We start from the raw sequence: 42,170 nt of genomic DNA on the forward strand, positions 1-42,170 counted from the left end.
ACCGTTGATAATAGAAGCATTTCCTCCTGTAACTCGTCCTAAAATGTTGCGAGTATCTGGAGTTGTCAGGAAATTAGCGGTTTGGCCAGAATTAACGTTGAATTGGTCAAAACTGTGGAAGAGGTTGACCCCATTGCGAGCGCCTCCTTCGATGTTAAATTGGTTACCATTTTGGTTAACGGTTGTCCCTGTACCGTCATTTGCCGGAGTTATAGGTTGGGAGAAGGCAGGTGTTATGGTAAATGAGCCTAAAATTAAACTTAGAGGTAGGATGCTGTAAGATTCTAATTTATTTGTTTTCATGAGAGCTGAATTTATAAAGTAAATCTTAAGTTAGCTATTCATTTCACCATCAGGTGAATCAGAGACCCATTAATTTGGTATCAATTAATTAATAAACATACTAATAATAATTATAGCAATCAGGAATCAGTTGTGAGAATTCAAGTGTTCCTTAAAAGTATAGAATATAGCAATTATTACATTCATATGATACGTTTTTTTCTTCTTCTCTGTTGCCTGTTGCCTTCCGGAGCTGTTGCCTAAAAGTTTCCAATATCTCACAACTCAAATCATATTGCTATATATCATCTCTGTTTAATTATCAAAAAAAACTTTATCCCCAATAATAAATTTATAATTATTTATAAGTATTTAAGCAGACATGATATTAATTTCAAGAATGTGAATATTTTGTCAAAATTAATTATTTTGCAAATAAATTGTTAGCTTGTGCTTGAACTTTATCTTCAAATTCAGGTTGAGTAATGACACCATTTTTCAAGTCTTCAAAAAGAGTTGATAAAATCTTGTCTTGCTCCTGTAATTTGAGTTGAAATTTAGCTTCAAGATCGGCTTCAGTAATTGTACCTTCTTTCACATCTTGACTCATATCTTTCAGAAAAGACCTTTGTTTTTTCTTCAGGGAACGAAATACCCAAGGTGGAATAAATTCTGATTGAGATTCTTGCCATATTCCACGTTTATTTATCTGAGCATCCGCTTCTGCTAATAACAACATTATTGCAGTATCTCTTGGACATTCGCTAATATAATCATAATAAATTCGACTCAAGCCTTCCTGCACTAAAATGTATTGTACAAAAGTACCATCTAATAAATAAACTTCACCAAAACAACGTGGCGATCGCCCTGGTCGTTTTTCTTCTCCAGTAACTTTAACTTTGACTTTATTGCCACTTTTTTCAACTAATTCTTGGAGTCGTTCTTTGCCTTTTTCTCCCCATTCAAATTGACTACGATATATTTGATTTTCATTTTTACTATTCATTTTTTCCACCTGTGAATCTCCCCAACCTTTACGAGTTTCCGGAGTATCAATATAAACAAAACGCACAGTCATTTCCTGGTTATCTTCATCAGAAATAACATCAAAAGTATCGGCATCTGATACTTTTGTGACAGTGTAAGTTTTGAGGTTCTCAAAATATGACGGACTAGGTAGTTTTACTTCACCCAGGTGAGTTAAAATATTGTTGATTATTTCTTTCATCTATAATTATAAATTGCTAACTGTCTACTAATAATACCATTTCTCAAAAACTTTTCTACATTTTGTTGAGCAGGGGAGTGGGTAGGGACGTTGCATGCAACGTCCGTACAGGGAGAAGTCATTTCAGTTATCAGTTATCAGTTATCAGTTATCAGTGAACCTCCGACTGAAGTCGGAGGCTTGAAATACTGAACTAAATATTTTTTTCATCCCCTTAAAAGGGGAGGCACATACCCTCATTTTTTGGTAAAAAGTAAGAATAATTAACATTAGAAGTAAGAAAGAAGAAAGAGGGAAGAAGAAAGAAGGGATAAATATTTAAAAAAATGGAAAAACGATATGAATAACTATCTAAAATGAACTAGAATAGCTATTTTTAAGAATATTCGATCAAGGTCTACCTTTTTGTAGCATTCTTTTTTCACGCTTGGTATAAGACTGGAACATTTTATTTAGCTGAAACTCTTTCAAGGCAAGAAACCTTTGTCCCAATCTTAACTAGAATGACTATAACTCTTAACTACTGCCTACAGCAAAGCTGCCTACTCTCTACCCTAACAAAAGACTTTATGAGCGCAAACCCTAATTATTAATTATTAATTATTAATTATTAATTATTGAAGAGTCCTAATATAATTTGACCACAGGTAAACCTGTTTTGGGAATACTGGTCAGAAAACTCTGTCTGATGGAGTCTAATTTATAAGAGCAAATTAAACTCAATATACTCAGTAATACTGGTAACAAAATAATTTTTACTGACAGATTAATTGCGATTAAAAATAAAGCTAAAATTGCTAAAACTGCTGTAAAATTTTGACAAAAATCTTTGATTTTGTCTATCAAAATTAGAGATTGCCGACAACTAGGGCAATACTTTGTATGTCTGTGCCAGCGATCGTATAATTGTTCATCATTTAATTCTAGAAAAGGTGTTTCTGTGATTCCTTGCCATTCAGGTTTTCCCCCTGCAAATTCATCTAACCATTTGCGAAAAGTAACTATACCAACATCAGCTAATGAAGGCATGAAATAGGATTTTTGCCAAGTTTTATTCTCTGTTGATTCGTTAATAGTTTGGGAGTGCATTATTGATAAATCTTGGTTACTTAACTTATAGCTAGATGAATGTTTTAATCCTGTTTGCAAATACTTTGGTAGGAGTTCAAACCACAAGTTACGTTTTTGGGGAGCAGCATCAAAAACAAACCTACCAATCTGTTTACAATAACCTGGTTTTGTTGGTACAAAATATAACAGAAACAAAGCAGATTTACCATTAGAAAATTCATATATTGTTGTATTATGACAGGGCGGAATGAATTTACGCGTAGCATCCATATCTTTGTTAAAAACATTATAACCAGAATGTTTTAAGGTAAAACCATCTTCAGCAGAAATTTCTCCGAATACTTTAAAACTTTGGATAGGAATAGCTCTTTCTGGAGAAAAACCTGCAATTCCTTCATGCAAAAATTGGGCGTGAGAAGGGTCAAAACTACTTTCAACAGAGACAGTATAACCAACAGGAACTTCTGACATAAACCAATCTATTGAAGAGCTATCAACTTTATCTTCTGGCATCACAGCAGGTTGTTTTAAAGTAGAATCTTCAACAGCAGTAGAACTATTATCTGGCCATACCCAAAGTAATCCCTGTAACACTTGAGTAGGATATGTTTGTACTTGCGATCGCTCACTATTACAAGCTGTTTCTAGAGCTTTTTCTTCACTCAACATTGGAATATTTGTACATTTACCTGTTCCATCAAAACACCAACCATGATGCCGACACATTAGGTCTCCATTCTTATCAATACTTCCTAAAGATAACTGCGCTAATTTATGGGGGCAAGTATCATCCATTGCTATCCATTTTTCTTGTTTATCCTGCCAAATTACTAACCTTTTACCAAGTAAAGTTATTGGAGTTGGATGAGAGGAGTCTAGATAATCTATGGGAGTTACTGGATACCATTGTTTAGTCCAAGAAAATTTAGTCATAATGAAATTAATTAATGTATTATACAAGGCGTGATAAATCTTTGCTACAAATATTTAGGTTACTGCTTAGGAGTCAGGAGACAGGAGTCAGGAGTCAGAATGAATAGGATACCATTTCTTATATAGTAATTTATCTTTTTCGTCCAATAAATATTTCCTACAAATTATTTTAATACTGCTTATTATTTGTAACATTCTTTTTTCACACTTGGTATTAACTAGCTATTAGCTTTTGGATAATTGATAATTGATAATTAATCCACTTTCAAATAATTATCCATTGTTCATTATCCATTATCAATTAATAAAGCTGTAAGATGTAATCAGATTTTACCACTTAATGACAGTCAAAATCTTACTTTTAACTTTTGAATTTTGAATTTTGACTTGATAAAATGACAGTCAAAATATTACTTTTAACTTTTGAATTTTGACTTGATAAAATGACAGTCAAAATCTTACTTTTAACTTTTGAATTTTGAATTTTGACTTGATAAAATGACAGTCAAAATATTACTTTTAGCTTTTAATTTTTGAATTTTGACTTGATAAAATGACAGTCAAAATATTACTTTTAGCTTTTAACTTTTGACTTGATATATAATTTTCATGCTTATAGGGTAAGGAATAGTTTGTTCACCAATGGATAATTAATAATTAATCCATTTTCAAATAATTATCCATTGTTCATTATCCATGATCAATTAATAAAACTGTAATCATATTTTACCACTTAATGACAGTCAAAATCTTACTTTTAACTTTTGAATTTTGAATTTTGACTTGATAAAATGACAGTCAAAATCTTACTTTTAACTTTTAACTTTTGAATTTTGACTTGATATATGATTTTCATGCTTATAGGGAAGGAATAGTTTGTTCACCAATGGATAATTAATAATTAATCCATTTTCAAATAATTATCCATTGTTCATTATCTATGATAAATTAATAAAACTGTAATCAGATTTTACCACTTAATGACAGTCAAAACCTTACTTTTAACTTTTGACTTTTGAATTTTGACTTGATAAAATGACAGTCAAAATATTACTTTTGGCTTTTGACTTTTGAATTTTGACTTGATAAAATGTTTACCAATTTTTTCATCAAAAAACCAGTATTTGCCTCAGTCTGTTCCCTGCTAATTATCCTGATTGGATTAGTAGGTTACACTCGTCTACCAGTACAAGAATTTCCCACTATTGAACCTCCAGTGGTTAGCATACAAACTAGCTACCCAGGAGCTAACCCAGAAGTAGTAGAAACAGAAGTAACAGAAATTCTCGAAGCAGAAATTAACGGTGTCGAAGGAGTCAAAAATCTGACTTCCAGCACCAGGGAAGGTTCAAGTTCCATAAATGTTGAATTTGAACTAGACCGCGACCTAGAAGCAGCAGCTCAAGACGTTCGTAGTCGAGTTTCCCGCGCTATGAGAAGACTTCCCGATGAAGTTGATGCGCCAGTAGTTTCTAAACGCAGTAGCGATGATGAACGCATTATATGGCTTGCTTTAACTGGGGAAAAATACACCTCCTTAGAGTTAAGCAACTACGCTGATAAATTCATCAAAAATGTCTTAGAAACTGTCAACGGAGTAGGTAGTATTTTTATCGGTGGCGAACGTCGCTACGCTATGCGACTATGGTTAGACCCCCAAAAAATGGCTGCCCGAAATATTACAGCATTAGATGTAGAAGAAGCACTCAGACAACAAAACGTCGAAATTCCCAGTGGGAGAATAGAAGGGAAATCGACCGAATACCCAATTCGGACTTTTGGTCGTCTGCAAACTACAGAAGAATATCAAAATCTAATCATTAGACGAAATGATGATAATTCTCTCACCAGACTAAGAGACATTGGTAGAGCAGAAATTGGAGCAGAGAACGATCGCACCCTTGCCCGTTATAATGGTAAACCAGCAGTAGGTCTTGGTATCAGTAAACTATCCGGGGCAAATATCATAGAAGTTGCCAACGGTGTTAAAACCAGGATGAAAGAATTATCCAAAGACTTCCCAGAAGGAATGGAATATTACATCAGCGTTGACTACTCAACATTTGTCGAAGTAGCTATCAAAGAAGTTTGGAAAAGCTTATTTTTAGCAATTTGTTTAGTTGTCTTAGTTATCTATGCGTTTCTGAGAGATTGGCGAGCAACTCTCATTCCCACCATCACCATTCCCGTTTCTCTCATTGGTGCCTTTGGGGTAATGTTTTTCATGGGATTTTCCATCAACACCCTCACCCTATTTGCCCTCACATTATCAACAGGTTTAGTAGTAGATGACACCATTGTTGTCTTAGAAAATATAGTTCGATATATTCAAGAAGAAGGCAAAACTCCCATGCAAGCAGCCATGTTAGGAGTGAGCGAAGTAGTATTTGCTGTCATTGCCACCACCGTTGTATTAATTGCCGTATTCTTACCAGTCGGATTTTCTGGAGGTTCTTCGGGGCAAATATTTAATGAATTTGCTCTAACTATTGCAGTCTCAGTAGTACTATCCACCTTCGTCGCTTTGACTTTAGCACCACCATTATCAGGGCGAATATTAAAAAGACATGAACCAAAAGAACATAAAAATTTCCTTTCCCGCGTGGTTGCTATTCCCCTAGATTTATTTGATTATGCTCTAAGTCGCATCTCAGCAATGTACGATCGCTCATTACGTCTGTTGATGAGAATGAAACCATTAGTAATTTTAGGATTTGTCCTATCTTTCTGGTTAATCTTTTGGCTATATCAACAACTGCCCCAAGGATTTTTGCCCACAGAAGACCGGGGACGGGTATTTGTATCTGTTTCCGCACCAGAAGGTGTAAGTGTTCAATATACCGATAACGTAATGCGTCAAGTAGAAGATAAACTCTCTCAAGTACCTGAAATGAGAGGTTATTTCAGTATTGTTGGATTTGGTCGATCTGCCCAAGCTAACCGAGCTTTTGCTTTCACCAACCTCAAACCATGGTCAGAACGTAAGAAACCAGAGGAAGCACAACAAGAAATTGTTAAACGGTTATTTGGAGCTTTTGCTCCTATTACTGATGGACGAGTTTTTCCCATTAACCCCGGTTCTTTGCCTGGTAGAGGTCGCAGTCAACCAGTAGAGTTTGTGTTGCAGGGAAATGATTTAGAAGAATTAGCGCGGGTATCTGAAGAATTTACCAGTGAAGCGCAACAGTTACCCCAATTGAATAATATTGATACAGATTTGAAGATTAATAAACCGGAGATATCGGTAGAAATTGACCGCGCTCAGGCGTCTAATTTAGGTGTGTCAGTGGAGGATATTGCAAGAACATTGCAAATAATGATGGGAGGGGAGGATATTACTAACTTTACCCAAGGAAATCAACGTTATGATGTAATTGTGCGAGCAGAGGAACAGTTTCGTAATAGTTTACAAAATATTGATGATTTATATGTGCGGACTGAGTCAGGAGTAATGATACCTTTGAGTAATGTGGTGAAGGTAAATACGACAACCACTCCTCCTCAGATTAATCATTTTAATAGATTTCGTTCGGCAACTATTCAAGGAAGTCCTGCTCCAGGGGTGAGTCTGGGTGAGGCGTTACAAGCGTTGGACGATTTGGCAGACCGGATTTTACCTGCTGATATGCGAACTGATTTAAAAGGTGATTCAGCGCAGTTTCGAGATGCTGGTGAAGCGACGGTGTTTATTTTTGGCTTGGCAATGATCTTTATTTTCTTGACTTTGGCAGCTCAATTTGAGAGTTATATTGACCCGGTGGTGATTTTGTTGGCAGTACCGTTATCTTTGTTGGGTGCTTTTGGAGCGTTGTGGTTAGCACAGTTGGAAGTGAATGTTTATAGTCGAATTGGGTTGATTATGTTGATTGGTTTGGCAACGAAAAACTCTATTTTGATTGTGGAGTTTGCTAACCAGTTGTTGGCAGATGGTATGTCTATTACTAAAGCTGCGGTTGAAGCATCTCGTTTACGTTTTCGTCCAATTTTAATGACGGCGTTTTCTACTATTTTCGGGGTAATGCCATTAGCTTTTGCTTCTGGTGCAGGTGCTGCTAGTCGGGTTTCAATTGGGATGTCGGTTATGGGCGGTATGTTGGTTTCTACAATTTTGAGTTTGTATGTAGTGCCGATATTTTATGTGATGGCGAAAGGTTTGCAGTCACGTTTATTTCATAAATCTGCTGAAGAGTTGGCAGGGGGTTATGAGATAAATGGTTTTTCTAATGGTAATGGTAATGGTAATGGTAATGGTAATGGTAATGGTAATGGTAAGGCAAGTTATGTTAAGGATGGTGTGAAAGAAGTGAAGAAATAATAGTTGAAATTGGAAGCGATCGCTCTTATATCATCAGGACTTACGCAAAGGCACTATTTATAGAGTTCAATAACTATTTTCCAATAGTTTTGAGCGCTATATATAGCGTATTTGTATAAGTCCTAATCATGTCTCATTAAATAACATTAATAAACAATCTTTCCCCAATCTCGTAGGGACGTTGCATGCAACGTCTCTAAATTGCGGTTAATTAATGTTACTTGATATTATAGATACCAAAAGGGTTCTATTTAAAAAGCGGCGTTGGTAATTTGAGGTATGATAGTCTGGATAAGAGCGCTATAGAACTCCGTGACCTTTACGCTCCCCGAAAAACTTTCTCCTTCTATTCCTCTTTCTTCTTATTTCTTCCCTCCTGACTCCTGAGTTCTAACTCCTGAGTTCTGACTCCTAAGTAATTAAGATTAATATCATACACGCGCTTTACCAACGCCTAAAAAGCGTTTCCGTTCCAGAATGCTCCGCAAACAGATACCATTATCTATGGACAAATCAATACTTTTGACTTTTGAGTTTTGACTTCAGCCCCCTAACCTCTCCCAGGAGGGGAATGTGGGGAGATGGTGAATTTGGAGGCAAATTTCCACCTTATTTCCCCTATTCTTTTTTTCTAGTGCAGGATGGCGCAAACAACTAACCAGTTATAAAATCCTAAAACAATTATAAATCAATACTTTTGACTTTTGACTTTTGACTGTCTTGAGTGCGTCTTACATTCTGAGGAAACCTCGCCAATTAGCACTCAATGGATGACTTTTGAGTTCCGCGTAGCGGCACTAAGTCCTAACTCCTGTCTCCTGTCTCCTGTCTCCTGTCTCCTGTCTCCTACCCCTACTACCGAGCGGCAAACAATCTACTAGCGTGAGGTTCTCCAGGCAAATCTTCAATAATTGCACCTTGCTGTTTCAACTCTCTCTTCATCTGTGCAGATAGTCCAATACCAAGAGAAAATCGAGTATCCTTCACCTCAACCCCATTTATCTTAGTATTCTTGAGGTCGGCACCACTTAAATTAGCATGACTCAAATTTGTATCAATTAGAATTGCTTTCTGTAAATTAGCGCGACTCATATCAGCATAACTAAGATTAGCATAACTCAAAATTGCCCCACTCAAGTCAGCAGCACTCAAATCTGCCCCACTCAAATCTGCCCCACTCAAATCTGCACGAGTCAGGTTCGCCCCACTCAGATTCGCCCCACTCAGATTCGCACAATACAAATTAGCACCAATCAAAGTAGCATTGTACAGATTAGCGCCAATTAAATTTGCTCTAAATAAATTAGCCCGGAATAAGTTAGCACGAAACAAACTCACACCAGCTAAATTCACATTACTAAGCTCGGATCGAAATAAATCAATATCCCGAAAATTTCTTTCTCCGGAGGCATAACGTGCTAAAAATTCTTCAATTTTCATAATTTTCTCTTAAAATTTTCTTGATTTTCTCATCTAAAACTTTAACTTTAGATGCGCTTCTCTTCTTTCGTAAATCTTAAAGACAAAAGACAAGAAACTTATATTTAATTATTTTGGACTGTTTTAAAAATGTTAGATGATTTCTATAACAATATTTTACAAAAGTTATATTTGCTTGATATATGCCAATAAAAGTTAAAATTTTATCAAAAAAGTCGATGGATACAAATATAAAAATTGATATACATTTAAGTTGCACTTTTTATAATTTTAAATCAACCTCTATATAGCAATCCTATATCATCAATAAAAAATCAAAAAATAGATCAAAAATTTGAAACTATCAGACCTTTTCCCTTCTCCCAATTCCCTTTTTACCGAAAAATTGTGGTTTAAAGCCTCTCCTTTAAAAGAGAAAAAATAAAAAATTTTCGGCGTTGCTGAATTGAAGTATGAATGCGCGATTGTTTGGTTCTCGCCTTCGCCCCCGCGCATCCCCCGCGCATTGGGAGACTTTTAGAGTTTTATTCCCCCCAAAATTGGGGGGTTAGGGGGGCTTGCATCATACCCAGAATCAGCAACGCCAAATTTTCCTTTTAGTCAATCCTATCCGTTTTCAAGGAGAGGTAATTATTAATTATTAATTATTAGGTGGTGGTGCATAGTAATGGTAAAGGAGTGTGGGGGGATGGGGAGATGGGGGGATGGGGAGATGGGGAGATGGGGGGATGGGGAGTATGAAAGAAATTAAAGAATATGTATCCTACCATTACCATGCAGGACTATCAATTATTAATTGTTGAACGAAAAGCCTATATATAATGAAAAATGTTCTATTTTTAAGACAAAATTAGTGACTACTACACCTCTAAACCCTACTTCAACTCAACAACCAGATACCCTGGGCAGATATGGCCAGTTTGGCGGTAAATATGTCCCCGAAACATTAATGCCAGCCCTATTTGAACTAGAAGCGGCCTACAAAAAATACAGTCAAGAACCCGCTTTCCAAAAAGAACTCCAACAACTTCTGCGAGACTATGTAGGTCGCCCTAGTCCTCTTTATTTTGCCGAACGTCTCACAACTCATTATGCCAAACCTGATGGCACTGGTCCACAAATTTACCTCAAACGGGAAGACCTAAACCATACTGGTGCCCACAAAATCAACAATGCTTTAGCTCAAGCTCTATTAGCTCTGAAAATGGGTAAAAAACGTGTCATTGCTGAAACAGGTGCTGGTCAACATGGTGTCGCCACTGCCACAGTTTGCGCTCGCTTCGGACTGGAATGTATCATCTATATGGGTGTTCACGATATGGAGCGTCAATCTCTCAATGTATTCAGAATGCGACTAATGGGAGCGGAGGTACGACCAGTGGAAGCTGGCACCGGCACCCTGAAAGATGCAACATCAGAAGCTATTCGAGATTGGGTAACAAACGTGGAGACTACCCACTATATCCTCGGTTCCGTTGCAGGACCTCACCCATACCCGATGATGGTACGAGACTTTCATGCTGTTATCGGTCAAGAAACCCGCGCTCAATGTTTGGAAAAGTGGGGCGGTTTGCCTGACATTTTGATTGCTTGTGTTGGTGGGGGTTCTAATGCAATGGGTTTATTCCATGAGTTTGTGAATGAGTCGTCAGTCCGAATGATCGGTGTAGAAGCTGGTGGTGAGGGAGTTGAGACCAATAAACACGCTGCTACTCTGACTCTTGGTCGTGTTGGTGTGTTGCATGGAGCTATGAGTTATTTGTTACAGGATCAGGAAGGTCAGATCATTGAACCCCATTCCATCAGCGCAGGTTTAGATTATCCTGGTGTTGGACCTGAACATAGTTTTTTGAAGGATAGCGGTAGAGCTGAATATTATAGTGTGACTGATAATGAGGCAGTAGCTGCTTTTCAACGTCTGTCTCAGTTGGAGGGTATTATTCCAGCACTGGAAACTTCTCATGCGATCGCTTATTTGGAAACTCTTTGTCCACAGTTAAGTGGTAGTCCGCGTATTGTGTTTAATTGTTCTGGACGTGGGGATAAGGATGTGCAGACAGTGGCGAAGTTTTTGGAGGGTTAACGAAGTCAGAAGTCAGAAGTCAGAAGTTATTTTTGTAATGGGGATTTGAGCTTCGCTCCAAAAATATTTTGCCTTAGAGGTTGTCTGAGAAGTCCCATTTGCTACATCGCTCGCCCCCGCGCATCCCCCATTCAACAAAAAGCGCAGCATCCTCTGGCATCCCCCGATCCTGCGGGGGACGGGAGGGGGATTAATAAAAGGGGACGGGAGGGGGATTAATAAAAGGGGACTAGAACAAGCAAATTGACTCTTGTTCCCCCCATGCGTTGGGGGGCTAGGGGGGCAAAATTCAGTATCAAAAAATTTTTCAGATATCCTATAAAAAGGCAGGGTTTTAGACCCAATTATTTTGATAATTTCTGATATAGCAGGGAACAGGAAACAGGGAACAGGGAACAGCATTTCTCTGTCTCAGGTTCATCATTAATTTATGTCAAACACCAACTCCTTCCTTGTTATAGTTATAAGACTAAAAATCTGCTGAAACAAAATGTAGAGATGTTCAATGGAATGTCTCTACAATAATTTTAGAAAAAGCTTATGTAATTCTGAAAATATCTAGTGTATGTAGATATAGGAGGGTCAGCTATAAAATTAGAGAATATATTTGACTATAAGCTAATGAATAAATATTTAAAACCAATTTTCTGGAGTCTGGCAATATTTTTGGGTAGTTGTAATTATCAACAAGTCATTAAAAATTTGCCAGAAATGCCAGAAATTCAAAATTCTAGACAAACTCCTATTTCTAGACCAAGAGTAGCAATTTCACCTGATATTAGCGGTTTAGAAAAATCTGTATTTGCCCAAATAAATCAATATCGAAAATCTCAAAATTTACCAGCTCTCCAGTGGAATAATACTATTGCTCAACAATCTAGAATCCATGCTCAACAAATGGCTAGTGGAAAAACAACTTTTAGCCATGATGGTTTTCAGGAAAGAGTAGAGGTAATTACTCAACAAATTAAACTCCAAAGTGCAGCAGAAAATCTAGCTAATAATTTTGGTTATAATAATCCTGGAGAACAAGCTGTTGAAGGTTGGATAGGTAGTCCTGGTCATCAGAAAAATATGGTAGGTGACTATAATTTAAGTGGTATTGGTATTGCTCAAAATTCTGAAGGAACATATTTCTTTAATCAAATTTTTATTAAAACTAGATAGCAAATGTTTGATTCTTAAGTTGAAATAATTCAGATTATTTGATTAGTTATTAGACTATTATGAAAATAAATTTTATTGGTATTTCGAGCTGACAAAACTTCACAATCTTTTAAAAGGAACTGAAGCTGAGGAAATTTATCGGCAGTTAATAGGTGAAAGTTATCAAGATAGTAATAGTAACAGGACTTACGCAAATTGACTGTTAAATCACCATCTGTAGGGGGGAATGGTATTCGCCCTCTCTATATGTAGAGTCTCTGCGTAAATCCTGAGTAATATATTTATAGACAGTCAAAATTTCCAGAAAGTTGATGATATGCCAAACATTATTAATCTTAGGATGATAACCCAGAAGCAGTAGCTATTCAACTTTCAAAACACTATCAAGGTAAGGATTTAGAAAAGCTAATTTATCTGCTTAAGCAGAATTTGTCAAGCTAAAAATTAGAGTCTCAAGTATCTAAATAAGTGAAGACTTACAGCGGTTTTCATTTCAGTAGACCACAGTAGGGGCGAATGGCCATTCGCCCTTACAAGGTTTTGGTGATGACGATGTGGTTCATCAATCTCAAAAGCGCTGTAAAGGCTCAGTATAAATAATGAATATTATATTCTTGATGAAATTATAGTTACAGGTTTAGATGAAATTTATTAATACGAAAAGGTGCGCTAATAACGCACCCCGATTAACATTAACCTAAGCATTTCCTGCGGAATCCTGCTCAAACAGCTATCAGCATTTGAAAGAAAGAACTAAGCAATAATTAAGGTTAGCTGAAAGTACTATTTCATTTCCTGCGGAATTCTGCGCAAACATAATTTTTCATTCTCCTTGAATACTAATTCCTTCTTCCAAGATAATGAATTAATAACTCATAGCTGATAGCTGATAGCTCACTACTTAATCCTTACACATTAACCTGCTTTTACTAACTGTTTTTTCTCAGAAGATACCAAAGGCGCACTTAAAGCTTCTTCCAGTTCAGCACGACCTAATTTTTCTTCTAAAATATTCATTACTTCACGACCAAAATCATTAGAATTTCTTTGCCAAGCTTCTAAACAAACTTCTCCAAAAAAAGCACCTAAAGGTTCTGGATTCCATAATAACTTTCTGGCAGTCCAAGGCATTAAACTCATGGGGTCATATCCTGGTTTCAGAACTTCATTTTTCAGGGCATAATCTTCTAAGTGAGTGTGAGGTTGTAACCCAATAAAAAAGATAGCAGGTTCTACTTTTTCTGCTCCAAAAATTTTCTCTAATTCTCGATGATAAGCAATAGTTTGTCGAATAGTTTCATAGGTTTCATCTATTACATTAAATGAGTAATTAACCGAAACCAAATCATTAAAACCAGCAGCTTTTAAATCTCGACAATTTTCCAATACTACCCGCAAGTTATAACCCATTCGCATTTTGCGGACGAGTTCTTGGGAACCACTGGTAATGCCAATTTCAAAATAATTCATCCCAGTCTTTGCCATGAGGTCGCACAACTCGGGAGTTAAATTATCAGCACGAATATATGCTGCCCAGTGAATATCATCCATACCTGCATCAAGGATTTTTTGCAATAATTCAACTGCATCATCCATAAACTTACGAGCAGGAATAAACTGAGCATCAGTAAACCAGAAATTACGAATACCGCGCTCGTATAGTTGCTTCATTTCTGCAACGACTTCATCCGCAGGGTTGATCCGGACTTGTTTACCCTCAATAACTGTATAGACGCAGTAACAACAGTTATGGGGACAACCACGTTTAGTTTGTACCCCTATATAGAAATCTTGGTCTTGTAAGTAATATACAAATTCTGGCCAGATACTATTAATATAATCGTAGTTGCAGGCAGTTTTTTCAACAGGAGCAGGTTTTTCGTGAATTAAGCGATCGCGTGGCGATGTTTCTCCTACCACATAACATCGTTGATCGTTAAAATCTTCTGCTCGAAGTAGTCTTTCTAACAATACCTCTCCTTCTCCTACAGATACAATAGTACCAGTGGGTAGACTACGACCCAATTGTTCATAAAATACACTTACTGCTCCACCACCAACTACTGCACGAGTTTCAGGTCGATAATTTCTCGCCCTCTTGAGACCCTGTTTTATTAATCCTACATTGCGCCAGAGTTCTGTGTAATAGGAAACAGCTAACCGTAAACCTCCTATTGCACCTCTAAATTTAATCAGAGGGTTTTTCGCATAGTAAAACTCGAAAGCGTTTTGTAGAGGGTTGCCTCCACGACCTCCCACAGGTGCATATATCTGAATATCTCGCCAGGAAAAGACTAATAGATTTGGTTTGAACTCATCAATACAATCATTGAGAGCTGTTTTATAGTCCAGAGGAGGTACTGCCCCAAGGTCAAATATTCGTTGTTCTACTTCTGGTAAGTACTTGTGGACATGATCTGCGAGATAAACAACTCCGATGGGAAAAATAGGATTACAAGGAAGACGAACGTAAAGAACTTTATTTTCCATAATGAATGTCTCTTATCAGATATATAACGTTTTGTTATTATTTTTTTGTTTGAAGAAAGATAACAAAGATGGTGGACTTATTTAATTTTAGTATTTATTTTCTTAAATTTTTGATACACAATCTTAATAATAGTAAAATATGGGTGTTGGTAATTTTAAGTATGAAGCTCCTAAGAATGTAAGTTTTGATCCAAAAATTTAAGAGTGGAAATCATCCTGCTAATTAGGAAAAAACTCCTTTCTACTTGCCTACTCCCGACTATACAGAGCTAAATTCATCTCCCTTATCTAAGAAGCCTAAATCAAATAAGAAGCTGAAAATTTGGAATAATTTTAAGACTTTCTACAGATTTATATGGGCCATGTGATGCTAAAATTATCAGTCAGTATTCAAGATTACAACTGATTGGGATTGCTTAATGTTAACTTGTAAATATAACTAAAACTTGTTTAAAGTAAAAACTTTTCAATAGACTATGGCACAAATTCTTGATCCCTTACCATCTAACAGTTCAAATCAAATTCTTTGCTGCTACGTTAATGCAACAAGTCAAATCCAAATTGCGAGAATTAGTAATGTACCGAATTGGTATTTTGAAAGGGTTGTATTTCCAGGCCAGCGTTTAGTTTTTGAAGCTGTTACAGGCGCTTCTATGGAAATTCATACAGGCATGGTGGCAAGTTCTATACTATCTGATACAGTACCCTGCGATCGCCTACAAATAAATCAAGGCCCTTATTCCTCTATTTCTAAAACTGAACAGGGTATACCAAAATTAGTTAGTTTACCTCAAAGACGGAAAACTCCTGCAAAACCAGCAGCAGTTCTAAGCGCAGTGGATTAATTTAATTTAGAAGTGTCGAGGATATATCAACTGAGTCACAATTATTCCATCAGAAAAAAGTTGATGTCTTAGATAATTAATACTCCCAACCAATGCAGTTATTTTGTATTTTTGTATTCAAAGGGATGTTAGAGAGGAAATGGGTTTATACCTGTTTCCTCTAAAGTTTTTAATGAACAAATAATAAGTATCTTAAATTAAAAATATTTAGTTAAGAAAAAATGTCTCAAAATCAAGACTCAGAAATTTTTGTATTTAGAATTTCTCCTCTGATTAAAATAACCCTTTTAAGTTTGTATGTGGCATTGACTATACCTCTACCTTTTCTATCTCAAGTCACAAATGCGCCAGTACCTCCTATGATTTTAGGAGCGGGACTAGCACTAGGAGCAGTAGCATTATACGCAGCTTTAACAGAACGAGTAATTATTGATGACCAAGGAATTCAGGTATCTTATCCAGTCTGGGTGCCAGACCTGTTTCGCAAAGGTTGGTATTTGCCTTGGGCAGAAATAAAAGCTCTCAAACCCCGGACTACAGGTCAGGGAGGTTTAGTATATTACTTTGTAAGTAATTCTGAAAAAGGTTATTTGTTGCCCATGCGAATAGTGGGTTTTGCCAAGTTAGTGAGAATAGTTGAGGCCAAGACAGGTATAGATACTACTGATGTACGTCCTTTATCACAGCCTTGGATGTATTTGATTTTATTCGGTTGTACGATATTGTTACTATTAGTAGATGCCTGGACTATTTCCAACGCGATCGCTATTTCCTCTTGAAGAAGGAAGAAGGAAGAAGGAAGAAGGAAGAAGGAAGAAGGAAGAGGGAAGAACCGAAGGACTAAAAAAGTGCATGGGATAGTATTTTACAAGGAAGAACCGAATTTTTGTTTATAGGTATCTTTTATCTCCCCACACTCCCCACCCTCCCCACACCTCCCACACTCTCTATCAGTGCAGGGTATTAAACTCATCAAGAATTAAAGAGAAAACATGGGACAGCAACAGCCTCAACTATATTTAGACCGAGTAAGTTTGACCGCTCCAGTTAGCTCTCAGTATTTACTGAAAGATATTTCTTTTGCTGTAGAAAAAGGTGCTAGGGTGGCGATGGTAGGTGCTTCTGGAGCAGGGAAAACGTCTCTATTGCGATTATTAAATCGACTAAACTCCCCAACTTCTGGTTCTATATATTTAGAGAACCATGAGTATAGCAAGATTCCTGTTACTCAACTACGACAACAAGTAACAATGGTTTTACAGGAATCAAAACTTTTAGGAATGTCTGTAGCAGAAGCGATCGCTTATCCTTTAAAACTCAGAGGAATAAGGCCACCTGAAATTCAGCAAAGATGTGAATATTGGATACAGCAGTTGCATATTCCTCCCGACTGGTTATCCAGGTCAGAATTACAACTTTCAGTGGGGCAAAAACAGTTAGTAGCGATCGCTCGTGGTGTTGTAATTCAACCTAAAATTCTATTATTGGATGAACCTACCTCAGCTCTAGATGTTGGTACAGCAGATCGAGTTATAGAAGTGTTGAAAACATTAACAGATAGTGGGGTAACGCTTATTATGGTTAACCATCAAATAGATTTAGCTCAACAGTTTTGTACACAATTGTTACATTTACAGCAAGGAGAATTAATTGAAGACTCTCCTAGTAGTAAAGTTGATTGGGTTAATTTACGCCATAGTATGATTCAGGCACAAAGACAAATACAAGAAGCTGAAGAATGGAGCTAGTTTAGTATTAGGGAAAGTAGGGGAGTAGGGGAGATTAAAGGCTTGAATTCAACAATTAATAATTAATAATTACCTCTCCTTGAAAAGAAGAGGATTGACTCAAAGGATAAATTTTCTTCACAGGAGTCGATTGGATATGGCGCAGGTTTCCTCGCCATCCCATCCTAACGGACTGCTCCGCAAACGACCGCTTATTATCCCCTTAAAAGGGGAGGCGCATACCCACAAATTTTCGGTAATTATAGAGCTATAAACATATATTATATGACCGGATTCTATAGAACCCCTAAGCGTATCTTCATAAATATTAAATTTTTCTAGCTAGGAGACAGGAGACAGGAGACAGGAGACAGGAGGGAAGAGGGAAGAGGGAAGATGTGGGGAGAAATAATACAAAAAATTCAACACTCTTTTTCAGATTTTTCCTCACTCATTGATGGGCGAAAAGACTTGGCTACCATAATTATATAGCTATCAAATGGGTTCTATATAAGATATGAAATTTAACTTTGGGTAAATTTTCAGCCAAAACATTAGTACAAATTATACCTATTTCTTTAACTATATCTTTGACACTCCACGGGATAAATCCGCGTGGATTCGTGACTAGGAGTTGTAAATTGGGTTAAAACCTCGATTTTCACATTGCTCGCAACAACCACATTGCCAGTACCGTACCGTAGTACGTATACAGCAGCAGTCCACTAGGCGGTGTCAATTGCCACTACTCTCTCCAGCCAAAAGACCATTGAGGCTACTTTTTAAGTTTAAGGTTAATTATAACACATTTTTTGACTACGGATTAAAATCCGTCGAGTCGTTTCCATCCACCGCTTAAAAGACGGTGGTTTCCCACTTACCGAAATTTTACGATGATTAGCAACCGAAAAACTCCTTTCTAGCTACTGACTTCTGTATGGACGTTAACGATAGTTGTGCCCTAGCAAACGGCGGTTCGCCCCTAATGACTCCTGTGAAATCATACATTTATTCAGCAACACCGTATTAAGCAGGTGTAACTTTTTGAGGTTGTCTATCAAAAATTTTGAAAGAGGACTCCCGTTATAACCGTGCTGATTTAACGGCGATTCGGTATTTCAAAGTGCTAAGTTAATTGAGGGGTTGCAAATTAAGGAAGCATCAGTTATGGTGATTAATAGCCGTGGGGCACAGGGTTAAATAAAAGCGCACCGCCTGCCCTAAGGTTTCCGAGGGCGTAAAGACGGGGCAATAAAGCTTGTGGAGATGGTTTTACGGGGGCACAACTCAACTTGTTTGATTTGTTACCTAGTTAAGAATCTGCGAAACAAGAATCTCCCGTTACAATCTTTGATTTAACGGTGAGAGTGTCAAAGCTCTTATAATTCTTTTCCCATGTATTTATAGTTAAGATTTCTCGATTGAACCTATATCCTACATTCCTAACTGTCTGAATTAGACTAGGTTGGCGAGGGTCAATTTCGATTTTTTTTCGCAGAGATAGTACATGGGTATCTATGGTACGAGGATTATCTATAGAGTCTGGCCATGCTCTGTGTAGTAATTGTGAGCGAGTTAGGGGTATTCCCCCTGATTGAGCTAAGACATAAAGGAGACTAAATTCTTGTGGAGTTAAATCAATTAAACTGCCGTTCAATTTAACTCTACGATGTACTAAATCAATAATCAAATCACCATAATCTAGACTGATAGGTGGGCTAGAACTAATACTCCTCTGGCGACGTAGTAGTGCTTCTACTCTGGCCATAAATTCTTGCATACCAAAAGGTTTGGTGAGATAGTCATCTGCTCCAGATTTTAATCCTGCAACAATATCTGCTTCAGTTGTTTGCGAGGATAGCATAAAAATTAAGGACTGTTGATGTTGCTGAACCCACTGACAAAATTCTAGACTATTTTCATCAGTTAGGTCAGCTTCCATAATCACTAGATTTGGGCAATGACTATGTATTAATTTCTTGGCATGATGAATATTGGCTGACTGATGTACCAAGTGGTTTGTTTGCTGCAAATGCCAACCAAGCAGCGATCGCAAACGCGGATTTCCTTCTACAATTAGAATACAAGCAGCTCCCACTTAATTCCTACTGGCTTTCCCTAAAATTAGCTACTACTAATTTAGCATAAAGTCTAGTAAGAGTTTTGTAACATAGATAACTTTCAACAATTAATTATTAATTATTAATTAATAATTACCTCTCCTTGAAAAGAAGAGGATTGACTAAAAAGAAAAAATTTTCTTCTCTTGGTCGATTGGATATGGCGAGGTCTCGGAGCCATATCCAATCGACCGCTTTTTTCTCCTTTAAAGGAGAGGATTTTTACCTTAATTATTCGGTAACGAGTGGAGTAGGGGGAAAGAATTGATAATTTCTGTGCGATAGTTGATTTTATTTTTGATTATTGCAGATGTCTAATGGTAAATTAATTATTGGCCTTACTATCTAGCGTCTATCACCTGTATTCCAGACAAAATTTTCTCTAATTCTTTATATTTTGCACAACTAAAATTAAAGTGGTTAGTGTATTCAACATTTTAATATATCACATATTTTATTTTTTTTCCAACTCAATATTTTTGAATTTATTTTGAAAATTAGCGGAAAGTACAATAAATCTATTGTAGAAATAAGATGGACTGGTAATCAATAGATTTATAAGTCTACTAAAGAGTTGAGAGGATTGAGGAAATTGTTTTAAAATTAAAAGTAGCAAAAAGATATAGTCAAAAAAATGTTCAGCTATAAGTGTTCCTGTAATGTGTAATACCAACTTTATAGTTAATTAACACTAATCTAAAAAAAAACACTCTTTAGTTGCACCAAAAATAAAATTACATTAACCTAAAGACTAGGTTTTAACTGAAAATATAACCATTAATTCTGAGAATAAAAAGGTCATGTTAACCGACGCTCTAACAATTCGCCACTATCAAAAACTCACTGACGCCCTCGTCGAAATGTGGAACCGTGGTTACCGCTATGAGGAGATGCGTATATATTTAGATGGCTACCTAGCATCTTTGAGAATATCAAAAGCGATCGAACCATTTTTAATCAATAGATTGGAGGAAGAAACAACTCGCTACATATACGACCCTTCAAATTTTGAAATGCCAGCATTACAAACTGAAACTGAAATAGATTATTACTAAATTACAGCAGTTGGAATCTAAAAATGAAGGGTATTGAATAACGCCCTTCATTCTTTTTTTTAATAGTTTTAGAGTGACAAATGCAGAGTCTCTAAGAGGCTAAAGCAACTGCTACCTTTTGCTCTAGTTCTTCTTTATTGTTATTGAACATATCAATTATCACATCAGAGCCACCGATAAATTCGCCACTAATGTAAACCTGGGGAATTGTTGGCCAGTGAGAATATTCCTTAATTCCTTGACGAATTTCTGGATCTTCTAACACATCAAAAGTTTCATAGGTAGCTCCTAAAATGTTCAATACTTGTACAACATTATTAGAGAAACCACACTGAGGCATCAATTTATTACCCTTCATAAAAACCATAATTTTATTCTGAGTAACTAAGTTATCAATTTTTGCTTTCAATTCTGGAGTTAGAGTCATAGCTATTTCCTCAAATAGATAGATGATAGATGGTCATCAAAGCATTCAGCATTTAGCTAATAACAACTTATGGCTGATATCCTTAACTAAATAGCCGAGTGCTGTTTGATTTATAGATACTATTAATTTGCCTGATATATTGGGGCAAATTATCAGAGTTAATCAATTATGGCTAATATAACCAAATAATCCTGTCTGCCTTGTAACTCAAAAGCAAAAATTAAGAAGTTTGTCCTGCAGCTTCCCACTCTTGAGGAGTATAAGTTTTTAGAGCCAAAGCATGGATAGCTTCAGAAGCCATAGGTTCTTGTACAGCAGCATAAACCATTTGATGTTGTTTAACTCGAGTTTTTCCTTCAAACTGAGACGAAACAACAGTAGCTTGTAAGTGGTCGCCACCTCCGGTTAAATCTTGGACTTGTACTTGAGCATCTGGCAATTCAGCTTTAATCATTAATTCAACTTCTTCTAGATTCATTATTCTTCACCTGTAAAGTTACTGTTATTCTACATAATTAAAATTAACTATTCGAGAGGGTTTGGGGGAGCGATAAGTCCCGCTCCATAATCTACGATTTAGAGTCGGGATACATAGACTTCCCCAAGCTGGTTTGATCCGGTCAACCCCGGTAAAATCAGCAATTACCGGACTTATTTTTTTGTGGTAGAATTGCTTGTATGTTGATTTTGAACTACACTTATCGAATTTATCCTGATGAAAAACAAGTCGAGTTATTGAATGAATGGCTCGAAACTTGTCGAGTGGCATACAATTATGCACTTCGGGAACTCAAGGATTGGATTGCTTCTAGAAACTGTCCAATAGATAGGTGTAGCTTGGATTCAGAATACATCATGAGTGCTGATTATCCCTTTCCTGGATATCAGCAGCAGCAAAACAAGCTTCCTCAAGCCAAAAAAGAGTTTCCTAGACTCAAGGTAGAAAAGCAACACAATCATATTGGATTCAAACGTAAGGACCACAAAGGCACATCTCAAACCTGTCCAAATTGTCGGATTGAGGTAAGAAAAGAACTTTCTGAGAGATGGCATAGCTGTCCAGAATGCAAATATGAGGTAGATAGAGACGTAGCTTCGGCCCAAGAAATCTGCAACCGAGGCTATGAAATGCTTAGTACCCAGGGTCTCTGGGGGAAAGAAATTGGCTGTCAAGTCGGGCTGTCGGGGGCTTTTTACCTAGATAAGTGGCGTAGGGCAGCAATGTCTAACAGCGATGTTGGAAGCCCGCGCTGTACCTCTTAGAGGTCAGCGCCGGGAATGTCACGAGACTGGGATGAGTTAGGAGGTTGGTCCTCTCCAGAGGATCTAGGATAGGGAATATCAACAAATCCTAATTCTAGTAATTGTTGGTAGGCTTTTTTTCCTAGATCCCGAGTAGGTTGCTGAGAACTGATAATTTGAACAAGTAATGGTACTGCTAATTCAGGTTGGTTTTGCGCCCGGTGGACTAAAGCTAATTGATAAGTGGCCTGGTCTCTCATTTGAGCAGTGTCCAATGCTTTGGTACGTTGGTCATCTGCCAGACGATTATCAATACCAGAAAAACTAGCAGCTAATTGACTATAGAAATTAGAAAGTTGATTAAATATTTGACGAGCTTCTTGAAGTTTCTGACTAGCTAAATCATAATTCTCTGAGGCAATGGCATTGTCAGCTTCACTCATTAAACGTTGTCCTCCCTGAAGACTGAGAAGACTATTTTGTTCATTTAAAGGACGAACATTTTCGGGTTGTGTGGGTTGTATTGGAACTGGAGAAGAAGGAAGGTTTTCTGGGTCTGTGGAGTTTTCTGGTGGAACTTGAATCAGAATTTCTTGCTCTGCGGAATTTTCAGATTGAGCATTAAGTGGTTGTTGTAAAAGAATGAAAGCTGCCGTAATTGAGAGAGTAAAGCCGAATTTGGAGCGAATTAAAGGAATAGGTTGAGTAAATATCATAATTATTTAGTGGGTTTGTATAAATAAAAAACTATCATAAATGTTGAAAGAGGACTCCCGTTATAATCGCGATATTTAACGGTGAAAGTGTCAATTTTTAGATATAATATAATTTTTTCAAAAAAAAAGCGCTGTGCGCAGCTCATCTGGCAATAGGCAACAGCGGTCAGACCCCGCGACGACGCCATTTCGCTTGCGGAATGCTGACTCCTGTGAGGCAACAGGGGGAATAAAAAGCCGTTTGCGCAAGCATTCCGTAGGTATCATATAAGAGTTTAGCTATTGGACACCTCCTGTAATTTGTAAATAGGGCTTGCTGATTAAATCTAAAAACATTGATAGATAAAGGTTTTAGCTGTTTTAGGTTGAAAAAAGTGCCTGGTTTTCAGCTCTTTATTCTCAAAAAGGAGCGTATTTTAGGCGCATAGTTGAGCGGAAAAATTATTCTTACAATTCTTGCTTCTACCTCCTCGCTCATCCCCATTTCTCCTGTCTTCCCCTCCTGGGAGGGGGAGGGGCGAGGGGTGGGTTGTCTCCTGCTTCCTGTCTCCTACCCCTACTAAAAGACTAGTGAAGCGCAAACCCTAAATATGCCAGCGCATATTGCTATATATGGTTTTGAAGAGGGTTGTAGGTTTTAGGTTTTAGGTTAATTTTTCAAAATAGAGAATTAAAAAGTGTTTCGGTCTGGAAATGCTGTTTGCGGAGCATTCCGGAACGGAAAATGCTGATAGTTAGTTAAACTCTAATCAATTGTGGACACTGTAGGTAACGATAATATATTGTTATCTTTTCCTTTATGGATTTAATACCTCAAGGTCTACATGGTGTCTACAAGTTTTTTGGGTTGTATCCACTTTTCCCTTCTTCCCTCTTCCTTCTTCCTTCTTCTTTCTTCCTTCTTCCCTCTTCCTTCTTCCTTCTTCCCTCTTCCCTCTTCCTTCTTCCTTCTTCAAAAGAATGGTGGTAGTTGCCATAATTGGGGTTGAAATTCTGTTAAGGAATTAAGAATTTGATGGGCGGAATAAAATAAGGTTTTATCCATGTCAGGATCGGGTACAACTACTACGGACATTCCTGCTGTTAAGGCAGCTTCCATTCCTGCTAAAGAGTCTTCAAATACTAAACAATTTTTGGGAGAAGCACCTAATTTTTCGGCAGCTATTAAGAAAATATCTGGTGCTGGTTTTCCATGTTTAAGATTAGGGTCATCTCCTACAACAATATAATTAAATAATTGGAACCATTCTTGATGATTTTTTGTTTTTAAATTAAATGGTTCCTTGGAAGAACTGGTAGCTACAGCTTGAGGTATTTTATTTTGATATAAATGTTGGGTAAGATGAACTGCACCTGGCATTGGTTTTGCTTTAGGAAAGCGTTGATATGTGAGGGTATTTCTTTGTTGAAGATAATCTTCGGGAGTGACGGGTAGTTCTAATAATTCTACAATTGCTTTGGCAGAATCAATTGATTTTCTACCAGTAATTTTGCACTTAGTTTGTTTGTCGAAAATTTTGCCATAACGACTGGTAACTTCTGAATTTACCTGAGCATGAATTGATTCTGTATCTAGAAGTAAACCGTCTAAGTCATAAATAACATTAGTGATTTTTGGGAAATTATTCATCGTTTTTTGATAATTATAATTAATTAGTTATACTGTTTTTATGAATTTTTACTATAAATACTTAGGGTATTTTGAGTATTCAATAATTTAGAATTTAGAATTAAGAATTTAGAATTACCTCTTCTTTTCAAGGAGAGGATTGGGTTAAAAGGAATTTTTTTCTTCACAGGAGTCGATTGGATATGGCGAGGTCTCCTCGCCATCCCTCGACCGCTTTTTCCTCGATGAATGGAGAGGCTTTATACCTTAATTTTTCGGTAAGTAGTCAGTAGCCAGGAGAAGTAAAATCTATCTTTATAGTTAAATAGATATTAAAATAATTTATACTAAATTTATATGAAGTTGTACATAATAGTATCTTAAATCAAATTTTTTATAGATAAAAACACAGTGCTGTTTCATTCTAAACTGTGCAATTTTCTGTATTGAGGAAACCACGTTATTTCAAGCTTGAATAAATTTATCTTTCGCTGTCTGAAAATCAATAAATTTATTACCAAAATCTAGAGTGAAATGACACTGATAAAAACAGACAAGTTAATAAATTTCATAACTCTGTACAGCCTCACATGAAATTTATATTATACCATTTCTCAAAAACTTTTATACATTTTATTTAGTAGGGGAGTAGGGGAGAAGTAAACATAATAATAATTAACATTAAATTTACTAAAATCAACAAAAAATTTATTATATATAAGTTAATTACTTAATAACTGAAGTTTCACCTAAATATAGCATTACTTTTAGGAATTAGTATTAGATATTCAAACAAAAAATCAAGTAAAAAAAATAATCAAAGATTTTTCAGTAGAAGAATAATTGTGGATATTAATTTTCTATAAGGTAGTGGTTGATTATAATTGTATAGCTAGTGGGAGCATCTTGCTCCCATTTCAGGTTTTGTTTTTCTCCACCTATACCTACCATTACAGTGTATTTCATATTAGTGAGGTAAACCAGTCGCGGGCAAGATGCCCGCAGTACAAACGCTTTACCATTCTTATGTGTACCTCATTTACCTTCAATCTGCTGTAAAGCTGTAGAAATACCAAAGCTAAATATAGCGATCGGGAATGATTTATATGAGAATTCTATTGCTTTAATATTTCCCATTCCCTTTTCCTTTTTCCCTAAAAACCTAATATATTTCACAACTAAAATAAAATTGCTATAGAAATCAAATCTAATAATATCAGGACTTACGCAGAGACTCTACATATTAGAGAGGGCGAATACCATTTGCGTTCCGCAAAGCTCCGAATCGCGCCCCTACAAATGGTGCTTGAAAAGTTAATTTGCGTAAGTCCTGAATATTTGAATTTTCTTATTATTAAAAGTGGTTGATTGAGAGTAATTTAGTCATAATTAATTGTGTTGATGAATTTATTTTTAACAATTAATCTAGGAAAATATAGCCGAAAAACTATCATTTACTTTCTCCGACTTACCGAAAGATTGTGGTTTAAAGCCTCCCCTTTTAAGGGGATAATAAGCGGTCGTTTGCGGAGCAGTCCGTTAGGATGGGATGGCGAGGTCTCCTCGCTATATCCAATCGACCAAGAGAAGAAAAAATTTCCTTTGAGTCAATCCTCTTCTTTTCAAGGAGATGTAATTATTCATTATTCATTATTCATTATTAATTGTTGAATGCCTGTTAATAAATTTAGTTATTGAGTTATATCAAGGGTAAATTTCCTCTTTTAAATTAACAGAAAAATTTATTATAGCCCTACGCAAATAGGGCGCGGACATTCCTCTATTCCTTGTTCCCTTGCAACTAAAATTTATTGTCAAATACCAAAAGACGTAGGGCTATAGTTATTAATTGTCAATATAGAAATTTCCCAGAAGTGTAAGGTACAAAATTCGTAATTTTTAGGGAGTAGGGAGTAGAAAAGAAGAAAAAAACTGTACCTCAGTAACTTGAGAAACACTATATTGCTAAATTATCTATAGTTTGATAAATTATCTGAGTAAAGTGTTTTAAATCTGGAGTTTTAAAACCAACAACTTTAGCTTGGTCATCCCAAATTCTTAGTTTTACTGCATCTTTTGCATAGGGTTGATGAATAAATTGAGCAGCAGCATCAGAAGAAAATACTCCTCCTTGTAATTCTAAACTTTGTTTAGAAGCTGGTGATAAAGTTGAAAAATAGTTAGGTTTTGTTGCACAAAGATAACGTTTGGCTTCAACATGAAGGCGAATTGGTTCTGTTACAGCTTCTCCAAATAAATGTTTTAAATATTTGATACTACGATATTCGTGATGGTCGTTAATACCTTTGTTTGCAGCATCTTCTCCTAAGTCGTGAATTAGATGTCCTAAGTCGTGAAATAAGCAAGCCACAATTAGTTCATTATTGGCTTTTTCTGTTTCTGCTAAAGTAGCACATTGGAGAGCGTGTTCTAGTTGACTAATAGATTCTTGATTATATTGAATATGACCTTTTGAGGAAAGAATTTGAATGATTGTTTTTATATCGGGTTTCATTTTCATTGTGTATTCAGAAGTGATAAAAAATCATACCAAATATCAAAAGTATTGCTACATATCTTTGAGGGTTAGGGAGTAGGGAGTAGGGTTCAAAGAAATAGAATATTTTGGTTTAATACCGGGAATCTTTACAAACATTACTTAACCATTATTATGACTTAATAACTGAAGTTTTAATGAAGTATAGCATTATTTTGGGGAATTGGTATAATTAGTTATTAGGGGTTAATTAAAACAGATTTACTGTTGACTTGATAATTTTAGTAAATGAAATTTTACCATTATTTGATGGTGTTTTTTAGGGTTATATATTTCAGTAAAATCATGGCTTTTTTTAAGCATTAACTAGATTTTTTGACTAGGGTTAAAATTTACCAGAGTAACCTTCATACTAAGTTTTAAAATTTTGTTAAGGGAAATTAGCCCACAAATTTTTACAGCCTAAAATACCTGATTGATTTGACTATTTAATTTTGGCAAAATTTCCGTGAAGTAAGACTAAGAAAAATCCTCCCTTCTGTAAAATCAACAGTTTAAGCAACACGACCTAAAATACCTGATTGATTTGACATTTAATTTTAGCAAAATTTCCGTGAAATAAGACTTAAAAAAATCCTCCCTTCTGTAAAATCAACAGTTTAAGCAACACGACGGCCATTAACGATCGTTGAAGTTAAATGGGGGACTATACCATCATCATGTACCGTAATTATATCGGCACGTTTGCCAACTTCTAAACTTCCTCTATCGTGAGATAAATTAATAGTTTTAGCCGGATTAATTGTAATTAATTTCATCGCTTCATATAAAGGTTTACCAATTTTCTGACTAATAATAAAAATAGATTGTAATAAACTCCGAGGTACATAATCTGAAGAAATTACATCTACTAAATTTTGCTCTACCAATTCCATTGCAGATACATTTCCAGAATGAGAACCTCCTAATACTAAATTCGGCGCTCCCATCAATACTTGTAATCCAGAATTATGAGCTTCTTTTGCTGCTTCTAAAGTAGTTGGAAATTCTGCTAAAACTGCTCCATTTTCTAAAGCTTCTTGCACATGACTTATTGTTGCATCATCGTGAGAAGCTAGAGAGATTCCATTTTGTTTTGCTAATTCAACTAATGCTTGACGATTTTTAGGAGCATATTGTTGTTGAGTTTCCTGACGATGGGCAATAAATTTATTCATTTCTACTTCGCTAATTCCATACTTACCCATGTAATATTCTTTATATTTTTCCACACTCACAAATTGTCTTTGACCAGGAGTATGATCCATCAAAGACATGAGAGAAAGAAACGGATTCTTTGCATATTTTTCTGCAGCAGTAAATATATCTTCAAAGGAAATTTCACAACGTAAATGTAGCCGATGATCTGTAAGAAGTCTACCTGTTTTTTGCCCCTCAAAAATAGCTTCAATCATTTCACCAAAACGCTTAACTCGGACAGAATTAGGTTTAATATCTCCAATGGCGATCGCGTCACAAACTGTTGTAATTCCAGAAGTAATTAAGTCTCGGTCGTGGTAAGATACTGCTGCTGCTAAAGGCCATTTTACAGCAGGGCGAGGAGACATACATTTTTCTAGGTTATCTGTATGAAGTTCTATTAATCCAGGCATTAAATATTCTCCTTGACCATCTTGACCAATATTAACTATTCCTGGCTGAATTTCGGCTATTTTTCCATCACGAACTATTAGAGTACCAATAGTTTCTTGGTCTGGTAATTGTAGGCGATAGTTTGTGTAAATTTGTTCGTTCATATTTATTTAATCAAAAGTTAATCTTAAATTAACTAATTGGAATTTTGAGTTTCTCTATAGTAACCTCTATTTCTGTTAAAATACAGGAGCAGTTTTGAAAGATTGATTTATATGATAGTACATATAGTTTTATTTAAGTGGCATCCAGATACTTCAGCAGAAAATATTGCCTCGGTTATGTCTGCTTTGAAAGGAATGAAAGGGAAAGTCCCGGAAATAATTGATATATCTTGTGGGAATAATTTCTCGGAACTTTCTCAAGGTTTTCAAAATGGTTTAGTAGTGAAATTTAAGGATAAAGCTGATCTTGATGCTTATGCAAAAAACGCCTATCATCAAGAAATTATCAAGACTTTGATTAAGCCAATTTTGGCAGATAAAATTACTATTGATTATGAAGTTTAACTTTAAGCATTTCCTACGGAATGCTGCGCAAACAGGTATCAGCTATCAGCCATCAGCTATTAACTTAATTGTCCTTGAAGGAGGAATCAAAATTGAAAGATTTAACAGAATTAAAGGCGTTGCACAGCGACGAATGATTTGAGATTTTTGATTGAATTGGATTGTGGATTAATCAATTGCTAGAATCATTAATATTAAGTTTTTTTAGTCAAAGTCTAAACTAATTTTTGGCAATATCATTCCATAATGTGCAATCCCAAATTAAAAGTATAAAATAAATAAGCTACTTGCTCACGACTCAATATTACTCAAATCCTCAAACTACTAATTCCTGTTAACGTAGTTCCTCCGGAGGAGGAAAACTGACTGCTAATGGCTGAATGCTTATGTTTAACTCTCTTAATTCCTGGGGGGGAAGAGAATTCAATAATTGATAATTGATAATGGATAATTGATAATTAACTCTCCCTAAAAGAAAGAGGATTGAATAAAGGAAAATTTTTTCTCTCTTGGTCGATGGTCGGACAGCGAGGACACCTCGCCATCCCACCCTTCGGGAAGCTGCGAAGAGAGAACTCCGTTCCGCTGTCGCGTTTCGCGTCAGCGTTGCGAAGCAAACGACCGCTTGTTTCTCCTTTAAAGGAGAGGCTTTAAACCTTAATTATTCAGTAAAAATATGGCAAAAAGCAGAGGGTTAATTAAGGTTAATTATTGATATTCTATAGTTCCTAATGTTCCATAAGCTCTAACTTTCTTTTGCGATAAAATATAAAACTTTCAACCTTCTCATTTTTTTCTTTTTCTAGATGTTGTTTTTAAGAAAAACTACCCAATAGTCAAAAAATGATACTGTTCAATGAAAAATGTTTTAAATTCACTATTTGGTCTGGAAAATTGTTTAAGTTTCATTGTAATAATTTCCTGCGGAATTCTGCGCAAACAGCTATTAGCTGTTAGTTCGAGCGCAATAAAACTTTCCTCTGAAGGAAGTGTTTAAATGAATATAGACTTTAACCTCAAAATAACCTGCTTTTGTAAGATTTAATTATCACTGGATTCTGGCTTAATAATACTCCTTAATATGTAAGCATTTCCTGCGGAATGCTGCACAAACAGCCATAAGCAGTCAGCTCTCAGCTTTTTAATTAATCAAGCAACCATCGGCTTAATTTCATAATACATTTTCAACTAATTATTGGAAATCTCTCAATTACTTTTTCCTCCTTTAAAGGTAATAAAAAAAGCTGATAGCTGATGGCTGATAGCTGAATGCTTACCTGAATATAGGGTTTAATAAAGCTCAAAAGCAATAGCTGATAGCTGACAGCTGAATGCTTACGTTTCATTAGACATATTCAAAAATTAAAATAAAATCAATTATCGTACATAAATAAAATAATCAATTATTTCCCCTTACTTTGTACGGACGTTCCATGCAACATCCGTCCTCTTTTATGGAGACATATATTAGTTAAATTCCAAACATAATTTCTCTGGTACAAAGTCTTCGTTTTACTTCTTCATCATGGAAAATGCCGATTAAACCACAGCCATTAACTAGGCGTTTTTCTAAAAGTTCAATTACTACTTGACGATTGACAGAATCTAGAGCTGATGTTGGTTCATCTAATAATAAAATTGGATAATCAACTGTTAAGCTTCTGGCTAGATTAATTCGTTGTTTTTCACCTCCAGAAAAAGTAGTAGGAGAAAGATGCCAAAGACGTTTTGGTAAATTCAATATTTCAAATAATTCTGCCACTTTTTGATAGGCTACTTTTGGCTGAATTCCTAATTCTAATAAAGGCTCTGCTGCTACTTCTAAAGCTGGTACACGAGGAATTACTCGTAAAAATTGACTAACATAACCAATAGTATTTTTTCGTACTTCTAATATTTGATGGGGTGCTAATTTAGGAAGATCGACCCAGGTAGATTTATGTTTGATTAAAACCGAACCTTTATCGACTCGATAGTTACCGTAAAGACAACGCATAAATGTAGATTTTCCCGAACCAGACTTACCGGATAAAGCAATACATTCTCCTGCTGTTAAACTGAGAGAAATATTTTTTAATACCGATAATTTTACTCCACCTTGGTTGTGTAAAGTAAAGCTCTTTTCTAATGCTTCTGCTTTTAATAATAAAGAGTTTTCTGGGAAAGTATTTTCTGGCTGATTATTTGCTGTTAGTAGTTGAGTAGTCATAAATAATTTCTCATATTTGAGTACCGTGAAATGCTAATGCTGAAAAATTTGTTTCCCTGAGATTGGGTAATACTAATTTGAAAAAAGAATGTTACGAATAATAAGAGCTAATTAAAATACTTTATCAGAGATACCTCATGGACTAAAAAGATAAATTCAGACCTAAAAACTGCCATTAAAGCCATTCCCATATGACTCCTGACTCCTAAGAAATATCCTAGCTATTTGTAGCAAACATTTATCAATTTGGTATGATACCATTTCTCAAAAACTTTTCTACATTTTATTGAGTAGGGGAGTGGGGGAGTGAGGGAGTTGAGGAGAAGTAAACATCATAATTCAACTACTTTATAGTTTTTTTGATTGTCATATTGCTGAAACAAATAAAGGGATGAGATTTTTTTCCTCATTCCTTTACTTGTGCTTTGAGTGGTCAATAAATTTAAACCACACTATTTTCTAGCTGATGATTAGTTATTAGGGTTTGAGTAGTCATCAATAATTTCTTATCTCTAACTCAGGTGAGATACTAATGCTGAAAAATTTGCTTCTCACCATGTTGGGTCAACTCAAAAGAGGCTAGATAATTTGATAATTCCTTAGTCAATATTCAACTACTGTATAGTTGTTTTTAATTTTCATATTGCTGAAAAAACAAAGGGATGAGAATTTTTTCCTCATTCCTTTACTTGTGCTTTGAGTAGTCAATAAATTTCAACCACACTATTTTCTAGCTGATGATTAGTTATTAGGATTTGAGTAGTCATCAATAATTTCTTATCTCTAACTCAGGTGAGATACTAATGCTGAAAAATTTGCTTCTCACCATGTTGGGTCAACTCAAAAGAGGCTAGATAATTTGATAATTCCTTAGTCAATATTCAACTACTGTATAGTTGTTTTTAATTTTCATATTGCTGAAACAAGTAAAGGGATGAGAATTTTTTCCTCATTCCTTTACTTGTGCTTTGAGTAGTCATCAAGAATTTTTCATCTCTAAGTCAGGTAAGATACTAATGCTGAAAAATTTGTTTCTCATAAGTTGGGTAAACTCAAAAAATTTAACAAATATAGCAATAGGTAAAAGTCAAATTTTGGTAGAAGTCAGGAATAGGCAAAAGAAAAGGTGCACATCAGACAAACCAGGACAAAAAAAGATGTAATTTTGACAAAAGTCATAATTTTTTTTCTTCGCTCTTTCTGCCTTAAGATTATGTCCGTTGGCGCGGGTTTGTGTAAACTAAAGCGTGAATATATACAGGAAATTAAAGTTTTTTTCTTGCTCTTAAACCTTTCTGCCTTTTCCCTTTTCCCTCTTCCTTGCCTTTGCTGAAAAATTTGTTTCTCATAAGTTGGGTAAACTCAAAAAATTTAACATATATAGTAATAGGTAAAAGTCAAATTTTGGCAGAAGTCAGGAATAGGCTAAAGAAAAGGTGCACATCAGAAACCTTCCTGCCTCTTCCCTCTTCCTTCCTGCCTCTTCCCTCTTCCTTCTTACTTCTTACTTCTTCCTTACCAAAAAATGAGGGTATGTGCCTCCCCTTTTAAGGGGATGAAAAAAATATTTAGTTCAGTATTTCAAGCCTCCGACTTCAGTCGGAGGTTCACTGATAACTGATAACTGATAACTGATAACTGAAATGACCTTCACGCTGACAATAATGATACTACCGGACATGATATAACTCATGGAATTAATGTTGAACTAACTAATTTTTGAGTATAAGAATGTTGAGGGTCATCTAATACTTGGTCAGTCAAACCAGACTCAACAATTTGCCCATTTTTCATTACTAATAAACGGTGAGCAAGTAGTCTAATTACCCCTAAATCATGGGTAACTAAAATTACACTTAAATTGAGAGTTCGCACCAGAGAACGAATTAAATCTAATAAACGAGCTTGTACCGAAACATCTAAACCTCCAGTAGGTTCATCCATTAATATCAACCTCGGTTTTGTGACTAAAACACGAGCTAGTTGTAAACGTTGTTGCATCCCTCCAGAAAACATTTTTGGTAAGTCATCTATTCTATTAATATCTATTTCTACTTGGCTTAACCAATAAGCTGCTTCTTCCCGAATTTTTCCATAATTTTTTACTCCTATATTCATTAAACGTTCGCCAATATTTGCTCCGGCAGTTACGTTCATTCGCAAACCATCGCGAGGATTTTGTTGAACAAACCCCCATTCATTTCGCCTTAATAAACAACGATGGGTTTCTGATAGTTTTGGCAGTGTTAATACTTCTCCGTTAGAAGTAGTATAAGTTATATTTCCCTCTTCAATTGGTATATATCCTCCAATAGCATTTAATAAAGTAGATTTACCTGAACCTGATTCTCCTACTATTCCTAAAACTTGGGCAGGATAGAGATTAAAAGAAACACAGTCACAAGCTTTTATATTCCTATAAAACTTACTCAATTTTTCAACATTTAATAATGGTTCCATAATTCACCATGATTTAGTTTTAATTTGGCTTTTATACTTCTTTTTTATCTGGACTTTTGGGTTTAATACCAATTTGATAAATTTTTGCTACAAATAGCTAGGATATTTTTTAGGAGTCAGTTCTCAGGAGTCAGGAGTCATGAGTCAGAATGAATGGCTTTAATACCAGTTTTTAGGTTTGAATTTATCTTTTTCGTCCAAGAGACATCTCTGATAAAATATTTTAATTGCCCCTATTATTCGTAACATTCTTTTTTCAAATTGATATAATACCCCGCCGTCTACACGGTGCTTACAATTGGTTGGTGTTATCAGAAACGAAGTGGCCTGTCAAAGACTATCCCCATCCACTTTTTCCTCCTTCCTTCTTGCTTCTTTCTTCTTCCTTCTTCAAGTGGCGCGTCAAAGACTATCCCCATTCACTTTTTCCTTTTTCCTTCTTCCTTCTTCCTTTTTCCTTCTTCCTTCTTCAAGTTTTATTTGCTGTTGATGACAATAATCTGTATCAGAACAGACCCACATTTTATTTCCTAGATCGTCTATCAAAATTTCATCCAAAAAACTTTCTGTAGAACCGCAAAATTCACAAGCTTTCTCCCATCTTTCTACAGTAAAAGGATAGTCTTCAAAATCTAAACTTTTCACCTGAGTATAAGGAGGTATTGCATAAATTCGCTTTTCTCTTCCCGCACCAAAAAGTTGCAAAGCAGGTAAATAATTCATTTTAGGATTATCAAATCGTGGGATAGGAGTCGGACTCATTATATAACGGTCATTTACCATTACTGGATAATCATGGGTCGTAGCAAAATCTCCTAATCTCGTAATATCTTCATACAATTTTACATACATTGCTCCATAATCTTTTAAAGCGTGCATTTTTCTAGTTTCTTTTTCAGAGGGTTCTAACCATCTCAATGGTTCCGGGATAGGCACTTGATAAACAATAATTTGACCTTCCTGAAGTGGAGTTTCTGGAATCCGATGGCGGGTTTGAATAATTGTTGCTTCTGTAGTTTTTTCTGTTGTTTCTATTCCACAAACTTTCACAAAAAAACGACGAATATTCACTGCATTTGTTGTATCATCCGCTCCTTGGTCAATTACTTTAAAAATGTCTTTTTTTCCAATGATTGAAGCTGTAACTTGAATGCCACCCGTACCCCATCCATAAGACATTGGCATTTCTCTGGAACCGAAAGGTATTTGATGACCAGGAATAGCGACTGCTTTAAGTAAAGCACGGCGAATAGAACGTTTTGTTTGTTCGTCTAAATAGGCAAAGTTAAAACCTTTTTCTGGTGAGTTATTTACTTTGCTATTTGTGCTTTCTAGATTTTGGTTATTTAACATATGCAGAATTTACATTAATAGGGAATAGTTCATTAATGGATAATGGATAATGGATAATTACCTCGGGTTTTAACCGTTACGGAATTGAATATCAGGAAATATTATTAATTATTAATTTTTCGGTAATAGGGAATAGAAATTCGTAGCAAACATTTATCAAACTGTTACTAGGAGTCAGGAGTCAGGAGTCAGGAGTCAGAATAAATAACTTAAATATCAGGTGGTAGTGTATTGTAATGGTCGTACATTGTCATTATTTTTGTTACGAGAAAAGTGGGAGCATCTTGCTCCCGTGCCTGGTATTCCTTTATGTTGTTGGCTATATTTATAACCCAAATTTTAAGACTAGGAAATAAAATTAGGTAATTAATTTTGCCTAAGCAATTAATTGTTAATAATTGGCGTTGCTGAATCAAGGGATGAATCTTTTTGGAACAGGTACATTTGATCTTTAATACTTCTAACTTCTTTTTTCTCCAAGACTACAATTCATCCCACAAATATGCAACGCCTAATAATTAATAATTAATTATTCATTATTCATTATTCATTATTCATTGTTGACCACCTACCACCTAATACCAAGAGTGAAAAAAGAATTCTTAACTTAGACGACACTTAAATTATCAACTAATTAATACCAGGGAGTCAAATTAGGTAATTAATTTTGCCTAAGCAATTAATTATTAATTATTAATTATTAATTATTAATTATTAAATGTGTTCCTTCCGCAGCTTTCTAATTAAATTTATTTCTGCTTGAAAATCAATATAATGAGGTAATTTTGAATGTTGTACAAACCCTTGAGCTTGAACATTATCTGAGTGATACAAAACAAACTCCGGGTCTTGAGCAGGTCCTTGTATTTCCTCCCCCAATTCTTTAGCTTGCATGGCACGGTCCACTAACGCCATTGACATTGCTTTACGCTCGTTATAGCCAAAAGTTAAACCATAACCACGGGTAAGTTGTGGTGCTGCTTCCTTACTACCTGTAAACATATTTACATTTTCAGCTTCAGTAATAGTAATCTCAGCGATCGCTATTTCAAAACCCAATTCTTCTGGACAAATAAAAACTTCTACTTCTCCCATTTTTATTTCTCCCGCGAAGGGATGGGTACGACCATAACCCCTCTGAGTTGAATACCCTAAACTAAGTAAAAAACCCTCATCTGCACGAGCTAAATTTTGTAATCTCGCGTCTCTTTCAGCAGGTAATTTTAGAGGTTTTCTTGTTAAGTCATAAGGTTGTTTGTCATCTTCTACTTTTTCCTCATAAACTAACCCTTCTTTTTCTAAAATATTCATTACCCTGGGAAAATTTTCATCTAAGTTTAAATTTTGGCTTTGAGGTGCAGTATAATTATTTCCTTCCGCAGCTAATTTAAAGTCTAATAGTCGATGAATATAATCAAAAGTTGGTCCTAAATATTGACCTCCGGGAATATCTTTAAATATTGCAGAAATTCGCCGTCGAATCTTCATTTTGCTAGTATCCAATGGTTGACTATAATAAAGTCTTGGTAAAGTAGTTCGATATGCTCTTAATAAAAATATTGCTTCAACTAAATCGCCCCATGATTGTTTAATTGCTAAAGCAGCTAAGTCTGCATCGTAAAGGGCGCCTTCGCACATTACTCTATCTACTGCCAGGGTAAGTTGTTGTTTAATTTGCTCTAAACTGAGTTCAGAAATATTGGGGTCTCCCCGTCGTAAAGCTTGCAATAGTGCTTCGGCATTTTTGATTGCTTCTTCTCCACCTTTTACTGCTACATAAGCCATGTTTTTTTACCTCAATTTTTGTCAGCTATCAGCTATCAGCTATCAGCTATCAGCTATTGCTTTTAGTTTAGGATAAAAGCTTTATTAATTGTCTTACTACAACAGTTGGCTCCCTTGCCATTAAAGTCTATTTTAATTTAAATACTGTCTTTAAGGAGAGAGTATTGTTGCGCTGATTTTGACAGTTAGTAGCTTAAGTTTAACCAATTTTTTTCTTTGATTTTGCCGTTTTTTTATAAGAATTAAGCAATCAGCATTCAGGACTTCAGCTATTAGTTTCATTACCTTTGATTTACAATTAAAGCTCGTCGTTATTGTGCTTCAATTTTCTAGTTGAAAATGTAGTATAAGTTAAGCGAATGCTTGCTTAATTCGTTAAAGATATAGCGTTTCTCAGTAAGTGTGAGATACACTCTTATCTTTACTTTACTGTTGCCTGTTGCCTGTTGCCTAGAATTTTGTACCTCACGCTTTTTGGGAATTGCTATATCAGAGCTAACTCTTAATAGCTGTTTACCGAATAATTAATAATTAATCATTAATCATTAAATAATTCGCGCCTTGAAGCCTCACCTTTTAAGGAAAAAAAAGCGGTCGTTTGCGGAGCAGTCCGTTAGGATGGGATGGCGAGGTCTCCTCGCCATATCCAATGGACAAAGAGAAGAAATAATATTTCCTTATATTCAATTCCGTAACGGTTTTAACCAGAGGTAATTATCAATTATCCATTATAAATTATCAATTAATGAAGCAGCATTACCCAGAAAATACTTAGGTTTTTACTAATCTACTTTTAGTTGTTCTTGGTAAACCAATGACTGTATTTTGAGCAAAGAAAAATATATCTATTCCCAGAGGATAATTATTACAATTAGTTTCCCATTCTAGCCAGAAAAAATCCGGTAATTTCGGGATTGAAATTGCTATTTCTTCTAAAATTCCCGGTCCTTTCAATATGACTTTATCCCCCGATTCTAAATTCGATCCTTGCACAAATAAAGTAGTTGAATTTTCTGGTTCTTCTGCTGTTCCATGATGAAAATTTGATAGGTTGGGAATAGTTTCAATATTCTTAATTACAGCAAAGTCAGCAATTTGATAATTGTCGGTAAAATGACAACCTGTGTGAAACAATAACCAAGCTTTTACATCTTGATGAAAATCTGAACTTAACCATACTTTTGTCTCCAAATCTAACATTGTTAAACAGGCAGCAGCACAAGCTATATTCAAGTCAGATGGTGGTGTCAAATTCGCATCTATTTGTTGCTGCTTTCCTGGATAAGATAAAGCATTTAGTAGATTGAGAAACGTTCTTTGAGAATCATGTACAATATCAGGCAATCCTGGTAGTTTAGTAATCATAAAAAAAAGTTTTAAGCTACAAGTACCTGTGACAATTACAACAGTTTTGGAGTCTTGGAGGTACAAAATTTTAGGACTTTAGGGAGTAGGGAGTAGGGACTAGGGACTAGGGAAAAAAAGATTAATCTTAAAACTGTACCTCATTATCCTAAAAAGTGCTGTAATTAAACATCTGCTGAAAAAGATATAGACTTTTTGTCAAAGTAGGAAACAAGGAACACCGGAACTGGGAAAATAAAAAAAATACGGAAAATGATTTTGTGAGTAACTTTTACAACTCTAGTTTTTAGTAAATAAAGGGCAAGTTTATTTTATGGAGATGTCTATTTATTATTACAAATACTACTATAGCGTTTCCCAAGGTCGTGAGGTACAGTTATCTTTTTGTCTTTTTATTCCCTGTTCCCTGTTCCCAGATCCGGTGTTCCCTCAAACCTAAAATTTTGTACCTCATAAGTATGGGAATTGCTATAATAATACACCTCATACAAAAATTGATTAATCTCCTCTTGCAATAGTAAAAAAATTAACTTTCGTAGCTTCTGTTTGTAGTTGTTGAATTTCCTTTTCTTGATTAACTTCTGCTTCAATAAATTCAAGAACAACAGACTTTACAACATCATGCCATTCAGGCAGTTGCATTAAACCATCGCACAGAGCAGCAAGTTCAGCATGACGATGCGATCGCCCTGGCACATAACCAAAACCCATAACATCCTCTATCTTGACTGCACAACGAGTAATAGTTATTTCCCCTAGATTAAATATTTGTCCCGTTCCACCAGCGCGGCCTCGTACCATTGTCAGACCTATTTCTGGTGGCCTTATAAAGTTGTATGCAGGTAATTTGCCTATCTCTGCAACTTTTGTCTCTAATTGCTTCAAATTAGATTTAGCTAAGGTTTTTATCCATCCCTGTCGCATTTCTGTTTGAATGTCCATAGATTGGTTTTCTAGTCCAATTAACCAGAGCAATATTTGTCTATACAAATTCTAATATATACAATAATATAATAGATATATACTTTTTATTCAAAAAAACTAACAGCTAGATTGCGATGGTCATTATGGCCAAAATATTAGTATTCAACAATCGAGTAAACGCCCATTTCTCAAATGTCTGGCAATTTAGGGGGTGGGGGGTTAAACCTCTATGACTAATACCAATTAACTTTAAAGATGTCACAAATAGTTTCAAAGCCAATACCTGAAATTACTGTGGCATCAAAGTTTCGAGTCTATAAAAATTAACTTTTGACTTTTGAGTTTTGAGTTTTAACTCATACTCCTGTGCCTATTGCCCTTGATAATTGTTGGCTGCTCCACAATATTTATCTAAACTAGAAAAATATTAAACATAAATATGTCTAAATATATTCAAGATGCCATGAGCCGTGAAGTATTACCAGTTTATACTCGAATTGCTGAAGAATTACGCCAAAATATTCATCAAGGAATTTATAAAGTAGGAGATAAGTTACCAACTGAAGCTCAACTGAGCGAATATTTTTCTGTTAACCGTCATACATTGCGTCGGGCGATCGCCATTCTCAAGACTGAAGGGTTAGTGAGAGTCGATCGAGGTCGTGGGACTTTTGTCGTTGGTACACCCATTAAGTATTTGATAGGTAAAAGGGTACGCTATAATCAAACTCTCATTGCCCAAGGCCAAAAGCCTAGTTTTAGATTACTGCAAGTGGTTGAAATACCTGCTGATGCTTCTATTGCTCAAGGATTAGAAGTAGAAGTAGGTACTCCTGTAGCTTTAATTGAACGTTTAGTATTTGCAGACGATCAACCTATTAATATTGCTAGTAGTCATTTTCCTTTAGATCGTTTTCCAGGAATTGTAGAGGAGGAAGCAATTGAATTTTTGCGAGAGAAAGGTTCAATTTCTCAGTTGTTAAGGGAAAAATATAATAGCGATCATATTCGTCGTACAACTCATGTTTATGCTCGTATAGTCAGACATGAAGATGCTTCTCTGTTGGAAGTTCCTCTGAATCATCCTATTTTGTTAGCAGAGTCAATCAATGTCAATCAGGATGGCAATATTATTGAATATGGGGTGACTAGATTTAGAGGTGATCGGATGGAGTTGGTCTTTGAAAATGAATGAGCTTGAATATTTAAGATTCTTGAGAAAAACCTGAATCTTTCTTGATTTTTTCCAGCTGTTCCCATAGTTCCTGAATCTGTAGATAAGCAGAGCTGATTGAAATTTTTCCTGATGTTTGTAAAGCACTGATATAACTTATTTTATGAGAAAATTCTTGTAATTTCGCATTGAAATTGATATTTGCTGGAGTTGCTTGCCCATAATAGCGACTTTGTGGATATAGAAATTCACCCTTTTTCATTTCAGCTTTTCCTTAGTTTATTTCAAAAATTTTAAATTTATTTTTTCTCTTAATATAAAGCATATTATATCAATTTTGATTTGCCAATGTTTAAAATCTTTAATTTTAGTTAATAGTTATTAACTTTTTGTCAAATAAATATACTTCTTTACCGAATAATTAAGGTTTAAAGCCTCTCACTCGCTGTGGAGAAACAAGCGGTCGAGGGATGGCGAGGTCTCCTCGCCATATCCAATCGACCAAGAGAGAAAAATTTTTCATGATTAGTCAATCCTATCCGTTTTCAAGGAGAGGTAATAATTAATTATTAATTATTAATAATTAATTATTAATTATTAATTGTTGAAAGTACTTTTACTCTTGGATTTAGTAGATATAATTGAAACTCCCCGCTAATCGCGAGACGGGGATTCTTAAGCAGTCCAAAATCGAACTCTTAAAGGCGTTGTCAATGCGCCTCTACAAAGCCTTCTTCCCTCTTCCTTCTTCCTTAAAAATCTGGTTTTTAATCATGAAGAAAGAAGAGCTGTACAAAATCATATTTTAGGAAAATTTTATACGACTCCTCTATGAATTATCAATATTCAAGTAAATTTGATATGATTACCCGATTAAATATTTTTCTGGTCTGAATTATTTTCAGGGTCTGTACCTATTCCTAAATTTTCCTTAGAATTTCTCAACTGTTTCCAAAGTTCTTTGATTTGCTCGTAAGCTTCTTCAGGAGAAATTTTTCCACCAGTTTCTAAACCGCAAATTATACTTACTCGTTGAGCAAATTCTTGCAGATTTGAATTAAATACCAAATTTTCTGGGGTAAAATTACCTTGATATCGACTGCGAGGATACAAAAAATCATCATCAATTGCCATAGTTTTTTCCTGATAAATATCCTAAAAGGGAAAAGGGAACAGGGAACAGGGAACAGAGAACAGGAAATATAAGAATAGTCCTACAAGTATACCTAACTATCCTCAAAAGTGCTGTAATTTCTATTCTCTATTGTTGATATCAAATCCTCTTAATTCGGCATAAAAAAATCTTCCATCTCCCCACACTCCCCACACTCCCCATCTCCCCATCTCTCCATCTCCCCACACTCCCCATCTCCCCATCTCCCCATCTCCCCACACTCCCCATCTCCCCCTCTCCCCATCTCCCCATCCCCCCACCTCCCCCTCTCCCCC

Annotated in this window: 33 protein-coding genes and 1 pseudogene; 12 read left to right on the forward strand and 22 right to left on the reverse strand. The window is 35.6% G+C overall.

The features are described 5' to 3' along the window. The 3 genes from F6K23_RS33080 to F6K23_RS33090 form a co-directional block, all read right to left on the reverse strand. Positions 1–303: filamentous hemagglutinin N-terminal domain-containing protein (locus F6K23_RS33080; protein WP_293164167.1), on the reverse strand; the 303-nt coding region annotated here is incomplete at its 3' end. Between the two features lie 403 nt (positions 304–706). Further along, complete coding sequence (locus tag F6K23_RS33085) at positions 707–1,513, reverse strand: thermonuclease family protein (RefSeq protein WP_293164170.1); 807 nt, start codon at positions 1,511–1,513, stop codon at positions 707–709. Between the two features lie 627 nt (positions 1,514–2,140). After that, positions 2,141–3,517 carry a Rieske 2Fe-2S domain-containing protein gene (locus F6K23_RS33090; protein ID WP_293164173.1) on the reverse strand — a complete coding sequence of 459 codons (1,377 nt, stop codon included), beginning with the start codon at positions 3,515–3,517 and terminating at the stop codon, positions 2,141–2,143. A gap of 1,090 nt (positions 3,518–4,607) precedes the next feature. Here F6K23_RS33090 and F6K23_RS33095 point away from each other — a divergent pair. Continuing rightward, the gene (locus F6K23_RS33095) at positions 4,608–7,832 is read left to right on the forward strand and encodes an efflux RND transporter permease subunit (RefSeq protein WP_293164176.1); all 3,225 of its coding nucleotides are present in this window, start codon (positions 4,608–4,610) and stop codon (positions 7,830–7,832) included. An 855-nt stretch (positions 7,833–8,687) separates the two neighbouring features. On the opposite strand, the gene F6K23_RS33100 is transcribed toward F6K23_RS33095, so the two are convergent. Further along, positions 8,688–9,272: a pentapeptide repeat-containing protein gene (locus tag F6K23_RS33100; protein WP_293164179.1), complete on the reverse strand. Its 585-nt coding sequence runs from the start codon at positions 9,270–9,272 to the stop codon at positions 8,688–8,690. 680 nt (positions 9,273–9,952) lie between these two features. Here F6K23_RS33100 and F6K23_RS33105 point away from each other — a divergent pair. The 3 genes from F6K23_RS33105 to F6K23_RS33115 all read left to right on the forward strand — a co-directional run bounded on the left by F6K23_RS33105 (position 9,953) and on the right by F6K23_RS33115 (position 12,522). After that, complete coding sequence (locus F6K23_RS33105) at positions 9,953–10,075, forward strand: hypothetical protein (protein WP_293164182.1); 123 nt, start codon at positions 9,953–9,955, stop codon at positions 10,073–10,075. 50 nt (positions 10,076–10,125) lie between these two features. Continuing rightward, entirely contained in the window at positions 10,126–11,355 is a 1,230-nt protein-coding gene (trpB, locus tag F6K23_RS33110) for a tryptophan synthase subunit beta (protein ID WP_293164185.1), read from the forward strand. A 621-nt stretch (positions 11,356–11,976) separates the two neighbouring features. Further along, positions 11,977–12,522, forward strand: a complete 546-nt coding sequence (locus tag F6K23_RS33115) for a CAP domain-containing protein (protein WP_293164188.1) — start codon at positions 11,977–11,979, stop codon at positions 12,520–12,522. A 915-nt stretch (positions 12,523–13,437) separates the two neighbouring features. Here F6K23_RS33115 and F6K23_RS33120 read toward each other — a convergent pair. Continuing rightward, entirely contained in the window at positions 13,438–15,012 is a 1,575-nt protein-coding gene (locus tag F6K23_RS33120; protein WP_293164191.1) for a photosystem II high light acclimation radical SAM protein, read from the reverse strand. A 476-nt stretch (positions 15,013–15,488) separates the two neighbouring features. On the opposite strand from F6K23_RS33120, the gene F6K23_RS33125 reads away from it, so the two are divergent. The 4 genes from F6K23_RS33125 (at position 15,489) to F6K23_RS33140 (ending at position 17,605) form a co-directional block, all read left to right on the forward strand. Continuing rightward, positions 15,489–15,857 carry a DUF1830 domain-containing protein gene (locus F6K23_RS33125; RefSeq protein ID WP_293164194.1) on the forward strand — a complete coding sequence of 123 codons (369 nt, stop codon included), beginning with the start codon at positions 15,489–15,491 and terminating at the stop codon, positions 15,855–15,857. Between the two features lie 221 nt (positions 15,858–16,078). Next, a complete protein-coding gene (locus tag F6K23_RS33130; protein WP_124146780.1) occupies positions 16,079–16,636 on the forward strand; it encodes a hypothetical protein in 558 nt (185 codons plus the stop codon). Further along, complete coding sequence (locus F6K23_RS33135) at positions 16,596–16,718, forward strand: hypothetical protein (RefSeq protein ID WP_293164197.1); 123 nt, start codon at positions 16,596–16,598, stop codon at positions 16,716–16,718. The genes F6K23_RS33130 and F6K23_RS33135 overlap by 41 nt, the downstream gene beginning before the upstream one ends. Positions 16,719–16,849: 131 nt before the next feature. Continuing rightward, positions 16,850–17,605: an ATP-binding cassette domain-containing protein gene (locus tag F6K23_RS33140; RefSeq protein WP_293164200.1), complete on the forward strand. Its 756-nt coding sequence runs from the start codon at positions 16,850–16,852 to the stop codon at positions 17,603–17,605. Between the two features lie 1,291 nt (positions 17,606–18,896). Here the strand turns inward: F6K23_RS33140 and F6K23_RS33145 are convergent. Continuing rightward, positions 18,897–19,682 carry a response regulator transcription factor gene (locus tag F6K23_RS33145; protein WP_293164203.1) on the reverse strand — a complete coding sequence of 262 codons (786 nt, stop codon included), beginning with the start codon at positions 19,680–19,682 and terminating at the stop codon, positions 18,897–18,899. 822 nt (positions 19,683–20,504) lie between these two features. Here F6K23_RS33145 and F6K23_RS33150 point away from each other — a divergent pair. Next, the gene (locus F6K23_RS33150) at positions 20,505–20,759 is read left to right on the forward strand and encodes a DUF6761 family protein (RefSeq protein ID WP_287276112.1); all 255 of its coding nucleotides are present in this window, start codon (positions 20,505–20,507) and stop codon (positions 20,757–20,759) included. 91 nt (positions 20,760–20,850) lie between these two features. Here the strand turns inward: F6K23_RS33150 and grxD are convergent, their stop codons facing one another. Beyond that, positions 20,851–21,186: a Grx4 family monothiol glutaredoxin gene (gene grxD / locus F6K23_RS33155; protein WP_293164206.1), complete on the reverse strand. Its 336-nt coding sequence runs from the start codon at positions 21,184–21,186 to the stop codon at positions 20,851–20,853. Between the two features lie 220 nt (positions 21,187–21,406). Continuing rightward, positions 21,407–21,664: a BolA family protein gene (locus tag F6K23_RS33160; RefSeq protein WP_293056207.1), complete on the reverse strand. Its 258-nt coding sequence runs from the start codon at positions 21,662–21,664 to the stop codon at positions 21,407–21,409. 200 nt (positions 21,665–21,864) lie between these two features. Here F6K23_RS33160 and F6K23_RS33165 point away from each other — a divergent pair, with 200 nt between their 5' ends. Continuing rightward, positions 21,865–22,449 (forward strand): helix-turn-helix domain-containing protein, encoded by a 585-nt coding sequence (locus tag F6K23_RS33165; protein ID WP_293164209.1) that lies wholly within the window; start codon positions 21,865–21,867, stop codon positions 22,447–22,449. Here the strand turns inward: F6K23_RS33165 and F6K23_RS33170 are convergent. The 5 genes from F6K23_RS33170 to phnM all read right to left on the reverse strand — a co-directional run bounded on the left by F6K23_RS33170 (position 22,446) and on the right by phnM (position 29,046). Further along, complete coding sequence (locus F6K23_RS33170) at positions 22,446–23,144, reverse strand: hypothetical protein (RefSeq protein ID WP_293164212.1); 699 nt, start codon at positions 23,142–23,144, stop codon at positions 22,446–22,448. The genes F6K23_RS33165 and F6K23_RS33170 overlap by 4 nt on opposite strands. Positions 23,145–23,941: 797 nt before the next feature. Next, complete coding sequence (locus tag F6K23_RS33175) at positions 23,942–24,121, reverse strand: hypothetical protein (RefSeq protein WP_293164215.1); 180 nt, start codon at positions 24,119–24,121, stop codon at positions 23,942–23,944. Beyond that, positions 24,097–24,774, reverse strand: a complete 678-nt coding sequence (locus tag F6K23_RS33180; protein ID WP_293164218.1) for an HAD-IA family hydrolase — start codon at positions 24,772–24,774, stop codon at positions 24,097–24,099. The genes F6K23_RS33175 and F6K23_RS33180 overlap by 25 nt, the downstream gene beginning before the upstream one ends. 1,936 nt (positions 24,775–26,710) lie before the next feature. Further along, a complete protein-coding gene (locus F6K23_RS33185; protein WP_293164221.1) occupies positions 26,711–27,268 on the reverse strand; it encodes a phosphonate degradation HD-domain oxygenase in 558 nt (185 codons plus the stop codon). 641 nt (positions 27,269–27,909) lie between these two features. Continuing rightward, positions 27,910–29,046, reverse strand: a complete 1,137-nt coding sequence (phnM, locus tag F6K23_RS33190) for a phosphonate metabolism protein PhnM (RefSeq protein ID WP_293164223.1) — start codon at positions 29,044–29,046, stop codon at positions 27,910–27,912. Between the two features lie 111 nt (positions 29,047–29,157). On the opposite strand from phnM, the gene F6K23_RS33195 reads away from it, so the two are divergent. Continuing rightward, positions 29,158–29,451, forward strand: coding sequence for a Dabb family protein (locus F6K23_RS33195; protein WP_293164226.1), 294 nt, complete (start codon positions 29,158–29,160; stop codon positions 29,449–29,451). Between the two features lie 1,471 nt (positions 29,452–30,922). Here F6K23_RS33195 and phnL read toward each other — a convergent pair. The 6 genes from phnL to phnG all read right to left on the reverse strand — a co-directional run bounded on the left by phnL (position 30,923) and on the right by phnG (position 39,565). Continuing rightward, entirely contained in the window at positions 30,923–31,660 is a 738-nt protein-coding gene (gene phnL / locus F6K23_RS33200; RefSeq protein WP_293164229.1) for a phosphonate C-P lyase system protein PhnL, read from the reverse strand. A gap of 1,689 nt (positions 31,661–33,349) precedes the next feature. Then, complete coding sequence (gene phnK / locus F6K23_RS33205) at positions 33,350–34,120, reverse strand: phosphonate C-P lyase system protein PhnK (RefSeq protein WP_293164231.1); 771 nt, start codon at positions 34,118–34,120, stop codon at positions 33,350–33,352. Between the two features lie 402 nt (positions 34,121–34,522). Beyond that, positions 34,523–35,473 (reverse strand): alpha-D-ribose 1-methylphosphonate 5-phosphate C-P-lyase PhnJ, encoded by a 951-nt coding sequence (locus tag F6K23_RS33210; protein ID WP_293164233.1) that lies wholly within the window; start codon positions 35,471–35,473, stop codon positions 34,523–34,525. A 714-nt stretch (positions 35,474–36,187) separates the two neighbouring features. Beyond that, the gene (locus F6K23_RS33215) at positions 36,188–37,258 is read right to left on the reverse strand and encodes a carbon-phosphorus lyase complex subunit PhnI (protein WP_293164235.1); all 1,071 of its coding nucleotides are present in this window, start codon (positions 37,256–37,258) and stop codon (positions 36,188–36,190) included. Between the two features lie 771 nt (positions 37,259–38,029). Beyond that, positions 38,030–38,623: a phosphonate C-P lyase system protein PhnH gene (phnH, locus tag F6K23_RS33220; RefSeq protein WP_293164238.1), complete on the reverse strand. Its 594-nt coding sequence runs from the start codon at positions 38,621–38,623 to the stop codon at positions 38,030–38,032. A 498-nt stretch (positions 38,624–39,121) separates the two neighbouring features. Further along, positions 39,122–39,565 carry a phosphonate C-P lyase system protein PhnG gene (gene phnG / locus F6K23_RS33225; RefSeq protein ID WP_293164241.1) on the reverse strand — a complete coding sequence of 148 codons (444 nt, stop codon included), beginning with the start codon at positions 39,563–39,565 and terminating at the stop codon, positions 39,122–39,124. A 421-nt stretch (positions 39,566–39,986) separates the two neighbouring features. Here phnG and phnF point away from each other — a divergent pair, with 421 nt between their 5' ends. Beyond that, positions 39,987–40,742 (forward strand): phosphonate metabolism transcriptional regulator PhnF, encoded by a 756-nt coding sequence (phnF, locus tag F6K23_RS33230; protein ID WP_293164244.1) that lies wholly within the window; start codon positions 39,987–39,989, stop codon positions 40,740–40,742. Between the two features lie 10 nt (positions 40,743–40,752). Here phnF and F6K23_RS33235 read toward each other — a convergent pair whose 3' ends face one another. The 3 genes and pseudogenes from F6K23_RS33235 to F6K23_RS33245 form a co-directional block, all read right to left on the reverse strand. After that, a complete protein-coding gene (locus tag F6K23_RS33235) occupies positions 40,753–40,983 on the reverse strand; it encodes a hypothetical protein (protein ID WP_293164245.1) in 231 nt (76 codons plus the stop codon). Positions 40,984–41,594: 611 nt separating this feature from the next. Continuing rightward, on the reverse strand, positions 41,595–41,855 hold the full coding sequence (locus F6K23_RS33240) for a hypothetical protein (RefSeq protein WP_293164247.1): 261 nt from the start codon (positions 41,853–41,855) through the stop codon (positions 41,595–41,597). Positions 41,856–41,975: 120 nt separating this feature from the next. Further along, positions 41,976–42,170 (reverse strand): annotated as a pseudogene (locus tag F6K23_RS33245) (hypothetical protein); the annotation flags it as partial.

The organism is Okeania sp. SIO2C9 (genome assembly GCF_010672455.1).
Classification (GTDB): Bacteria; Cyanobacteriota; Cyanobacteriia; order Cyanobacteriales; family Microcoleaceae; genus Okeania.

Coding starts and splice junctions, on each gene's coding strand:
- grxD (WP_293164206.1), bottom strand. CDS start 21,186: ATGACTCTAACTCCAGAATTGAAAGCAAAAATTGATAACTTAGTTACT.
- F6K23_RS33235 (WP_293164245.1), bottom strand. CDS start 40,983: ATGAAAAAGGGTGAATTTCTATATCCACAAAGTCGCTATTATGGGCAA.
- F6K23_RS33185 (WP_293164221.1), bottom strand. CDS start 27,268: ATGAAACCCGATATAAAAACAATCATTCAAATTCTTTCCTCAAAAGGT.
- phnM (WP_293164223.1), bottom strand. CDS start 29,046: ATGAACGAACAAATTTACACAAACTATCGCCTACAATTACCAGACCAA.
- F6K23_RS33165 (WP_293164209.1), top strand. CDS start 21,865: ATGTTGATTTTGAACTACACTTATCGAATTTATCCTGATGAAAAACAA.
- F6K23_RS33150 (WP_287276112.1), top strand. CDS start 20,505: ATGTTAACCGACGCTCTAACAATTCGCCACTATCAAAAACTCACTGAC.
- phnG (WP_293164241.1), bottom strand. CDS start 39,565: ATGGACATTCAAACAGAAATGCGACAGGGATGGATAAAAACCTTAGCT.
- F6K23_RS33180 (WP_293164218.1), bottom strand. CDS start 24,774: ATGAATAATTTCCCAAAAATCACTAATGTTATTTATGACTTAGACGGT.
- phnF (WP_293164244.1), top strand. CDS start 39,987: ATGTCTAAATATATTCAAGATGCCATGAGCCGTGAAGTATTACCAGTT.
- F6K23_RS33115 (WP_293164188.1), top strand. CDS start 11,977: ATGAATAAATATTTAAAACCAATTTTCTGGAGTCTGGCAATATTTTTG.
- F6K23_RS33090 (WP_293164173.1), bottom strand. CDS start 3,517: ATGACTAAATTTTCTTGGACTAAACAATGGTATCCAGTAACTCCCATA.
- F6K23_RS33135 (WP_293164197.1), top strand. CDS start 16,596: ATGCCTGGACTATTTCCAACGCGATCGCTATTTCCTCTTGAAGAAGGA.
- F6K23_RS33095 (WP_293164176.1), top strand. CDS start 4,608: ATGTTTACCAATTTTTTCATCAAAAAACCAGTATTTGCCTCAGTCTGT.
- F6K23_RS33160 (WP_293056207.1), bottom strand. CDS start 21,664: ATGAATCTAGAAGAAGTTGAATTAATGATTAAAGCTGAATTGCCAGAT.
- F6K23_RS33195 (WP_293164226.1), top strand. CDS start 29,158: ATGATAGTACATATAGTTTTATTTAAGTGGCATCCAGATACTTCAGCA.
- phnK (WP_293164231.1), bottom strand. CDS start 34,120: ATGGAACCATTATTAAATGTTGAAAAATTGAGTAAGTTTTATAGGAAT.
- F6K23_RS33130 (WP_124146780.1), top strand. CDS start 16,079: ATGTCTCAAAATCAAGACTCAGAAATTTTTGTATTTAGAATTTCTCCT.
- phnH (WP_293164238.1), bottom strand. CDS start 38,623: ATGATTACTAAACTACCAGGATTGCCTGATATTGTACATGATTCTCAA.
- F6K23_RS33140 (WP_293164200.1), top strand. CDS start 16,850: ATGGGACAGCAACAGCCTCAACTATATTTAGACCGAGTAAGTTTGACC.
- F6K23_RS33100 (WP_293164179.1), bottom strand. CDS start 9,272: ATGAAAATTGAAGAATTTTTAGCACGTTATGCCTCCGGAGAAAGAAAT.
- F6K23_RS33085 (WP_293164170.1), bottom strand. CDS start 1,513: ATGAAAGAAATAATCAACAATATTTTAACTCACCTGGGTGAAGTAAAA.
- F6K23_RS33175 (WP_293164215.1), bottom strand. CDS start 24,121: ATGGCAACTACCACCATTCTTTTGAAGAAGGAAGAAGGAAGAGGGAAG.
- phnL (WP_293164229.1), bottom strand. CDS start 31,660: ATGACTACTCAACTACTAACAGCAAATAATCAGCCAGAAAATACTTTC.
- F6K23_RS33170 (WP_293164212.1), bottom strand. CDS start 23,144: ATGATATTTACTCAACCTATTCCTTTAATTCGCTCCAAATTCGGCTTT.
- F6K23_RS33215 (WP_293164235.1), bottom strand. CDS start 37,258: ATGGCTTATGTAGCAGTAAAAGGTGGAGAAGAAGCAATCAAAAATGCC.
- F6K23_RS33210 (WP_293164233.1), bottom strand. CDS start 35,473: ATGTTAAATAACCAAAATCTAGAAAGCACAAATAGCAAAGTAAATAAC.
- F6K23_RS33125 (WP_293164194.1), top strand. CDS start 15,489: ATGGCACAAATTCTTGATCCCTTACCATCTAACAGTTCAAATCAAATT.
- F6K23_RS33120 (WP_293164191.1), bottom strand. CDS start 15,012: ATGGAAAATAAAGTTCTTTACGTTCGTCTTCCTTGTAATCCTATTTTT.
- F6K23_RS33240 (WP_293164247.1), bottom strand. CDS start 41,855: ATGGCAATTGATGATGATTTTTTGTATCCTCGCAGTCGATATCAAGGT.